Here is a 54,465-nt window from a genome sequence, read left to right on the forward strand (position 1 = left end):
GCCCGCCGGCCTCAACCGACCTCACGCCTTCAGCGGCTTGACATCCATAGGAGCATCCACCGTGCATCGCATGCGGTCCAATCCCATCCCCAAGCCTGAGGCCCCCCGCCGGAGGCACCTGGACAGTCGTCGTTACTTGGGGAAGCAGGGCTGCCACGCGATATCCATAAGGCCAGCGAAGGAAGTCTGCCGGCGGCCCTGCGGCAATCCCGCGATACGGCTCGAAGGAATCGGCAGGACGGTCATTCGTTCGCCGAGGCCGCCCGATCGGCACGGCCGGAGGGACCGGCGCCCACGCCGCACGCCCGTCGGGCGAGCCGGAGCGGCGGCCTACGGTGGCTCGAAGCGCCGCCGCCTTGATCCAACAACAGCCGAATTCGGCAGCGGCGACAGAAGACCTCCCTAGACGTCCCTTACGCGCCCGTGAAAGGTTCTTGGCGACACGCGAGGCGTCGGTCCGGAGCGAGGCCTTGCGGATCGAGGTGTGGGACACCAGCAGCAGGCCACCGCTCAAACGCCCGGCGGCGGACGAAGACGAAGGTGGCCGCGGGCTGCTGCTCGTCTAGGCGCTGACGACGGAATGGGGATGTGAAGTGCTCCAGACCGGCGGAAAGATCGTTTGGTGTGAGTGCCTGATCGCAGACGTTCAGTGAGCGCTAAGTATGAGCCGGTACCGGATCGGCAGGGCGGTAAGAAATGCCGTCGCCCATCTCCACAAATCGGTTAGTCAAGAGAAAGCACCAATATTTCCCCAGATGGTGAACCCCGATGATGAGTTGTTGACGCCGCGTGAGGTCGCTGAGTTGTTCGGTGTCCGGACGACGACGATCGCGCGGTGGGCCCGCGAAGGACGGCTCGACCCCTTCCGGACGCCCGGTGGGCATCGCAGGTACAGGCGCGCCAGCGTACGGGCCCTCATCGCGGCCGAGGACGCGAGCGCCGCCGATTCTGCGGACGAGACAAAGATGGCCGAGGACGCGGCACGCCTGTACGAACAGGGGTGGAGCATCCGGCAGGTCGCCGCCCAACCGAGAAGGAAATGGCGGAGGATGTCGCAGGCACCTGGCGGCCGATGCCGAGACGCCCGGCTCGCGACGGCGAGGTCTGTTCGTGCAGCAGACCTGCCGTCGACGTGGTCCTAACCGACGACCTGGGACCGGTCCCCTCATGCGGTACGGACGAGGCTCACCACCCCCCCGTACTGCCCGACATGGTGCGTCCACGACCACCACCTCCCCCACGACCGCAGGCACGCGAGCGAAAGCCATGCGGTCCCCCTCGATGGCTGCCCCTGGCAAGAACACGTCGGCGGAAAGTGGCAGACCCGGTTTCAGCCGCTCTTGGCCGGCCTGGCCAAGAGCCCAACGGCAAACCCTCCTACATCGAAATCATCGGAGCGGACGACCAACTCGCCGGTCGCCTGACTGCCTACGAGGCCGAACAACTCGCCAAGATTGAGAACCTCGCAGCAACACTCCGCGGCGAGTCCCACCCCAACGCCCGCCGGTAGGGCTGGTGAGGCTCCCGTGGCGGGTGACGGAAATCGAATCCGCATTATCAGCTTGGGAACTAAATGGAAACCGGTCCTTAGTGGCCTTGACCTGCAGTGAGCAGGTGCCGGCATACGGCGGCGCGCAAATCCGGTGCCCGGTCATTCGATGGGTGCGGTGGTCCACTTGGATGGCGCGGTGCCGAGCACGGTGATCCGGTGGTAGAGCCCGGTGATCCCTCCGGTGGCCTGGAGCCGCTGCAAGGTCTGGCCGGAGGCTCCTACCGTGACGTCGAACCCGTTTACGCCCAGGACGATGAGCGTGTGCCTGGCCACGCCGCCCGATGTGGACCGGCGATCGACGGCGCGGTGGCCATCGACGGTGACCTTGCGGCCGGGATCGCTGGCGAGCTGTCGAGCCATGAGCCCGGCAGGGCGCACCGAGATCTCCAACCCGTTGTCCATTGAATACGCCCCGGCGGCGAAATCGATCGCGGCCGAGTCCCCGGACCCGCCGCCCAGGCCCGGACCGGCCGTGGACAGGTAGATCTTCAGGTCGTCGGGGAGTCCCTTGACCCGGAAGGGGAACGCGGTCGGCTTGGTCATGCCGAACGTGACCGATCTGGCGATCCGGTAAATGGTGTGGGGGTTGTTAGCGGACCCCTGTACGGAGATCTCGGCCCAGCGGTGCGGCCCGTAATGCCAGCGCAGCTTGCCGCCGTACCCGCTACCCGGTTTGTAGATCCAGTGTGCCTGCATTCCGTTCACGGGGGCGGCGCGCAAGGGCTTGGCCGGTATGCCGCCGGAGAGATAGCCGAGGATCGGCTCCGGCCCCACCCCGAAGTCGGTCAGCTCAACGATCCCTCCGCGGCCGCCGTTCAGGCTGGCCATCACTTTGAACGTGTGTTCGCCGTTCTGGTGGTCCTCGGTGAACGATCGTGGTGTGTAACCCGTGGGGAGCCAGCCGAAGACGGCGCGCTGCACGAGCGGGTCGGGATCGGTTCCGACGCTCGGCTGTGACGGCGGGGACGCGGGCCGGTCGGGTGCGGCACCGAGTCGCGGCAGTCCGGTGGCTGCCAGCGTTACGACCAGCCCTACCGCCGCGGTCGATCCCGCCACGGCACCAGCGCGCCGCATTCGCAGCTTCCGGCGGCCACGGGCGGTGAGTGCGGGGATGTCGATCTGTGGGCGTGGGCGGGGAGTGTTGGCGATCTGCGCCAGCCTGTGTCCCAGATCCGCGGTCTCCTCGGTCATCAGGCCGTTTCCTCCCCGATGCTCATGGTCGGCAGGAGCGCTTGACGCAGCGCCGTAAGGCCCCGCGAGGTCTGGCTCTTGACGGTTCCGGTGGAACAGTTCAGGACCGCGGCCGTCTGTTCGACCGACAGGTCGCAGTAGAAGCGCAACACCACGGCCGCGCGCTGGCGCGGGGCCAGCTCCCGCAGCGCCGCACGCAGATCCAGATCGCCGTCATGGTCGGCCGAGTCCGAGTCCGGGTCCGGCTCTGGCGGTTCGCGTACCGACACCCGTCTCCACCAGCCTGTCCGCTGTTCGGCGAGAAACACCCGTACGAGCACGGTCCGCGTGTAACCGTCGAGGTTCTCCACCGAACTGGCGCGGTTCCACCGCACGTACAACCGGGTCAGGGCCACCTGCACAAGATCATCAGCACGATCCCAATCCTGGCAGAGCAGGTAAGCGACACGCTGCAGCCACGGAAGCCGCGCAGCAACGTACGCCGTGTACTGCTCATCCCGTACTGGTCCGGCCATGGGCACTGCCCTCTCCTCAGATGGCTCACGCCCTGTCTAATGCCGCCGGAGCACCATCAGGTTGCATCCACCAAGACCCAGGATTCATGCGACGACCAGCCGGCCACCGCAGAGCCGAACGCCAGACGCAACCGGCGAAGCCAGCGATGCCCTACTACCAGCTTGGGAATTAAATGGAAATCGGCCCTCAGCGGCCCTGACCTGCCGATGCGGCTGCCCGCAAGTGACCCCTATGGACCTCTGTTCACCGCGGCTAGTTACACGCTAACTGCACGCCGGCGAAGGGTTCTGTCTGGGCGCGGAACCCAGAGACTGCATCCCGCGACTGGGGCGTTGGCTCAACCAGCCGTGGGCCGGCCGACAGTGCTTTGGTTCACGCTGGTCGATCTGGGTGTTCAGGTGCGATACAGGATCTCGTGGGACGCTGGTATCGCGAGTTCTGTGAGGTCGACGCCGAAGTCCCAGCAGTCGATCGTGAATGAGTAGGGCTTCCGCGGCCGACGGTGCTTGGTCACCGCGCGCTCGCGGGTCCAGCGGAGGCGGCCGTCTTCGGTGAGCCAGACGTCGAAGGTGAGCGTGTCGATCTCGTGTCGGCGCAGATGTCGATAGACGCCTGCCAGCAGCGGGTCCTGTTCGTTGCGGCGTGGTGTGATCCGGAGGGAATAGCGCTGTAGTTCTTCGCCGTCGAGCTCCTCGATCGCGATGGCGGTAGGTTGCGCCAAATGGCGGATCGAGGCCACCGTCTCGGCGTGCTCGGTCTCCCAGTTCGGTGGAGCCGACCCCTCTCGTATCCAGATTTTTCCGGTTCTGTGCTGCTCCTCGGGCGGAAGCAGATGAAGCACATCTGGGCCGGCCCGTGTGCGGGACGAGGATCATCGTGTGCGTGATCCAACCACTCGGAATCGTCCAGTTGGCGTAGCAACACCACGAGGTCCGATTCATCTGTCGGCACCAGCCCAGCCTCGCACGGCCGAGATAACTGCGACAGCGGACCCGACGCCTTCTTTCAGCTTCGTAGCGAACCGGGGTTGTCAGCTGGGGAATTAATGGAAACGGCCCTCAACGCTGCCGACCTGCGGATGCGACTGCGCGTGAGTGCCCCCTATTGCCCCCTGCTCACCGTGGCTAATTGCACGCTAGCGGTGGACTTCTTACCTGTAGCCGCCAGCTAGCCGTGCCTCGGCGCCTCAAGGCTTCTACCGAAGGTCGGTAGCGGCTCTGGCCTGCGGAGTACGGAACACGACCTTACGGCTGGCCGGTTCTCCGCGAGCCTCGCAAGTTGCGCCGCGTGTCTGGCGCCCGCATACTGCGGTGTGTAAGAGCCGACCACGGAGGTACAGCGATAAACACCGAGGCCATCCACGCCGCCGCGTCATCCGTGCGATTCGCCTGAGCCTGGATCTTCTTCCACCCGCCCAGTCTGGAGCAACAGCCCGTAGAAGAGGCTGAGCGCAGGCGTACATGGGTTGCTTCAGGGCCTTCGCGCGCGGGACGCCGCGGCTGCAGCGTTCAATCGTCGCAGCTCCGCGTGGAGGCCTTCTTTCATGCCTGTTTTCTCCGGTGGCCGCCGTATCCCGGCGCACCCGGTTCGTCCTTCGTTCCGTGATCCGCGCTTCGCCCTCCTGTTGGTCGGCCAGTCGGCCGGCTGGGTCTGCAGTTGGGCGGCGTCCCTTGTCCTGTGGGGATTCGCCGCCTACCACTTCGGCGCCAACCCGGCGGGCATCTCGCTCACGGCTCTGTGCTGGTCGGGTCCGCCCGTAGTGCTCACCGCGTTCACCGGCGGTCTCACCGACCGGTTCGGCCCGCGGACCATGCTGATCATCGGCTACACATGCTCCGCCGCCACGTCGCTGGGGATGTCCGTCTCGGGATCGCTGACGTCCCTGGACATCATGGCACTCGCCTGCGGTGCCGCCCGGTCACTGTGCAGCCCCGCGAGCAGTGCGCTCCCGACACGAATCGTCGAGCCCGATGACTTGCTCGCCGCTAACTCCCTCCTCGGCGTCACCGCCTCGATCGGGCAGGTGGCAGGGCCGCTGGCGGCCAGCGTCCTCATGGCCACCGCGGGATTCCGGATCGCGTTCACCGCCGACGCCATCATGTACCTGGTGGGCGCTCTGGTCCTCATCCCGCTTCCGGTTCTCCCGCTGCCGGAGGAGCCGCGGAATGCTGAGGCAATGGCCACCAGGCGTCCGGTGTATGGGCTGTCGTGGTTCCGCACCGCCACGGCGGGCGCGGTCGCAGTAGCCCGGGAGCCGGGACTGCGCGCTATCGCGCTGGCCCGGATGGGGGTGATCTTCACGTCCGGGGCGTTCCTGGTCATCGAGCCGCTTTACACACGGCACGTGCTGCACCAGCCGTCGTCCCAGTTCGCACGGTTCGAGGCAGCGACCGGGATCGGAGCGGTCGTGACTGGGCTGCTGCTCCCGGTCATCCGCCGCCGAGTACCGGGGATCCGGTCGCCAATGTGGCTCCTGACGGCAGGAGCGGTCAGCTACGGGCTGGCGGCGGCGCTGTTCACGGGCACGCCGTGGGTTCTCGTTGCCTACCTCGGTGCGTTCGTCTGGGGTGTCTGCGGCACCGTGTTCTATGCCGTCGCGGCCACGACCTTGCAGCGGCTCGCCCCCGCGGGGAAATTGGGCCGGGTCTCGGGTGTGATCTCCACGGCCGAATCCACAACCGAGAGCCTCGGCATGCCGGTAGCGGGCGCGCTCGTGGCCGTTATCGGCCTCCAGCCGGGCGCGCTCCTCTTGGCAGCGGTAGCCGTCGCGGCCGGGGCAGTGTGCCTGCTGAGGTAGTCGGAAATCCGACTACGCGCTCGTGCCCGGTCCATACGCACTGCCGGGTACGAGCGCGCCACCCGCTGAATGCTCCTGCGTCACCTGGGTCAACGAGGCTGAAACGGCGTATTCGATTCCGACGGCACAGGGGCCGGAAGCGGTGACATTCGGCGGCTACGCGCCCGACAGAGCGCCGGATTCCACACGGGGGCGGCGGATCGTACGCTTGCCCGCGATCGGACGTGCTTCCCAGCTCGCCCCGGTTAGCCCGATGGGAGCCGCCGTAGGGGTCCTCATGTCAATTCCGGCACTGCCTGGTGACTTCATGGGGTTCAGCGGCTGCCAGCAACTGCGTGAACCCGACGCTGTCGTTGCCGATCCGCATCGCCCGGATCGGCCTGCCGGCCACATCGGCGATCTCCACCTCATGACTGTCGCGGTGGGTGTCGATCCCGATGACGGCGTCTATCACCTCTGCCAGCATGGTCATACGGCCTCGCGTCTCCTTCCAGGGTCAGGGGCCGATGTCGGCACCGGCCTGGATGGAGTCACCGAGTGGCATATCTGTGATGGGTCACGCCAACGGGGCGGACAGGCTTCTGATCAGGACAACACGGTGGGTCAGACTAGAGTCGGCGACCCCGGGGACAGGTCAGACGAAGGGCACGCGGTCTCGCGGCCAGATCCGTAGCGGGTCACCCGGTATCGCCGACACCGATCCTGACGGCAGTCCACCCAGAAGCGTCGGAAAACACACTCACAGATCCGTAGGTACCCAAACGCTCTCCGAATCGAATCAGTTCGCGCGCTCGGCTGACTCCGTCTGAGGCGTTCGGTTCCGTCCGTCCACTCGCAAAACCGTTCGCCCGGGTGGCTCCTGGGAGCCGCGCGCCGTCGGCCTGCGAGAGACTTTGCGCTATCAACTCGCCTAGTCCCACCAGAAATGCCATAGGTGAGCGTCGATGAGGGATGCGGCGTATCGAGGAAACGGCGTCGTTCCATCGTTGATGTTGTCCGCGCCGGTCAGAACGTGTTCCAAAGCGATGTGTGTCGCGTGTTCCAATGTGCGCGGTGGGCGGGTGACCGAGATGAAGATCGACGAGCCTTGGAATACGACGACGCACGCACCAAAACGATCTTCCCAGCTGCGCAGCATCCAGCAGAGCTGTTCCAGCGGTACGTCGGCATCCCAACCCATCGCGACCGGAATGTCGGCGCTGCGGCCGGCAGGCACCAAGGCTAGGTGGCTGCCCTGTCCATCCCCGTACGGATCGGCCATGAGCTCTTCAAGGGCCAGCCGTGCCGCCTCCTCGGGGGCGAGAGCACTGGGCCCCTGGGTCTCGGGTGCGAGTCCGGGCCACTGCCCGTAGGGAGGTCCTGGATCGTCTTCGAACGGCTCAACGTCATCCGGCACGTAGGCATCCGACGCCCCTGTCTGCCAACGGAGTTGCATGGCCCGGTAGGAACGCCAAGACGCCTCCAGCTCTGCCTCCAGCTGGACCTCGGAGATGGCCGGAGGAACCTTAGGCCGACGCGGGTGACTAGGCCAGGGGCAGAGAACAGGGCGCAAGTTCGTGCTGTCCACCTGCTTCTGACAGCGCGACCACCACGTCACAGGCTCGCTGACAGGGGCATCCGAGATCCAGAACAACGGCGAACAACTGGGCATGTACTGCCCCACAGGCAGACCCGGCGGAAGAAGAAATGGGCCCGTATCGCTCGATGCCATGAGGGCGAGCATAGAACCACCGCGTCACGACTCCGGCAGTGTCGGCTTGCTGGTCTGGGCCTTCGTCATGAGAGCGGATGACGGGAATCAAACCCGCATTACCAGCTTAGGAATCGCTGGCGGCAGACAGCACTCAGGATGACCCGTCTGTGCGGACATTTCCCGATCACTCGTGAGCAGTTCATCCGCGTCCGGAAGGGTCCCATCGGGTGTTCTGTCCATCGTCATAGCGGTCGGGATCGCGCGTCATGTCCGTAGTGTGGCGTGGCTTCACGCGCACGTCCCTCGCCTGGTCATCCCGTCCGCCTTCGTCCCATCCATCGGGGAGCGGGCCATGCCTTAGGCGTGCAAGGCGGAACGCCCCGCAGACGAACGATCTTGTACCCCTCCGGCCTGGTCAGCTCGGCTTGCCCTGGGGCGAAGACGGGCAGTGACCAGGCTTCCACCTCAACCACCAACCCAGCTCCCCCTGCGGCGCGGGCCATCCCGGGAGCCTGAGGCCCCCGCCGGAGGCGCTTGCCATTAGAACCCTCCTCCGACACCAGCCCGTGGGGGGCTGTGGGGGGCGGGAGCCCCTCACATCGGGGGGCTCCGGGGGGTCGTCCCCCCGGGCCAACACGAGCCTCCGGCCGGATTCGAACCGGCGACCTGCCGCTTACAAGGCGGACGCTCTGCCAGCTGAGCTACGGAGGCCTGCTTCCTGCAGCGTCACCACGATAGCGCGTGCGGCGGGGCGGATGGGCTGGTCGGCGATCACCCTCACGGCCTCGTGTTCGCGCGATTAATGAATCGTGATTCAATAATCCCATGGCACGCCCCAGGGAGATCACGGACGAGCGGTTGCTGGACGCCGCCGCTCTCGTCATCGGACGGCTCGGGCCGGCGTTCAAGCTGGCCGACGTCGCCGCGGAGGCTCGTGTGGCCGTGGGGACGGTGGCTCAGCGGTTCGGGTCCAAGCACGGGTTGCTCGTCGCCATGACCAGGACGGCGATCGAGCAGATGCGTACCGGCATGACGGACGAGGGCTCGCCCGTGGACGCGCTCGTCTCCGCGTACGCGCCGCTCGACGACCCGCACACCGCGGCGCACAACCTCGCTCAGCTCGCCTTCGATCTCGCCGACGAGGAGCTTCGGGCGCTGATGGCCGAGTTCTACGCGGTCATGGAGGCTCAGGTCGCCGTGCTCGTTCGGCGTGAGCAAGACGAAGGGCGGCTCGGTGAGGCGCCTCCGCCCGAGGTCGCCGCTCGGATCCTCACCGCCACGGCCGACGGCACGGCCGTTCACTGGTCCGCTCGGCCGCGCGGTGGGCTCATCGAGCGGATGAAGGCCGACCTCGACGCGATCGTGGCCGGCTGGCGCACCAGAAACGGATGAACAGGAGAGGAACGAACATGACGCTGGACGGACAGGTCGCGGTGGTGACCGGCGGCACGCGCGGTGCCGGGAGAGGGATGGCGGTCGAGCTGGGTGCGGCCGGGGCGACCGTGTACGTCACCGGGCGGAGCACGCGGCGGGAGGCGAGTCCGCTGGGCCGCCGGGAGACGATCGAGGAGACCGCCGAGCTCGTCACCGAGGCCGGTGGCTGCGGTATCGCCGTGCGCTGTGACCACATGGACCCGCAGGACGTACGGGCGCTCGCCGCGCGCATCGAGGCCGAGCAGGACGGGCGGCTCGACATCCTCGTCGACGACACCTGGGGCGGAGACCAGTGGATCGAGTGGAAACCGCTCTGGGAGCACGACCTCGACAAGGGGCTCCAGGCGCTGCGCAACGGGCTCGAGACGCATCTGATCACGTTGCACACCCTGCTTCCGCTGCTCGTACGGCGGCGGGGCGGCCTGGTGGTCGAGATCACCGACGGCGACGACATGTTCAACGACCGGTACCGGGGCTCGATGTTCTTCGACATGATCAAGGTGGCCCTGACCCGGCTGGGCAAGATGCTCAAGGACGAACTCGACCCGTACGAGGTCACGTCCGTCTCGCTGACGCCCGGCTTCCTGCGCTCGGAAGAGATGCTGGAGCACTTCGGGGTCACCGAGGAGACCTGGCGGGACGGCATCGCCAAGGACCGGTGGTTCGCGATCTCGGAGACGCCCCGCTACATCGGGCGGGCGGTCGCCGCCCTGGCCGCCGACCCCGACCGGGCCCGCTGGTCCGGGCAGGCGCTCTCGTCCGGCGTCCTCGCCAAGCACTACGGCTTCACCGACCTGGACGGCTCACAGCCGGAGGCGAGCCGGTACTTCGCCGAGGTCTACTTCGGCGACAAGAAGGACGCGGACGTCGCCGACTACCGATGAGAAAAACTGTGATACGCCTCGACTAATGTGACGGGGGCATTCCACCGGCTCGCCGGATCATACGTGGTACGCGAAAAGAGATCCCTCAGCATGAGCATGCCCCCCTCACCCCCGGGACCGCCGGGTCCCAACGGTCCCCACGGCGCTCCCGGCCCCTGGCAGGGACCTCCGCCCCAAGGCCCTCCGCCCCAAGGCCCCCCGTTCCAGGGCCCGCCACCCCAGGGCCCGCCACCCCAAGGACCACCGCACCAGGGACCGCCTCCAGGCCCGCCCGGTGCCTACCAGGGTCCTCCGGGACCGCAGGGCTTCCCCGGCGGTCCCCAAGCGCCCTGGGGCGGGCCGGGAGCGCCCCCGTACGCACCCCCGCAGCGCAGCAAGCGAGGCAGGATCGTCGCCCTCGCCATCGCCGCGCCCATCGTGATCGTGCTGCTCATCGTGGTCGCCAACCTGCTCCCCGACACCTCGGCGCCGACCGGCGCGTGGAAGGTGGGGCAGTGCGTGACGCCCGCCGGGCATGTGGGAGATGTGGAGGGCAAGTCGTTCCACCGCGTCGGCTGCGACGCGTCCGACGCCGCGGCGAAGATCACCAAGATGACCGGCGCCAGCCTGACCGGGATGGAGCCGACCGACTGCCCCGAGGACACCGACGCCATGGTCAAGGTCGACCAGTCCGCAGGGCACCTGGACCTCACCCACAACGTCGCGTGCATCCGCAACATCAAGGCGCCGCACCCCGGCGACGTGGGGCAGGGCGGCGGGCTGTTCCGGGCCGGCGACTGCATCTCCGACCCGGAGGCCAGCTCCAGCCTGAAGGAGGTTCCCTGCTCAGAGTCGCACTGGGGCACGGTCGTACGGTGGGCGGACAGCGCCGCGTCCTGCCCGCAGGGCGCCGGCTACAACGCCGTCCGCACTCTCGGCGGCTCCAGGGCCCTCTGCGTACGCCAGGGCACAGGTCAGACCAGCTGACCCGCTAGAGCACGTCTCAAAGTCCCCGTCCGTAGCGAGCCGCGCAGTAGGACAGCGGGGCTTTGAGACACGCCCTACGACGCGCGGCGGCGGGCGATCTCGTACAGGGCGATGCCGCCCGCCACGCCGGCGTTCAGCGACTCGGCCTTGCCCGGCATCGGGATGTTGACGAGCAGGTCGCAGGTCTCGGCGACCAGCCGCGACAGGCCCTTGCCCTCCGAGCCCACGACGAGCACCATCGGGCCGGTCGCGGCGTCCAGGGAGTCGATGCCGTTCGCGCCCCGCGCGTCGAGGCCCGCCACGAACACGCCCGCCTTCTGGTACGACTTCAGCGCCCGTACGAGGTTGGTCGCGCGGGCGACCGGCACCGAGGCGAGCGTGCCCGCCGAGGTCTTCCACGCTCCGGCGGTGACGCCGGCCGCGCGCCGCTCCGGCACGAGCACGCCGTGCGCGCCGAAGGCCGCGGCGGAGCGTACGACGGCGCCGAGGTTGCGCGGGTCGGTCACGCCGTCCAAGGCGACGATCAGCGCGGGTGAGCCGCGGTGCAGCAGATCGTCGGGGTGCGCGTAGTCGTACTCGGGCACCTGCAGGGCGATGCCCTGGTGGACGGCGCGGTCGGTGAGCCGGTCGAGCTCGGCCTTGCCGGTCTCCAGGAGCGGCACGCCCGCGTTGGTCGCCAGCTTGATCGACTCGCGGATGCGGTCGTCGGCGGCGCCCGTCATGACGTACAGCGTGCTCGCCGGGATGCCGGCCCGCAGGGCCTCGACGACCGGGTTGCGGCCGGTGACGAGCTCGGGGCCGTCCGGCGCGGACCGCCGGGGCGGACGGTCGGCGGTGGCCGTGGCCGACTCGCGCCGTGGGCCGGTCGTGGCCGTCCCCGTCCGGGTGGCCGACTTGGCGGCGCGCGCCGTCTGACGCTTGCCGTACCAGTGCCGGTCCTCGGCCTTCGGGGTGTGGCTCGACCCCTTCTTGCGACGCTTGGCCATCCGTGTCCTCCGCTGATGCGCGGGGCGGTCCCGCCCCGGGCCACAGACTACGCGGAGTCGCGGCCCGAACCGTCCCGCAGCAGCCGTTCGATGCGCTCCAGACGATCTTCGATCGCGGTCAGCCGGTTCTCGATCGCGGACATGCCCGCCCCGCCTCCGACGCCGAAGAGGCCCGGCGACGGCCGTCGCTGCTGCTGGCCGGAGCGCAGTACGGCCAGGACGCCGCGCCGCAGCTCCTCGGTGTCGACCCCGAGCCGGCGGAGCACCTCCGTGCCACCGCCCTCGCCCTCACCCTCGCGGAGCAGTCCGAGCAGGATGTGCTCGCTGCCGATGTAGTTGTGGCCGAGCTGCAGCGCTTCGCGCAGCGAGAGTTCGAGCACCTTCTTCGCCCGCGCGGTGAACGGGATCTCGGCGACGGACGGCTTCTCGCCGCGGCCCAGCATCGCCTCCACCTGAACGCGTGCGGGTGCGAGACCGGCGCCGAGTGACGTGAGCACCTGGACGGCGGTCTCGGTGTCGTCGCGCAGGAGGCCGAGCAGGATGTGCTCCGTGCCGATGAAGTCGTGGTCGAGCAGTAGGGCTTCTTCCTTGGCGTAGACCACGACGCGGCGGGCGGTGTCGGTGAACCGCTCGAACAACTGGACCACCTCGGATGCGGTGGGGTGTGGGTGTAAGCCTCTCGAACGTTACGTCCCCGGACTCCTGCCCACCAACCGTCTCAGGAGCGCTTGAGTTCCCATCGCGGACCGCGTGGTGTGTCCTCGATGATGACGCCGGCGGCGGCGAGACGGTCGCGGATCGCGTCGGCGGCGGCGTAGTCCTTGCGGGCGCGGGCCGCCTGCCGCTGTTCGAGCGCCACCGAGACGAGCGCGTCGACGACGTCGCTGAGGTCGTCGCCGGCGCTCTCCCACTGCGGCGCCAGCGGGTCGAGGCCGAGGACGCCGAGCATCGCGCGCAGCTCGCCGAGGATGCGGACGAGGGCGTCCTTGTCGCCGGCGGCCATCGCGGTGTTGCCCTCGCGGACCGACTCGTGGACGACGGCGAGCGCCTGCGGCACGCCGAGGTCGTCGTCCATCGCGTCGGCGAACGCCTGCGGGACCGCGCCGGCCTCGACGCGCCCGGCCATCTCCACGGCGCGTACGACGAACGCCTCGATGCGGCGGTACGCGGCGGCGGCGTCGTGCAGGGCCTCGTCGGTGTAGTCGATCTTCGAGCGGTAGTGCGCCGCGCCGAGGTAGTAGCGCACCTCGGCCGGGCGTGCCTTGTCCAGCAGGTCGGACAGGAGCACGACGTTCCCGACGGACTTGCTCATCTTCTCGCCGGCGACCGTGAGCAGCCCGTTGTGCATCCAGTAGCGGGCGAACCCGTCGCCGGCGGCGGTGGACTGGGCCAGCTCGTTCTCGTGGTGCGGGAAGATCAGGTCGACGCCGCCGCCGTGGATGTCGAAGGCCGGGCCGAGGTACTTGGTGGCCATCGCCGAGCACTCCAGGTGCCAGCCGGGACGGCCCGGGCCCCACGGCGTCTCCCAGCTCGGCTCGCCCGGCTTGGCGCCCTTCCACAGCGCGAAGTCGCGCGGGTCGCGTTTGCGCTCGTCGCCCACCGAGTCGCCCGCGGGCCGCATGTTGTCGAGCTTCTGGTTCGACAGCGAGCCGTACCGGTCGGCCCAGGACAGCACGTCAAAGTAGACGTCGCCGCCGACGTTGTAGGCGTGTCCCTGCTCGATGAGGCGCCGCATCAGCACGATCATCTCCGGGACGTGCCCGGTGGCGCGCGGCTCGACGGTCGGCGGAAGGCAGCCGAGCACGTCGTACCCGCGGTTGAACACGCGCTGGTTCGCCTCGGCGACCGCGAACCACGGCACGCCCGTCTGCGCGGCGACGTTGATGATCTTGTCGTCGACGTCGGTGACGTTGCGGACGAAGGTCACGTCGTACCCGGAGGCGAGCAGCCAGCGGTACAGCAGGTCGTACGTCACACCGGAGCGCATGTGTCCGATGTGCGGCGCGGCCTGCGGTGTGGCACCACAGACGTACACACCCGCCCGGCCCGCCGTCAGCGGGACGAAGTCGCGGATGCTACGGGTGCCGGTGTCGTAGAGGCGCAGGCTCACGCGTAAAAGGCTATTCGATGCGGGTCGGCGCCCGGCACGGAAATCCACATTGTTGGTGGATCCCGGACGCCGGCGATGCTCATTCCGTACGGGCCTGCCGCACGTAACGCGCCAATTCACTGAAGGCCACGGCATTCGGGACCTCCCCGGCCGTGGCCGTCATGCCGGCCAGCCGGTCGCGCCGGTCCACCCGGACCATGCCGTTGCTGATCTCCACCTCGGCCACGTCCTGCCAGGGCACTCTGTCCCCGTCCTTGGCGATGCCCTCCCGGGAGAGCGCGAACGGCCCGAAGCGCACCTCGCCGCCCGTCTCGATCCGGGACATGTACTTGGGCAGCAGGCGCTCGGTCACGGCCGCCGACACGGTCTCCACCACGTCCTGGACGCGAGGGAACTCCGGGCCCAGGACCGCCTCGGTGCCGTCGTCGCGCACCAGCGCGCAGCGCCAGCTGACCGCGTCCGCCGACCCCATCCGGACGCCGGAGACGCGCAGCTCGCGGATGGCGTCCCAGGTGAAGGCGGTCGTGTCGCGCCTCGTCACCAGGATCAGGCCGTTCTCGTAGACGTACAGCATGCGGCCGTACCCCGGCAGCACGTCGCGGACCAGGACGCGGCCGGCGGCGCCGAGATAGCCGGCGGTCAGCAGCACGCTGAGCACCGTGGCCCAGCCGAACCCGTGGATCAGGAACCGCACGGCGAACGGCAGCAGCACGAGGCCGGGCAGCCCGAGGAACACCAGCCACGTGCGAGAACGGGGATTGACGGTGCGGGGATCATGCACGCTGTGCAGGTCTCCGAGCCGTTGGTCCTTCGCGAGGCTGTCGATGGGGGAAGGGGGAGTCACGTCTCTCAAGGGGACACCAGATCACAACCGTGGCCGACAGAACAACACTAATGCTCGCAAACCAACTAGCCGACCGCCGGAAGCGGCACAACATACTTTCGGCCGGGCTTCCGAGGGACGCACCGCGGGTATGCCGTCGGTGGCGAGCGTGGCCGGCGGGTGGCCGCCCCGGGTTCAGGCGGCGACACGCGGTCCGCGCTCACCCCGAGATCCGTTGGATACGGCCAAGATGGAGTCACCCCGTACGCCCTGATGGTTGGCTGCCTCCCAAATGACAATCACCCCCGCGCAATATTCGAAGGCACAGCGACGGCTCCTCACCACGCTCGGCGGCCTCGGCGTCGCCGCGCTGGCCGCGGGCACGTTCGTGCTGTCCTATGACGACCTGCGGCTGCTCGCGCTCCGCGGCGGCGCCGCCCGGCACTGGGCGTTCCTGTACCCCGGGATGCTCGACGGCCTGGTCGTCGTGATCATCCTGGCGATCCTGAGCGCCCGGCGGTCGGGCTGGTTCTCCCGCGCGGTGCGCTGGCTGCTGCTCGTGATCCTGATCGCCGGCGCCGGCGCGGCCGGCGTCCAGCGTGCCGTCAAGGGGTACGCGGTCCTGCCGGACACCCCGATCGACGTCGGTGTCGCCGTGGCGCCCTGGGCGATCCTGATCCTCGCGGTGTGGCTCTGGATCGCCATGATCAAGCAGGTGCTGAGCCGGCGGACCCGGCGTTCGCGGCGCGGCGAGCCGACCGAGGCCGATCAGCCGGCGCCGTCCGCACCGTCCTCTTCCGAGGCGGAGGCCGTGCCCGCGACCGTCGTGGACGGATCGATCATTCCGGGCCTGGACGCGGAGACGCGCCCGCTGCCGCGCCCGGGCTCCGTACGGGAGCTGGAGCCCGTACGCGAGCCCGCGCCGCCCGCGCCGCCCGCGACCGAGGAGAACCCCTGGGAGGCCGCGCGCCTCGATCCGGAGCCGTGGGAGGAGGACACCGAGCCGGTGCCGGCGGCGTCCTCCGCCGAGCAGCGCGAGCCCGCGGCGTGGGACGCGCTGTCGACCGGGTCGTCCCCGGAGACGGCGCGTCCGCCCTCCGCCGAGGACGACCCCGGCGCGTGGAGGGGAGAGATGAGGTTCGGCGCACCCGCGGCCGATGAGTCCTGGCGGCCCCCCGAGCCGGGCGACCCGGCTCCGGACTCCTGGCGCGGCGCCGAGCCGAACGATGACGGAGCCGACTCCTCGTCGAGCGGCCCGGCCACCGGGTCCTGGAAGCTCGCGGAGCCGGGCGAGGCCGCACCCGGCCGTGCGGCGGACGAGCCCGCCGCCGGCGGGGAGGCGAGCGGCGCGGAGCCGGGCGGCTCCGTTCCACCGTCGTGGGGCGGCGGAGAGGCCGCGGGCGACGACGCAACGGCCGATCAGGGGGCTGAGCCCGCCTCACCGGAGACGCGCGACGACGAGGCCGAGCCCGAAGACGAGGCCGACGACGAGCCCGCTCCCCTGCTGCCGCCGCTTCCCGGCCGGGCCGCGGCGGGTCCGGAGAGGCCCACCGGGCGCGCAGCGTCGCCGGCCGTCGCGCCCGCCGAAGACGCGACCGAGCCCGAATCCGACGTGGAGGCACCCGTGAACGACACGCCCGCCCAGCCCGCCGAAGAGGAGCCCAGACCCCGCTACGTCGCCCGGACCTCACTGCCGACCGACGTCAGGCTGGTCGGCCCGAAGCCCCGGACGCCCCTCGCCGACACCCAGCCGGACGGGATCAAGCTGCCGGTCACCAAGCCGGACGGCATCCCGATCGTGACAACGCCCCCGGACGACGAGCACGACACCTACGCCGACGAACGCGCCGAAGACCCGGAGGCCGGCATGGAGTCGAACCCGCCGTCGGGCAAGTTCCGCAGCGGCCCCACCCCACCCCGCGGCTGACGCCGGCGAGCGACCGGCTCGACTCCCCCAGGGCACGCCCCGGATACGGCCGCGACCGACCGCGCAACGCCTCTGGCGAGCACCGGCGATCGGCAGGATCGGGCGGGTGATCGGCTGGTGCACGAACCCGTAGTAGGACAGCCGGCGCTGAGACGGGGTCGAGCCTTATGGCGACGGGGTTCCGGCCGGCATCGGCGCCCGTGGCCGAGCATGTCCGCAATGCGCCGTGGCGGCTTGGTGAAAGCCGGGCTGAGGGGGAACGCTGAGGAGATGAGAACCTGGGTGCCCGTGCCTGAGGGCAGCGGCTTCGGAGTGAACAACCTTCCGTACGGCGTGTTCTCCCAGCGGGGTGAGCTTCCCCGGGTCGGTGTGGCGATCGGGGAGCAGGTGCTCGACCTGGCCGAGCTGGCGGCGTCCGGGCTGCTCGCCGACCGGCGGTGGTTCGCCGCGGGATCGCTGAACTCCTTCATGGCCGCCGGACGCCAGGTGTGGCAGCCGACGCGGGATCGCATCATGACCCTGCTCACCGACATTTCCTACCGCGACGAGGTCGAGCCCGCTCTGTATCCGATGAGCGACGTCGAGCTGCACATGCCGTTCACGGTGGCGGACTATGTCGACTTCTACTCCTCGCGCGACCACGCGACGAACCTCGGGCGGATCCTGCGGCCCGGGGACGAACCGCTGCTGCCGAACTGGACCCGCCTGCCGGTCGGCTACCACGGCCGGGCCGGCACGGTGGTGCCGTCGGGCACCCCGGTCGTACGGCCCTGTGGACAGCGCAAGGGCGAGCCGGAGCCGGTGTTCGCGCCGACGGCGAAGCTCGACGTCGAGGCCGAGGTCGGCTTCGTGATCGGGGTACCGTCGGCGCTCGGCCGGCCGGTGCCGACGGGCGCGTTCCGCAACCATGTGTTCGGTTTCGTGCTGGTCAACGACTGGAGCGCCCGCGACATCCAGGCGTGGGAGTACCGGCCGCTGGGCCCGTTCCTGGCCAAGTCGTTCGCGACGTCCGTCTCGCCGTGGGTGGTCCCGGTCGACGCGCTGGACGCGGCCCGCGTCCGCCCGCCGGCGCAGGACCCCGAGCCGCTGCCGTACCTGCGCTGCGACGAGCCGTGGGGCCTGGACCTCACCCTGGAGATCGAAGTGAACGGCCACGTGGTGAGCCGCCCGCCGTTCGCCGAGATGTACTGGACGGCGCCGCAGCAGCTCGCCCACGCGACCGTGAACGGCGCCGCACTGCGCACGGGCGACCTGATGGCCTCGGGCACGGTCTCGGGTCCGAGGCGCGACCAGCGCGGCAGCCTCATCGAGCTGACGTGGAACGGCACCGAACCGCTCGAACTGCCCGACGGCACGAAACGCGTCTTCCTGGAGGACGGCGACACCGTACGCATCACCGCCACGGCACCTTCCCCGGACGTCGACCCGATCGGCTTCGGCGAGGTGATCGGCACGATCTACCCGTCCCCCACCTGACCGGAGCCACGCCGCAACCGAGCGTCGCCGAGCAACGCGATCTCCGCCCGCCTCGCCCCTAGGTCCGGCTTGTACGGCCCGGTCGGCGTCTCTCCGGCTCTTAGCGGTAGACGAGGGCGGTGGCGACGGCGGCGATGCCCTCGCCTCGGCCTGTGAGGCCCAGGCCGTCGGTGGTGGTGGCTGAGATGCCCACCGCCGCGCCGCCCAGGGCCTCGCTCAGTGCCTTTTCCGCCTCCTGGCGGCGTGGGGCCACTCTTGGGCGGTTGCCGATGATCTGGACGGCCACGTTGCCGATCGTGTACCCGGCCTCCTCCAGGCGGCGGTGGACCTCCTGGAGCAGGGTGACGCCCGAGGCGCCCGACCAGCGTCTGTCGCTCGTGCCGAAGATGGCGCCCAGGTCGCCCAGGCCCGCGGCCGTCAGCAGTGCGTCGCAGATCGCGTGGGCCGCCGCGTCTCCATCGGAGTGACCTTCCAGACCGTCGCCCTCACCGGGCCAGTCGAGGCCGGCGAGCCGGAGGGGGCGACCAGAACCGAACGGGTGGACGTCGACACCGACGCCCACCCGTGGAAGAAGCGTGACCAAACCTCTAGCCCGCGAGGACTTCGTCGAGCAGCGCCTCGGCCTTGTCCTCGTTGGTCTTCTCGGCCAGCGCCAGCTCGCTGACCAGTATCTGCCGCGCCTTGGCCAGCATGCGCTTCTCACCGGCTGACAGGCCGCGTTCCTTGTCGCGCCGCCAAAGATCACGGACAACCTCAGCGACCTTGTTGACGTCGCCGGACGCGAGCTTCTCGAGGTTCGCCTTGTAGCGCCGCGACCAGTTGGTGGGCTCTTCGGTGTAAGGTGCCCGCAGCACCTCGAACACCCTCTCCAGCCCTTCCTGGCCTACGACGTCACGAACGCCGACGAGCTCGGCGTTCTCCGCAGGGACACGAACTGTGAGATCGCCCTTGTCGACCTTCAACACCAGGTAGGTCTTGTCCTGACCCTTGATGGCACGAGTCTCGATGGCTTCGATCCGAGCAGCCCCATGATGGGGGTAGACGACAGTGTCGCCGACCTTGAAAGTCATGTGACAAGTACCCCTTCCGCTATGGATAGGGTAGCACGCTGCGCGGACCCTCTGAACCGCCGTTCTCGACATATGCGCAGGTCAGCACGGTAATTAGGGTATTGACAAAGGTTGAATCGCGTGCAATAGCCGCACCTGCGGATCGGATTGGCCCGCACCGCGCACACAGCGGCGGAAGCGGCTCATACTGGAGGTGGACGGATCCGTAGCGGGTCGCCCGCCCCTGCGTCACGGGGTCTCGGCGCCCGCACGCGACCACAGCGGTCCGAGAAGGTAGGTGTGGCGTGGGGCTTCACGGCGACCATGACGACTACGGGCTGCCCAAGGTCGACGTCGTCGTACCGGATGACGCTCGGGAGCTCGATCGTGACGTCATCGCGTACCGACGTGAGCTGCGGCAACAGCGCCGTCGCGAGCGCTGGCAGCGCATCGGCCGGCCCTTCACGCGTTACGGCATTGCCGCCCCCTTCATCGCGAGCGCGGTGCTCATCGCCCTCATCAGCGGCGTGTTGATGACCGTCATCTCCCCCCGCCCGGGCCCGCGGGCGATCCAGGTGCCACCGACGGGGCCGCAGCGATCGCGTCCCGGCGACGTCGGCGGCGGTCTGCCCGCCGGCAATGTGATCTACCGCCATAAACCCGTTCCGGTGACCGAACTCATCAATGTCGCCGGAGTCGTCCTGGTCGTACCCCGTGAGTGCGGATGTGACGCAGTTGTGCGGAACATCATCCGGCAAGCCGGAACCCAGCGGCTTCAGGTATGGCTCATCGCGGACGACCGCTCGGGCAAGGACGACGACGCCGATGTGGCGCGTCTCGCCGCGAGCGCCCCGCCCGGTTCCGCCCTTCTCGCCGACGACCCCGACCGGGTCCTCTCCTCCACGTACCGGGCCGCCGGGCTGACCGCGGTGCTCGTCCGCACCGACCGCATCGTCCGTAAGATCCTCAAGAACCTCCAGACGGGCCGCGACATCACCGCCGACCTCCGCCCCCTCCAGACGCCGAGCTGACCCGAGCCGCCCTTGGGACGGCGCCTGGCCGCCCCGGGCGGATGCCGCGGCGACGCCGAGCCCGTCGCCGGACACCCCGGGCCAACGCCCGAGCCACCCCAGGCCGCCCCGGGGCAGGCGCCCGGACCGACACCGAGGCCGCCGCCAGGACCCCCGGGCCAACGCCTGAGCCGTCCAAGGACCGGCACCCGAGCCACGATGGCGGGGTCTCCGGCGGTCCGCCGGAGGCGCCCTCCCGGCCCCCCGCGTTCCTCCCTCGCGGCTAGCGCTACGCTTCCGTGTGGCGTTTCGCGCGCCTGTTGAAACATCCCGGAATAACCCGCAAGGAGAGTAGGCCGCCGTGAGCCGCAACAGCCGCCGGGCGCTCGCCACCGCCGTCGTCGGCGTCTTCGCCATCGCCCCGCTGGTGACCGCTTGCGCCGCCGGACGGCATCCGCAGAGCGCGATGCCCACCCAACTGGCCGAAGGCGTCAACGCCTCCGTGCACGCGCTCGACGTGCGCAACGCGTTCGTGCTCGGGCCCGCGCCGGGCAAGAGGCTGGCCGCCGGTGGCGACGCTCCGCTCTACGCGTGGTTCGTCAACAACGCGGCGTCCCCGGACCGTCTCATCGCGGCCGAGGCCCCGGGCGTGGCCCAGTCGGTGCAGATCGCCGGCGGCGCCCTCACCCTGCCTCCGGGCCGGCTCGTGAACACGGTGGAGAAGCCGGGCACCACGCCGTCGTCCCCGGCCTCGAGCCCCACGCCCACCCCACCGAAGACCCCCGCCAAGACTCCCGGCAAGACGGCGGGCCGCACCCGTACGCCGAGCGGGGGCGACGCCCCGAACACCACCAGCACGCCGCCGCAGAGCCCGCTGACGCCCGCGGCCGGCACGACTCCGACCGGCTCCACCCCGACCGGCGCCACGGCGCCGACCGCGGCGCCCTCGGCGTCGTCCACGCTGATCCTCAAGGGCCTGGCAGGGAACTTCTCCGGCGGTGAGACGGTACGCGTGACCCTGCACTTCCAGCAGGCGGGCACGCTGAACCTCACGCTGCCGGTCGTGCCCTGGAACGGCTACTACTCGACGTACTCCCCGGCGCCGGCCGCACCGCCGGCCCCGCCGGCCGCGCCGACCATGAAACCGCAGTCCACGCCGCCGGGTTCGACGCCCACGGCCACGGCCGCCAAGGCGCACAAGACGAAGAAGACGCGGAAGAAGGCCGCGGCCACCCCGTCGGCCTGAGAGACGGCCGAAGGTTCGCTGAGACGCCGAAGAGCCCCGCCCGTCACCGAGCGACGCGCGGGGTTCTTTCACGCGCTCCGCAGGCGCCGCTCGTACGAGCTACAAGGTCCGGGCATACCCCACGCCCGAGCAGATGGCGGTGCTGAACCGCACGTTCGGCTGCGTACGCCTGGTGTGGAACAAGGTCCTCACATGGCGACGCGACCGCTATCACACCCAAGGCATCACGACCTCCTACGCCAGACCGACCGCTATTTGACCGAGCTGAAACGCGACCCAGACTTAGCGTTCTTATCCGAGGTGTCCAGCGTGCCGCTCCAGCAAACACTGCGGCACCAGCACACCGCGTTCGCCAACTTCTTCACCGGGCGTGCCCGCTACCCCAGATACAAATCCCGCCAACGCAAGCAGTCGGCGACCTTCACCCGATCGGCGTTCCGCTGGCGACAGGGCCGCCTGTACCTGGCCAAGATGATGGACACACCGCTGGAGGTCGTGTGGTCCTGGCCGGATGTCGATCCCGCCTCGATCGAGCCGACGTCGGTGACGGTCTCGCGCGAGCCGTGCGGACGCTGGTACGCCTCCCTCGCCGTCGAGACCCCAGACCCCGAACAGGCTCCACCCACCGGCGCCGCGGTCGGTGTCGACTTGGGCGTCAAGAACTTCGCGATCACCTCCGACGGCGAGAAGATCCCCGGCGCTCGCCGCCTGGCCAGACGGCAGCGTAACCTGGCCCGCTATCAGCGGCGCATGGCCCGCAAACAACCCGGGTCGAACAACAGGGACAAAGCGAAGGCGAAGGTCGCCCGCGCCCACCGCAAGGTCGCCGCGTCCCGCGCGGACTTCCTGCACAAGACCAGCACCCGCCTGGTCCATGACCACGACGTCATCGTGATCGAAGACCTGGCCGTGAAGAACATGATCCGTAACCGACGCCTCGCCAAAGCCATCGCCGACTGCGGCTGGGGCGAGTTCCGCCGCCAACTCGAGTACAAGACCGCCAAGTACGGTCGCCGTCTGATCGTGATCGATCGCTGGTACCCCAGCTCCAAGACCTGCTCGGCGTGCGGACATCTGCTCACCGAGCTGAGTCTTTCCACCCGGGCGTGGCGTTGCCCATCGTGTCGCACCCTGCACGACAGGGACATCAACGCGGCCAAGAACATCCTGGCGGCAGGTCTTGCCGTGACGGCCTGTGGAGGCGACGTCAGACACCCGGGGTCCCCTCGGGCGCAGTCGCCACAGAAGCAGGAACTCCAGCCCGCGAGGGTCGGAATTCCCGTCATTCAGAGAGCGGGACGGGGAGTAGTCAATCGTCGGGCTCGAACTTGTAGCCCAGGCCCCGTACGGTGATGATGAAGCGCGGCGTCGAGGGGGCCGGCTCGATCTTGGCGCGCAGCCGCTTGATGTGGACGTCGAGGGTCTTGGTGTCCCCCACGTAGTCCGCGCCCCACACCCGGTCGATGAGCTGCATGCGGGTCAGCACCCGGCCGGCGTTGCGGAGCAGCACCTCCAGCAGCTCGAACTCCTTCAGCGGAAGCGGCACCTCACGGCCCGAGACGGTGACGACATGGCGTTCGACGTCCATGCGCACCGGCCCGGCCTCGAGCGTGGGCGGGGCGAGATCCTCCACGTCGCCGCGGCGGCGCAGCACGGCGCGGATGCGTGCGACGAGCTCGCGTGAGGAGAACGGCTTGGTGACGTAGTCGTCCGCGCCCAGTTCGAGGCCGACGACCTTGTCCACCTCGCTGTCCTTGGCGGTCAGCATGATCACTGGGACGTTGGACTTGGTGCGCAGCTCCCGGCACACCTCGGTGCCGGGCAACCCGGGCAGCATCAGGTCGAGCAGGACGAGGTCGGCACCGGCGCGGTCGAAGGAGTCGAGAGCGTCGGGTCCGGTCGCCGCGACGGCGACCTCGAAGCCCTCCTTCCGCAACATGTACGACAGTGCGTCGCTGAACGACTCCTCGTCTTCCACGACGAGCACTCGAGTCACTGGGGGGCCTCCCGTACGGTGGCTGGCTCAGGGGTTTCCTTCGCGATCGCGGAGGTTGTCAACAACGGCAGGCGGATGGTGAACGTCGATCCGGAGCCTTCCTTGCTCCAGACGTTGACCTCGCCTCGATGCCGGGTCGCGGCGTGTTTGACGATGGCGAGCCCGAGGCCGGTGCCGCCGGTCTGGCGGGACCGCGCCGGGTCGACCCGGTAGAAGCGTTCGAAGATGCGCTGCAGGTCCGCCTCCGGGATGCCGATGCCCTGGTCGGTCACGCTGATCTCCGCGTGCCGCTCGTCGGCGAGCCGGGTGCAGACGACCACGCGCGTGTGCTCGGGGCTGTAGGCGACGGCGTTGTCGATGAAGTTGCGCACCGCGGTGATGAGCAGTTCTTCGTCGCCGTGCACCTTGAGCCCCTCGCGGCCGCCGATGGCGAGGGTGATGTCCTTGGGCTCGGCCTTGAGCCGGCAGCGGTCCACGGCTTCGTGCACGACGTCGTCGAGGAACACGACCTTGGGTTCGGCCACCGGCTCGCCGCCCTGGAGGCGGGACAGGGTGATCAGGTCCTGGACGACGTTCGTGAGGCGTACGGACTCGTGCTGCATGCGCTTGGCGAAGCGGCGCACGGCCTCCGGGTCGTCGGCGGCGTCCTCGATCGTCTCCGACAGGAGCGAGAGCGCGCCGACCGGCGTCTTGAGCTCGTGGCTGACGTTGGCCACGAAGTCGCGGCGGATCGCCTCGACACGGCGCAGCTCGGTGAGGTCCTCCGCGAGCACGAGGACGAGGCCGGTCGTGCCCATCGGCGCGACGCGGACCGCGAACCAGCGGCCCTCCCGCCGGCCGTGGATGACCTCGATCTCCTCCTCGCGGATCTCCCCGTCGCGGCGTACGAGGCGGGCCATGGCCAGGAGGGCGTCGACGACGAGCCGATCACCGCTGACGAGACCGAAGGCACGCGCGGCCGAGCTGGCCCGCAGGACGCGGTCCTGGCTGTCGATTACCACCGCGGACGAGCGCAGGACGCTGAGCACCGAGGCGACGCCCGGGGGAACGCCCCCGGACGGCGTGGGAGGGGCGACGGGGCGCTGGGCACGCTCGCTGACGCGCACGGCCAGGGCGGTCACCAGACCGGTCACCAGGCCAGCGGCGCCGGCAAGAGTCGCGACAACCTCCACATCCACATCTTGGATCGTAGGCGGGGCGGTGACCAGGTCTGACCCCTCATGCGCCTACCTGCAAGGACGTTCGCGCAAAGTTAACCTGCCCCTCCACAGTCGTTCACGGCGGAGGACCATCCTGCTATGCGGATAGAACTGCCTGTTGAGCGCCAAAACCGTAAGGAATCACATGCGAGACGCTTACCACGAGGAGCTGGACGGTCTCTCCGACAAGCTCGTGGAGATGACGCGGCTGGTGCGGTCGGCGATGGCCCGCGCCAGCACCGCCCTGCTCGACGCCGACCTGCGCCTCGCCGAAGAAGTGATCAGCGCCGATGAGCACGTCAACAAGATCGAGACGGACATCGAGGAGACCGTCTTCGACCTGATGGCCCGCCAGCAGCCGGTCGCCAGCGACCTGCGGGCCCTCATCACCTCCCTGCGCATGGCCGGTGACCTGGAGCGGATGGGCGACCTCGCCGTGCACCTGGCCAAGACCGCGCGGCGGCGCCACCCCGAGTCGGCCATTCCGCCGGAGCTGCACGCGACCGTCCTGGAGATGGGGCAGATCGCCGAGCGCATGATCGCCAAGGCCGGCAGCGTGATCGCGTCGCAGGACGTCCAGATGGGCCTGGAACTGGACGCCGACGACGACCAGATGGACCGCCTCCACCGCCGGCTGTTCGACACGATGCTGTCGCCGAAATGGAAGCACGGCGTAGAGCCCGCCGTGGACATCTCCCTGGCCGGGCGCTACTTCGAACGCTTCGCCGACCACGCGGTGCACGTCGCGGAGGACGTCGTCTACCTGGTCACCGGGCAGCACCCCGAAGACATCGGCGACATCGCGGACTGACACCCCCGTACGCGAGAGGCCCCGGCGACCACCGGGGCCTCTTTCGTCTTCCCGGCCGGATCACCAGCCCTCCAGGAAGAGACAGAACAGAAACGGCCCCCCATCTGCGACAAAGAAGCAGGCGAGAGGGCCTTTCCGTGATCAGGACCACTTCTTGCCCTGGTTCTTGACCGCCTCGACGGAGGCCTCGGCGGCCCGCGTCGCAGGACGTCCAGGCGTGGTCATCGGCGTTACCGCCGGCCGCCCGTCGGCGTTCCGGCGGTCATCATGGCCTGGTGACCCGTAGGTGTCGTCGTTCGGCCAGTTCCTCCGCGCTGACCACGGTCAGGACCGGGGTGCCGGGCGGCGCGAACATGGTCACCACCAGCTGCGACTGCGCGTCCGGCAGGTTGTTGGCGCCCTGGATGTGGATCACGTCTCCCCCAGGCTCGAACACGGCGTCACCGGCCTTGAGCACCCTGGGCGGCTCCCCTTCCAGCTCGAAGAGGATCTCGCCCTGGGTCACGTAGCCGAAGAGCGGCCCCGGGTGACGGTGCGGCGGCGCGCCGGGGTCACCGGGCGGCAGGGTGACCCGGACGGTCCTGGCCTCGGATCCGGCCGGAATCCGGGCCGCCGCCTCCGGCAGGGTCGTGATCACCTCAACGCCTGGGGGCAGTTGGGGGTGCTCAGCGCTCATGTCTTCCTCCAAACAGGGATTGTCCGAAGTAACGACAAGACGAACTCCCCGTTCGTGACAGCCCCGCGCGGCAGACCCACCCGGCAGGCCCGCCCGGGTAAGGGCGGAGGCGCCGCCTCCGCACGGGAGCACGCCGTACCGGCCCTACGGAGGGCCCGGAGACACGAACGGCCCTCTCACCCGCGGCGGAAACGCGGGTGAGAGGGCCCTTCCGTGATCAGGACTACTTCTTACCCTGGTTCTTGACCGCCTCGATGGAGGCCTCGGCGGCCGCCGGGTCGAGGTACTCGCCGCCCTTCTTGCGCGGCTCGAAGTCGTCGTCGAGGTCGTACAGCAGCGGGATCCCGGTCGGGATGTTCAGGCCCGCGATGTCCTCGTCGGAGATGCCGTCGAGGTGCTTGACCAGCGCACGGATGGAGTTGCCGTGCGCCGCGAGCAGCACGGTCCTGCCCGAGGCGAGGTCCGGGACGATCGCGTCGTACCAGTACGGCAGCAGCCGGTCGACCACGTCCGCGAGGCACTCGGTGCGCGGGATGAGCTCCGACGGCAGGAGCGCGTAGCGCGGGTCGTCGACCTGGGACAGCGGGTCGTCGTCGGCGATCGGCGGAGGCGGCGTGTCGTAGGAGCGGCGCCAGGTCATGAACTGCTCCTCGCCGAACTCCTCAAGCGTCTGCTTCTTGTTCTTGCCCTGCAGCGCGCCGTAGTGCCGTTCGTTGAGCCGCCAGGACCGCCGGACCGGGATCCACAGCTGCTCCGCCGCGTCGAGCGCGATGTTGGCCGTACGGATCGCGCGCTTGAGCACCGAGGTGTGCACGACGTCGAGCTTCAGGTCGGCGTCGAGCAGCAGGTCGCCCCCGTTGACCGCCTCTTCTTCGCCCTTCTCGGACAGGTCGACGTCAACCCAGCCGGTGAAAAGGTTCTCGGCGTTCCAGACGCTCTCTCCGTGCCGGAGAAGTACCAATGTCGCCATAGCCAGCGAGCCTACTGGGTCGGTCTTCTCCGCCGGAGCACGCGGGTCGCCCATCGGCGCAGCGAAGGGTCAGGCCTTGCGGGCGACGCCGGCCAGGAAGTACGGACGGCGGTACTTCTCGGCGATGCGGCGGGTCTCCACCGAGTCCGGGCGCCACTGGGCGACGTTGACCACGCCGGGTTCGAGGAGTTCGAGGTCGCCGAAGAAGCCCCGGATCCGGTCCGGGGTACGGGGCAGGATGGGGGTCGTGGAGTGGCGGTAGACCTCGGTGACGCCGGGGACCGACGCGGGAAGCGCGTCGCCGCAGACATGGCTCAGCACGAGGTGGCCGCCCGGCGGCAGCGCGTCGCGGAAGCGCGCCACGATCGCGTCGGGGTCGTCGGCGTCGGGGACGAAGTGCACGATCGCCACCAGCAGGATCGCGATCGGCTGGTCGAAGTCGAGGCGCTTGCGCACCTCGGGGTCGTCCAGGATGTCCTCGGGGCGGCGCAGGTCGGCCTGGACGATGTCGACGTTCTCGTTCCCGCCGAGGATGGCGCGGCCGTGGGTGAGCACGACCGGGTCATTGTCGACGTAGACCACGCGGGCGTCCGGAGCGACGCTCTGGGCCACCTCGTGGACGTTGTTCTGGGTCGGCAGCCCGGTGCCGATGTCGAGGAACTGCCGGGTGCCGGTCTCGGCCAGGTGGCGTACGGCACGGCCCATGAACGCCCGGTTCTGCTGGGCCGCGAGCCGGATCTGCGGGGCGAACTCCAGGGCCTTCTCGGCGGCCTCCCGATCGGAGGCGAAGTTGTCCTTGCCGCCGAGGTAGTAGTCGTACATCCGGGCGACGTTGGGGGTGCTCAGGTCGACCTCGCGTGGTTCTCCGGCCTGGTCCGCCACGATGTACCCCCCGTCCGTTCGCTCACGGACAGAACTTAACCACCACTCGCCACAATCAGTAACGGAACCGTACAGAAAAGTGAAACGCGTTTCAATCGGCTGCGCCTGGGATTATCCGGGCGAACGCCTGGAGGTTGGCGAGGCTCTCCCCGCGCTTGACCCGCCAGTCCCACTCCCGCTGGATCGAGCCGGCGAACCCGATCTCCAGCGCGCGGTCGAAGTTGTCGTCGGAGTAGGTGAGCACGCAGCCGAGGATGCGGTCGATCTCCTCGGGCGTCACCGCCGACAGGGGAAGCCGGCCGACGAGGTAGACGTCACCGATCTGGTCCAGCGCGAACGCCACGCCGTACATCCCGCCGTTCTTACGGAGCAGGAAACGGTAGAACTCCTCGTGGTTCTCGTCCGGCTGGCGGCAGAAGAACGCCTCGACGTGCAGGCTGTGCTCGCCGGCGACGAGCCACGTCATCGTGGCGAGCTTGTGCTGCCCGGGCAGCTTGACCAGGTAGGCACCGGGACGCGGCCGTTCGTACTCCAGCCCCTGGTCGTCCAGGATCGCCTTGAGTGAAGCATCCACGGCGCCGGCCATGAGACCTCCTTCGTCGGAGGAGAGACCAGGTGCGCGCTCGTCGATTCACTCGCTTCGCTCGCTCATGATCACTCCTCAGGTCGCTCTCGAAAGCCACCATCATCCACGACGCGGACCGACGCCGACGCGACCGGAACCTACGCCGAAGCGGCCATCGCCCGCTCCCCCACGGCCTGCGTGTAGACCTCCAGCAGCCGGTCGACCGTCGTCTGCCAGCCGAACGCCCGGCTGTGCCGTACGGCGGCGCGGGACATCCGGCGCAGCCGCCGCGGGGCGCTCAGCAGGTCGGCCAGCACACGGGCGTAGTCGACCGGGTCGTGTCCGCGCACCAGCACCCCGGACTCGCCGTCGCGTACGGCCGTGCGCAGGCCGCCGACGCCGGCCGCGACCACGGGCGTGCCGCACGCCTGCGACTCGACCGCGACCAGCCCGAAGGACTCACTGTGGGACGGCACGACGGTGACGTCGGCCGCGCGGTACCAGTCGGCCAGCTCGGCCTGGGGGCACGGCGGTTCGAAGCGCACGATGTCGGCGACGCCCAGGCGCGTGGCGAGTTCGACCAGCTCCGTGGGGCGCGTACGGCCCGAGCCGCTGGGGCCGCCCACGACGGTGACGAGCAGGCGTTCGCGCAGCCGCGGGTCGCGCTCCACCATCGCCGCCGCGGCGCGGACGAGCACGTCCGGGGCCTTCAGCGGCTGGATGCGGCCGACGAACAGCAGCACCGCCCGGTCCCGCGGCACGCCGAGGCGGTGGCGCGCCTCCTCGGTGTCCTCCGGCGTGAACGTCTCCAGGTCGACACCGGGCAGGACGGTCTGCACCTGGTGCGGGCCGGCGTCGTACAGCGTGCGGAGCTGGTCCGCCTCGTCGGCCGTGTTGGCGATCAGGCGGTCGGCGCTGTCGACGACCCGCTGCTCGCCCAGCACCCGGCCGAGCGGCTCGGGCGTGTCCCCCTCGGCGAGCGCGGCGTTCTTGACCTTGGCGAGCGTGTGCATCGAGTGGACCAACGGGACGCCCCAGCGCATGCGCGCGGCGTGGCCCGCCTGCCCGGAGAGCCAGTAGTGAGAATGGATCAGGTCGTAGTGGCCGGGCTCGTGGGCGGCCTCCGTACGCAGCAGGCCCGAGGTGAACGCGCACATCTGGCGCGGCAGCTCGGTCTTGTCGAGTTCCTCCAGCGGCCCGGCGGTGACGTGCCGGACCATCACGCCGGGCGCCAGCTCGACGTCCGGCGGCAGCGCCCGCGAGGTGGCCCGCGTGAACAGGTCGACCTCGATGCCGCGCTCCGCCAGGCGCCTGGCGACCTCGACGATGTAGACGTTCATTCCCCCGGCGTCCCCCGTACCCGGCTGGTCCAGGGGCGACGTGTGAACACTGATCGTCGCCACCCGGGCAAGACATGACACGGACACCACCTCCGATAAGAGAACCTATCCACCGCAATGCGACATTCCCCCGCCGGGTGTCCCCGGTCGGCCACTCCGCAAACGGCTGCGATGATGGCTCCCGTGCGTAAGACAGCAGTGGTGACCGGGGCGAGCAGCGGCATCGGCGCGGCGACCGCGCGCAGGCTCGCCGCCGAGGGGTTCGACGTCGTACTGGCCGCGCGGCGGCTCGACCGCCTCGAAAAGCTCAAGGTGGAGATCGACTCCGCGGATCCGGCCGGGCGCCGTCCCACCGCGGTCCACGCGCTGGATGTGACCTCGGCGGAGTCGGTCGCCGCCCTCGCCGAGGCGGTGCGCCGGTGCCACGTGCTGGTCAACAACGCGGGCGGGGCGTTCGGCCTGGACCCGGTCTCGGCCGCCGACGCCGACGACTGGCAGCGCATGTACGACACCAACGTCCTCGGCCTCATGCGGATCACCAAGGCCCTGCTGCCGAAGCTGATCGACAGCGGCGCCGGCCACATCGTCAACATCACCTCCCTCGCCGGGCACGCGGTGTACGAGGGCGGCGCCGGCTACACCGCGGCCAAGCACGCCGCGGCGGCGGTCAACGACACGCTCCGGCTGGAGCTGTACGACCAGCCGGTGCGGGTCACCGAGATCGCGCCCGGCATGGTGGCGACCGAGGAGTTCTCGCTGGTCCGCTTCAAGGGCGACGCGGAGAAGGCGGCCAAGACGTACGAGGGCGTGGCCGAGCCGCTGGTCGCCGACGACGTCGCCGACTGCGTCGCCTGGGCGGTGACCCGGCCCGCGCACGTCAACATCGACCGAATCGACGTCAAGCCGCGCGCCCAGGCCGCCCCGCACAAGGTCCACCGGGTCTGAGAGACCCCACGCGCGGCGCATGGCCGGGGTACGGCGTCCCGAGGGGACGATCACACGCGGCAAGACGGCCCCGAACCGGCTGCGGCGGGTCGACCGCTGGATCGTCCGCGTCCACGGCCCGCGGCTGCGCCGCCAGGAGCGCCCGCTCGTCGTGGACCTGGGGTACGGCGCCTCGCCGATCACGACCGTCGAGCTGTTCGGGCGGCTCCGCGCGGTGCATCCACGGGTCGAGGTCGTCGGCGTCGAGATCGACCCGGAACGCGTCGCGGCGGCCCGGCCGTACGAACGGGAGGGGCTGTCGTTCCGGCTCGGCGGCTTCGAGCTGCCGGTCGGACGGCCGGCGGCGCTGATCCGTGCGTTCAACGTGCTGCGGCAGTACGAGGAGGCGGAGGCCTGGCGCGCCTGGGACCGGCTCTGCGGGGGCCTGGCGCCCGGCGGCGTGCTCGTGGAGGGCACCTGCGACGAGATCGGCCGCCGCGCGGTGTGGGTGACGCTGCACGGCACGGACGGTGGAGCGCCGGGGGTTCCGGCGCCGCGTGACCCGGCGGAGGGCGCCGGTGCCCGGGGAGCGTCCCGGCGCCGCGGGCCGGGAGAACGGCGGACGGCGCTCCGCCCGCGCGCCGGCGTACCGCAGATGATCACGTTCGCCGCGCACCTCGCGACGCTGTCCCGCCCCTCGGAACTCACCGAGCGGCTGCCCAAGACGCTGATCCACCGCAACGTGCCCGGAGAGCCGGTGCACGCGCTGCTGACCGCGTTCGACCGTGCGTGGGCCACGGCGGCGCCCCGGTCGGTGTTCGGCCCCCGCCAGCGGTGGATCGCGGCGGTGGAGCTGCTCTCCCGCGAGCTCCCGGTGCACACCGCCCCGCCGCTCGGCGGCCGTGGGCGGTGGCGGCTCGGCGAGGTGACCGTGCCCTGGTCCGCCGTCGCTCCGCGGCCGACCGGCCCCTGACCACGAGTCAGCGGATTTCGATCACTGACCGGCGGTGGCACTCACCGGGCCGGGGCGCCTCCGACGGCCGGGACGCCGCCGTTCGGAGGCCGGAGCCGTGGAAACCCTGACCTCCGCGTCAGGGGTTCAGCGCGCGGGCGAACGCGGCGTACACGTCCTCGCTGAACAGCACGAACCGGGCCTCCTCCACCGGGGACTCCGTCTCGCGTACGGTGCCGACCGCGATGCGGGCCGCGTCGTCGAGCGGCCAGCCGTAGATGCCCGCCGAGACCGCCGGGAAGGCGACGGTGCGGGCGCCCAGCTCGGCGGCGACCCGGAGCGACTCGCGGTAGCAGGAGGCGAGCAGCGCGGACCGGTCCTCCGACTTGGCGTACACCGGCCCGACGGTGTGGATCACCCAGCGGGCGGGCAGCCGCCCGGCGGTCGTGGCCACCGCCTGCCCGGTCGGCAGGCCCCTGCCGTACTTCGAGGCCCGCAGCCGCCGGCACTCCTCCAGGATCTCCGGCCCGCCCCTGCGGTGGATCGCCCCGTCGACTCCCCCGCCGCCGAGCAGCGAGGAGTTCGCCGCGTTGACGACCGCGTCGGCGTCCTGCTCCGTGATGTCCCCCAGGACCAACGTGATGCGCATGCGTTGTGACCTTTCACGATAGTTGGCCTTTTTGCATTGAGTTTGGCCCTGGAGCTTTCGCTGGAGATTGTCGTTGACTGCGTCAGACCTGGCCGGTCCTGGCGGCCATGACGGCCATGACGGCCTCGTCGCGTCCAGCGCCTCCATTCACCAACTGACTCGTGAGCTGCCGCATGGCCGGAGGCGAGTGCATGCCGGGCTGATCATGCAGCGTCCATCGCCGGCAATCGCGGCAGCTATAGCGTAGCGATAATGGCGATCGCCAGCAGTTTGACACTTATTTCCTTCATTCCAGCCGAGAGCTTTATCATGCTGAAGGCGTCCCACGACAATGCCGGACGAGACACCGACATGCACGGCGAATTCATGAATTAGCGCAAAGGTCTTGGGCGCCGCCGTGGCACCTCATAGGCGGCCGAATATTCCGGCGGTATAAGGGCTTGTGGTAGACGATCTCCCGCCCGTTAGCGTTTTCTCATCGCCCGCGAGAACTGCGTCCTGGCGCTGTAAACCTCAGACAGGAGCCGGATCCACTGAGCCTTTTCCACCAGCGTTGAGCGGCGCGCTGATCACAGCATGATCGCGTGCGGTGTGGCGGGCCCGGAACGTGAAGAAACCCCTGGTAGGACGAGTGATCTTCCACAACCGCACGTCCTGGCCAGAGGTTCCGCATGCTTTTCTATCGTTCTTCGCTGCCGTTGTCGCGTTCGACCCTGACCTACCTGAGCGAGGTGCTGCGCCGGCACCGCAAGCAGATCGGCAGTGAGAACCGTGCGCTCACCACCGGGCAACAAGCGTTGCGGACATGTCCTTGGCGTTACGGGACATCAACCGCACCGCGCCATCGGCTACGTACGCTGTGCTGCGGACCCCGTCCCACTTCAGCTCGAACCCGAAAGCATCGTCGTTCTCGGGCAGGCCATGCCGGAGCACGGCCATCATCGGCGCGATCAGACCCGGTAGCTCTCCCATGAGAAACCCCATCGGCAGTCTAGGGACGCCGATTCGTGGTCTGCAGCTCTGACCTGGCCTGATCCCACTGTTCCTCACCGTCCGGTGCTGATCCGGCGCCCAGGGCCCGGACGATGTCGCCGTGCCAGCGCTGCAGCTGGCAGCTGAACCGCACCGGCGACCTACTCGAGATCCCGCCGGGGTCTCAGCTGGGCAGTCATCGCGGCTGACTGGTCGTGGAGCGCGGCCGCCTCGATCCTGTCCATGTATTCAGCGAGCCGATCTGGCGGCCGGGGGATCGAGTCACCACGGCGGAACGCGCCGATGCAGCGCTGCTGCCTGCGGCCCACGTGGCTGCCTGCAAATGCTGGCGGGCTGACGTCGACCGGCTCCCGAGGCCGGGAGCGACATCGGAGCTCATCCGGTACTGCCCGAGTTGATCGCTACCGAACTCGCCGAGATTCGGGAGGTCCGCGAGCAGACCCGGGCAGGGAACGCGACCGAACTCCCGGGATCCGGCAAGTCCGCGAGCAGACCCGGGCAGGGAACGCGAGGCCATGCAGCGTCGCCAGCGCATCGCGGCGGCCCTCCCCAAGCAAGGCCTCACCGTCCGCGATACCGGCGCCGACCTCGGCATTCCTACCAGCGCGCCCACCGAATGGTCGCCTGACACTGCACTGCTCACCTCGATATGCGACCGCTGCTCGTGCACATTTGGGCATTGCCCCCTGCGCGAACGCGAGCTAAAGTCCGGGAAATCGATCGTAAACGTGCATACATGTGCACGTTCTGCGCGAGAGGCTGGTGACCAGTGTCAATCGCACGACGTCGGGTTTCCGTGACGATCGCCGGACTGAGTACCGTCCTGATTCCCGCTTCCCTGCTCGCAGGGGGTTCGGCGGCCGCCGCTCCAGAATCACCCCGGGTCACACAGGCCTCGGACGCCAGCATCACGATCACGGAACCGGCCCAGGACGGTTCCCCCGCCTACACGATCACGGTGAACAAGGCCCCTTTCCGGATCACTACCAGTCGCGGGGGGCGGACGGTCCTGGCGACGACCACCCAGTCCGCGTCGGCATCCTCGTCACCGGTCACGTTCACGGCCGGGGGCTCGACGTATGCGGCGACACGGGTCACCGGCTCCAGGTGGACCCAGGGAAAGCTCACCCTCTCGCTGGCGACCACCGACCCGGGCTACCACGTCACCTACAACCTCACCCCCAAGGCAGGCCAGTACCAGGTCGCCTGGACGGTCACGGGAGACAGTGCCGGATCGGTCGATGCCGTTGGGGAGAACTACGTCCTGTCCTCCGCGGGCTACTGGTACGGGCAGGGCTTGACCACGACCCCGCAGGGCGGCCCGATCGAAGATCAGCCCTGGCCGCTCAACGCCGGCGACGTCGACAACGAAGGAATGGGGCCGTCCTCGCACGACAGGAACAACCCGTTCTGGTACACGTCCAGCTCGACCGGACTCTGGGTCAACACCAACAACGACATGAACGTGCAGATCAACCATGGTCAGAGTGGGCTGGGCAGCTTCGCCGTGACCGGGACGAACAGCTACAACAGCACGGTCTTCGTCGAGTCCACGCCAAGGTCCGTGTACGGCGACTACGTCGCCATCGCCGGAACTCCCCAGCACCTTGATGACCCCGAGGCCTATTTCCGCACGCCGACCTGGAACACCTGGGCCGAGTTCAACACGAACGTCACCGAGGACAACTTCCTCGCCTATGTCCATCAGCTGGCGGACAACCACATTCCGGGTCACGCCATCCAGATCGACGACGGGTGGAACAGCAATTACGGGGACTACACCTTCGACAGCACCAAATTCCCCACTCCGAAGGCGATGTCGGACGAGGTCCACAAACTCGGCTTCGACCTGGGGCTTTGGATGACTTTGTGGATCAACAAGGGAACGAAGAACTTCGACTACGCCAAGGAGCACGGCTACTTCTTCAAGTCCAAGGCCAACCCGGACGATGTGTGCCTGGTGCCGTGGTGGAACGGAGAGCAGGGCGCGGGCATCGTGGACCTGGCCAACCCGGACGCCCGGGCCTGGTTCAGCGGCATCATGCACAACCTCATGACCACGTACGGCGTCGACGGCTTCAAGTTCGACACCCGGTTCTACGCCCCCTCGTGTGCGCCGGACGCGGGGTACACCACCCGTGATTACCTCGAACTCGCGCACCAGTTCGCCGACGACTTCGACATGCAAGGACTCGGGCTCACGGCCGCCTGGACCGGCACCCAGCGCTACGGCTTCGCGATGCGGGACAACGACAAGGGCACCGACTGGCACTCCTACCAGGCGGCTCTCGCCCAGGTCCTCTCCCTCAGCACCGTCGGCTACCCCTTCGTGGAGACCGACATGATCGGGGGCTCGTCCGGTGCACCTGAGAATCCGCCGACCAAGGAGGTCCTGGTCCGGTGGGCCCAGGCCGCTGCCCTCATGCCGCTCGAGTACGCCTCCACGTCACCGGCCAACCCGCGCTATGACAAGGAGACGATCGACCTGTACCGGGCGGCGATGACGCTCCACGAACGCCTGACCCCCTACATCCTCAAGCAGGTGCCGCGGGCCGTGAAGACCGGCGAGCCCATCATGAAGCCGATCTTCTTCGACTTCCCTGACGACAAGGCCAGCTACACCCTCAGCAACGAATGGCTGCTCGGTGATTCGTTGCTGGCCGCACCGGTCGACAGCGACACGACCACGCGGGACGTCGACGTGCCGGCGGGACAGTGGTACGACGTGGCGCGCCAGCGCGTGGTACATGGACCCACCACCCTGCGAGCCTATGGGGCGAACCTCGCCCAGGTGCCGATGTTCGTACGCCTCGGCACCCCCGACACGGGGATGCTCATGCGGGCTCTTCACACCGGCGCGAAGTAGGAACTCATGATCGACTCTGGGGTCACGACATGACGTTGATACTGGTCGTGTGTCACGGTGATCTCGCCCCGGCACTCGTCGACACCGCGCGGATGATCGTGGGCGACGCCGGACGCGTGACACCAGTCCGGTTCACCCCTGGCATGGGTCCCGACGATCTGACCGAGGCCGTGGAAGCGGCGCTGAGGCCGGAGGCCGACGGGCCTGTTCCGCTGATCCTCACCGACCTGGTCGGCGGCACGCCCGCCCGGATCGCGGCGACCCTTACCGCGGCCGGACGGGCGGAGACCGTCACCGGCGTCAACCTCTCGATGCTGGTCGAGGTCCTCCTCTCCGACCAGGCGCAACCCGCCACGGAACTCGCCACCCTCGCCGTACGGGCCGGCAGTGACGGTGTCCAGGACCTCGGCCGGACCCTCCGCGAGCAGGGAGTCCTGCCATGAGCGAGCGAAGCGAGTGAATCAATGAACACAGCGCCCGTGATCACACCTCCGACGAAGGGGGACTCATGAGCTTGTTCCAGGCCCTCTTGGGGGCGGTCATCGTCGGTCTCGCCTATTTGGCCAGGCGTATCGGCGGTGATCCGCAGCTGGAGCGACCCATCATTCTCGGTCCGGTCTTCGGCCTGATCCTCGGTGATCTGCACAGCGGCATCATCATCGGCGGCACCTTGGAACTGATCTTCATCGGCGCCGCGCCATTCGGCGGCACCGCGCCGCCCAACGTCGCGATCGCCACCGCCGTGGGTACCGCCTTCGCGGTGGAGAGCCACCAAGGTGTCCAGGCCGCCCTGCTGGCAGCGATCCCCGCCGCGGTGGTGGGGACCCTGTTCGAGCTGTTCGCCAAGACCGCCTGCTCGTTCCTGGTCCACCCGGCCGACGAGGCGGCCGAGACGGCGTCCGCATCCCGCATCATGGGGATCATCTGGATCGCCAACGCGATCCACTTCCTCGCCTACGCCGTCCCGACGTTCCTCGCGCTGTACTTCGGATCCGGCGCCGTCAACTCGATCAGCCACGCGCTGGACGGCGACGTCGGCAACGGTCTGAGCGCCGCCGCCGCGATCCTGCCCGCGGTCGGCTTCGGCATCCTCCTGTCGGCGCTCTACACCAAGAAGCTGTTCCCGATCTTCGTGGTCGGCTTTCTCCTCGCCGCGTACACCGATTTCACCGTCATCGGCATCGGCCTGCTCGCCACCGCCCTGGTGCTGGTGCTCCTGCCCCGCACCCGGTCCGCCGCGCAGATCCCCTAACCGAGAAAGGCAACGAGATGACTACCAGCGTGCCTGATCGGGAGACTGAGCAGGTCCCCGAGCCGGACGCCCGGCGGGACATCCGCCGACTGGCTCTCCGCTCCGTGCTGCTGCAGGGCGCGTTCAACTACGAACGGTTCCAGAACCTGGGCCTGTGGTGGACGCTGCGCCCGTTCCTCGATCGCATCCACCGCGACCGGGATGAGCGAGCCGCCGCGTACAAGCGGCACCTCGTCTATTTCAACACTCACCCCTGGATCGTCGGCCCGATCCTCGGTGTCGTCGTCGGCATGGAGCGCCGCCGCGCCGAGGGTGCGGAGGGCCTCGACGACGAGGCGATCAACTCCGTCAAGGTCGGAATGATGGCGCCGCTGGCCGGCATCGGCGACTCCCTCCTGTTCGGAACGATCCGTCCGATCCTGGGCGGCGTCTGCGCAACACTGGCGGTGAGCGGCAACATCGCCGGGCCGATCATCTTCTTCGTCGCGCTGCTCGCCCTGCAGGCCGCCGCCCGCGTCTACGGAACCTCCCTGGGCTACCGGCAGGGCACCCGGTTCTTCGAACGGCTGGACCCGGAGGCGATCGACCGGGTCAAGGCCGGCGCCACCATGGTCGGCCTCGCGGTGACCGGAGCCCTGGTCGCCACGCTCCTGACGGTCAGCACGCCGCTCGCGTACCACAAGGGACACGAGACACTCAAAGTCCAGCAGTCGCTGGACCAGGTGCTGCCCGCCATGCTGCCGCTGGCCGCGACCCTGATCGTGTTCTGGCTGGTCCGCCGGCGCGTGTCCGCGGTCGTCGTCCTGCTCGGCGTCACCGTGGTCGGTCTGGTCGGCGGCTACTTCGGGGTGCTGGGGTGACGAGCGACGCGCCACACGCCGCGGACTACCTCACCGAGCTGGCCGGCATCATCTCCTCTCGCCGGACCGAGTGCGCCGAGCAGATCGGCGCCGCCGCGCAGGCGATCGGTGAGTGCGTGGCGGCCGACGGCATCATCCACCTGTTCGGCTCCGGGCACTCCCGGCTGGTCGCCATCGACGCGGCGGTCCGCGCGGCGACGATGACCAACGCCGAAGCGATCTGCCCGGACGAATGGGTCGGCCGGGTGGAACGCGTCGAAGGCATCGGCGAGATCGTGCTGAAGCGTTCGGACATCCGGGCCGGCGAGGTGCTCATCGTCATCTCCAACTCCGGCCTCAACCCGCTGCCGATCGAGGTGGCACGCGGCGGCGCCGCCCGGGGCGCCACCGTCATCGGAGTCGGGTCGGCGGCGCACTCGAAGGCCGGAACCAGCCGGCACAGCAGTGGCGAACGCCTCATGGAAGTCGTCGACGTCTTCCTGGACACCGGGGTACCGGCGGGCGACGCCCTGTTCCACCCGCCGGACACTCCGCCGGTCGGCCCGGCCTCCACCGTCGCCGCCTCGGCGCTGGTCCACGCGACCCTGGTCGAGGCGTCACGGTGGCTGGTCGACCACGGGCACGAGCCACCGATCCGGCGCAGCCGCAACCTGCCCGGCGGCGAGGAGCACAACACCGCGGTCGCCGCCCGCTACCTCGACCGGTTGCCGGAGCTGCGGTGGATGTGACGGCACAGCCGCCGGTACGAATCGGGTCGGGCAGCGCGACGGTCGCGCTGCCCACCCGGGTGCCCATGGCCGGGTACGGGGCTCGTCAGGCTCCCAGCTCCGGGGTCCTGCGGCCGTTGGAGGTCAACGTGATGGCGGTTGCGTGCGGCGATCGGGTGGTCCTGCTCATCACGCTGGACGCGATCGCGGTCGACCGGGGTTTCGTCCACCAGGTACGGCAGTCCGCCGCCACGTACGGCGTCGACGCCGACCACGTGCTCGTCGCGGCCTCCCACACGCACTCGGGGCCGGCCGGGCTGCGGGCCGGCGGCGCCGAGCAGGCGGAAGCGACCGATCCGGTGGTGGTCCGCGGCTACCTCGACGCCACCCGCAGGGCCGCCCACGCCGCGTTCGCAGCGCTCGGGCCCGCCAAGGTGAGCGTACGCTCGGGCCGGGTCGAGGGCGTCGCCGCCGACCGCAACGACCCGCTCCGGCCGGTCGACGCGACCGCCACCGTCCTGCGCGTCGCCGGCCCCCACGAGACCACCATCGGATACCTGTGGCACTTCGCCTGCCACCCCACCGTCCTCGGTGCCGGCAACACGCTCCTCTCCCCCGACCTGCCCGGCGACGTCCGGGCCGCACTACGCCAGGGCGACGACCTGCCGGTGCTGTACGTCAACGGCACCGCGGGCGACGTCAGTACCCGCTTCACCCGCCGCGAGCAGACCCCGCGGGAACTGGCCCGGCTGGCCGGCCGGGTCACCCGGGCATGGACCGGCCCCTGGCGTCCGATACGGCTCGCACCGCCGCGCGTACGCCGCGATCTGGTCGCGTTGCCGCCGGCCGCAGACGATCCGGAGACGACGCGCAGCCGGCTGGCGGCCGCGACCTCGGCGCTGGCGGACGTGCCAGACGGCCCACGCCGCCGGGCGCTGGAGACCGAGATCCAGGGACTGCGGCGGCGCCTGTCCAGGCCGTCCTCCGGTGAGCCGGCGGAGCCGGTGCTCGCCGAGGCGCACACGATCGTCCTCGGCGACCTCGCGCTGGCCGCCCTGCCCGGCGAACCGGTCACCGCGGTCGGTCGTGCGGTACGCGCCGCCGGCCGGTACCCGGTCACCCTGCCGGTCGGCTACGCCGGCGACTACATCGGCTACCTGACCACGGCCGACATGACCACCGGATACGAGGCAGAGGCGGCGCTCACCGCGCCCGGCGCGGCCGAGCTGGCCGCCGCGGCCCTGATCGATGGGTTCCATTCCATGGAGGAGCGATGAACGACGGGCGGCCGGTCGGCACCGGCACGGGATCGGGACGGCGGGCACTGACCGGCGGCCGGCTGCTGTGGCCCGACGGCAGGCTGCGCCGGGGCGAACTGGTGCTGCGCGGCGAGCGGATCGAGGCGGTGCTGCCGGCCGGTAGTGCCCTCGACGGCGCCGAGATCCTCGACGTCACCGGCTGCGTCATCGCTCCCGGATTCATCGACACCCACGTCCACGGCGGGCAGGGCGCGAACTTCATGTCCGCCGATCCGGCGCTGCTGGGTCGCATCTCGGCCTACCTCGCGGCCGGCGGCGTGACCTCCTGCCTCGCCGGGACCGCGAGCGTGGACGTGGCACGGACGGCGGACGCCATCGCCGGACTCGCCGCGCTCACCGGGCCGTCCGGTGACATCGGCCATGATGCCCCGGGCATCACGCTGCTCGGCATCCATCTGGAGGGCCCGTTCCTCAACCCGTCGTTTCGCGGCGTACACCGCCAGGAGAACCTGCGCGCCCCGGCCGCCGCCGAACTCGACCACCTGCTCGACCTCGCCGGCGGCGCGCTGCGGGTGGTGACGCTCGCCCCCGAACTGCCTGGCGGATCCGATGCGGTGCGCCGGCTGGCGGACGCCGGGGTGGTCGTCGCGCTCGGCCACTCAGGCGCCGACGACGCCCAGACGACCAGCGCCATCGATACCGGCGTGCGCCGAGCCACCCATCTGTTCAACGGACTGCCGCCGATCCACCACCGTGACCCAGGCCCCGTTCCAGTGTTGCTGACCGATGAACGGGTCCGCTGCGAACTGGTCGCCGACGGCCTGCACGTCGCGCCCCGGATGCTGCGGTTCGCCGTGGACGTCGCCGGACCCGGTCGGATCATGCTGGTGAGCGACGGTACCGACGTGGCGGGCCTGCCCGACGGCCGGCATCGCCGGTATGAGGGAACCGAGGTGCTGGTCCGCGACGGGCAGGCGCGGACCCTGTCCGGCGGGTTCGCCGGCAGCGTGACGCGGCTCTCCGGCATGGTCCGCCTGATGGTGGAGACGGCCGAGGTCGACCTGGCCGACGCGCTCCGGATGGCGGCCGAGACCCCGGCCCGCTCGCTCGGCCTGACCGACCGCGGCGTCCTGTCCCCCGGGACGTACGCCGACGTCGTCGTACTGGGCGGCGACCTACATGTCCGGTGCACCATCGCCCGCGGCGACGTGCTCTACAGCGCACAGGAGGAAACGACGTGACTCTGCAACTAATCCGGGTGGACGACCGGCTCATCCACGGCCAGGTGCTGGTCGGCTGGACCCGGTCGCTGGGCGTCGACCACATCGTGGTGGCCGACGACAAGGTGGGCGCCGATCCGCTGCAGACCACGCTGATGCGGATGGCGGCGCCGACCGGCGTCCAGGTCTCCATCTTCACGATCGAGCAGGCCGCCAACGCGCTGACCGGTGGAACGCTCGACAAGGACCGGGTCCTGGTACTGGTACGCGGCCCGGCCGAGCTGTCGCGACTGCGCGAGGCCGGCGTGCCGTTCGACCGGGTCAACGTGGGCAACGTGCACTCCGGTCCCGGCCGCAGCAAGCTCACCAAGGAGGTGTACGCCAGCCCCGAGGAGCTGGCGGTGTGGCGCGAGCTGGCGCAGTCCGGCGTGCATCTGTCCGCCCAATGGCTGCCCGACCAGGCACGCACCGACCTAACCCCGATCGTGCTGCGCGGTTGACCCCGGCCGAACAACGACTGGCGCCCAGCGACCCGGCCCGTGCCACTGCGGGAGACGGTACGCGCGGCGCCGGGCCAGCGGACAGGCATCGTCGCCGCACTCGCCCGCCTCGCGGATGACCGGCAAGCACAGAGCAAGAAGGAGTACCCGATGGCTGAACGTCAGGTGACCGTCGCTTCCCCGGTCGGGCTGCACGCCCGCCCGGCCGCGGCCCTCGTCAAAGCGGTCGCGGCCGCGGGCATCCCGGTCACCCTCGCCCGGGCCGGTGGCGCCCCCGTCGACGCGCGCAGCCTCCTGGCCGTCCTTTCCCTCAGCGTCCAGCGGGGTGACCAGGTGGTGGTCGCCGCACAGGGCCCGACGGCCGAAGACGTCCTGGACCGGCTCGCCGCGCTGCTCGAAACAGCCGACGAGCTCGGCTGATGGTCGAGGGGCAGTGATCGGAGGCGGCTGGGCCGGTGGGGCGGGTCAGTGTCACGGTCGCGCTGGCCAACCTGGAGGTGTTCGAGAAGGAGAAGATCCTCGAGAACGTCCGCGCGAACGAGGCCGGTTTCCGCGCCACTCTGGAGCGGCTGCACGACCTGCCCAGCGTCGAGTGACGGCGGCGGGGATTGTAGAACCCTTGGCACCACCGCCGGGTCACGGCGGGTCAGCCCGCGCCGCCGGCGCCGGTGCACTCCTTCAAGCCTACGCCGCCCAAGCCCGGTCCCGGCCAGAGCCGCCTCGAGCACGCGCTGCTTCAAGTAGTTCAGACAGGCCAGGTCTGGTGAAAAACTGGGGTCAAACTGGCTGAAATCCGCGCTTGAAACCCCAGGTCAGTGGCCAGCCTCGGGCCAATCGCAGTGAAAGGTCACAATGCGTCCGAGGACTATCACGGCGGGAGGCCGCTTCTCATCGGGATTCGCTTCCGACCGGCAGCGCCGCCTCTTATGAACAGTGATATCTGTTTGCTTGTTAGGCTGGGTTTCCGAGCCTGATCCGCGCTGGAGGACGTGAGTGCATCCGCTTCAGGCCGGCGACCCCGGCTGGATCGGCGAATACCGGTTGCTCGCCCGCCTGGGTGCCGGCGGCATGGGAACGGTCTTCCTCGCCCGGTCTCCGGGTGCCCGGCTCGCCGCCCTCAAGGTCGTACGGCCGGAGTTCGCCGCGGACGAGGGGTTCCGTGCGCGGTTCCGGCGGGAGATCGCCGCCGCCCGCAGGGTCAGCGGCCTCTACACCGCGCCCGTGCTGGACGGCGACGCCGACGCACCGCTGCCCTGGCTCGCCGTCCGCTACGTGGCCGCCCCGACGCTGGCCGAGGCCGTCACCGCCATCGGCCCGATACCGGAGGCCGGGCTGCGCTCGCTGGGCGCCGGGCTGGCCGAGGCGTTGCAGGCCGTCCACGCGGCGGGCCTGATCCACCGCGATCTCAAGCCGCGCAACATCCTACTGGCCGACGACGGCCCCAAGGTCATCGACTTCGGCATCAGCAAGGACGTCGACGCGTCGCGGCTCACCGGCACCGGAAGCCTGGTCGGGACACCGGCGTTCATGTCGCCCGAGCAGATCACCGACAGCGGGGGCATCGGGCCGGCGTCCGACGTGTTCTCCCTGGCGGGCGTGCTGGTCTACGCGGCCACCGGGGTCGGCCCCTTCGGCGCCGCGGACTCGGCCTCCCTGCTCTACCAGGTGATGTACGGGGAGCCTCGGCTGGACGGGGTGCCCGCGTCGCTGCGCGAGCTGCTGGCCGCCTGCCTGGACAAGGAGCCGGCCGGCCGCCCGGAGCTGCCGGCCGTGCTGGAGGCGTTCGCCCCCTCCGACCCGGCGGCGCTCATCTCCCTCGCGCTCCGCCGGGAGGTGGCGGCCCGGGAGGCGGAGGCCGCCGCGGTGTCGAGCGGGCCGGTCGCCCCGCCTCCGCCGCTGCCGCGACCGGACGAGACGGCCGCGGGCGGACCGAGCCGACGGCGCGTCCTGGGCCTGGCCGCCGTCGCGACCGTCGCGGTCGTGGGCGCCGGCGGCGGCGCCACGGCGTGGGCGCTGACTCGCCGGAGCGCGAAACCCGTCAGGCCGGCGCCCCGCGCGACCGGCCTCGTGGCCGCACCCACACCCAGCTGGATCCTCGCCTGGCCCGGGGATCTCGCCGACGGGCTGGGGCTGAGCGTCTCGTCGGCGGGCGGCATCCTGGTGTGGCGCGGGCACCAGGGGTTCTGCGGGGTCGAGGCCGCCTCGGGGCGTCGGCTGTGGACCCTCGACCGCCCGACCGGAGGCACCTTCACCCCCGGCTATCAGGTCTTCGGGAACACGATCTTCGGTCTCGGCCCCGCGGACACCGCCGAGGCGCACACCATCTCCATCATCGACGCGCCGACCGGGGCGGTCCGGTCGATCGAACTGCCCGGCGACGTCACCGAGCTCATCGACGCGTACGGGACGATCGGCGACACGGTGTTCGTGGGCGCGAGCGTGCGCCACACCGGCGAGCAGACGACCGTGCTCGCCGTGGACATCGGCAGCGGGCGGGTCCGGTGGCGCTTCCCCTCCGACTCCGACTCGGTCTCCGGCGTCGCCGACGGCGCCTCGCTGTACGTCATGACCTCCTCGAAGATCTTCGGCCTCGACGCCGCCACCGGGGCACGGCGGTGGACCCACACCTGGTTCACGGGCGATCTGAACAGGTCCAAGGCGTACCCCCTCAAGCTCGGCAACGGCCTGCTGTTCTTCGGCGCCACCGGCGACGCCAGCTTCCAGGCGGTCGGGACCCGCGACGGCGCCCTGGCGTGGAAGAAGCCCGCCGACGACGCCCAACGCCCCGTGCTGCCCCTGGGGCCGGCCATGGTGATGGTCGGGCAGAAGGGGTTCTACGCCTACGACCAGGCCTCCGGGGCCCTCCGCTGGCAGCAGACCTCCAGCCCGGTCGAGCTCGACTACCTGACCGGCTCGTCCTACGGTGGCTCCTCCCGCCTTCTCGCCGCGACGTTCACCGGCAGCTCGAACGCGACCCACGTCACCGAACACGCGGGCTTCTTCGCCGCCGGCACCGGCGACGGACCGGCGTGGACGCACTGGGGACCGGCCTACGACAGCGGCGAATGGGGCCTGGCCGTGTCCGGGTCGACGGTCTACGCGACCGACAACAAACGGTTGTACTGCTTCCGGGCAGGCTCCTGATGGCGGCCGGCGATCCCGAACGCATCGGCCCGTACCGGCTGCTGCGGCGGCTGGGCGAGGGCGGGATGGGCCGCGTCTACCTGGGTGCCTCGCCCGCGGGCCGGGCCGTGGCCGTCAAGGTCGTACGGCCGGAGCTGGCGGGCGACCCGATGTTCCGCGCGCGGTTCCGCGCCGAGGTCGAGGCGGCGCGGAAGGTCAGCGGTGCCTTCACCAGCCCGGTCGTGGACGCCGACCCGGACGGATCCGTGCCCTGGCTGGCGACCGCGTACGTGAACGGGCTCAGCCTGAAGGACGCCGTCGAGCGGTACGGCCCGATGCCCGAGCCGGTGCTGCGGACGCTCGGCGCCGGGCTCGGCGAGGCGCTGATCGCCATTCACCGGGCGGGGCTGCTGCACCGCGACCTCAAGCCGGCCAACATCCTGCTGGCCAAGGACGGTCCGCGGGTCATCGACTTCGGCATCAGTAGGGCCGCCGACGGCACGCGGCTCACCTCCGAGGGCCAGGTCATCGGCTCGCCCGGCTACATGTCGCCCGAACAGATCCGCGGCGAGGACCTGACCCCGGCGGGCGACGTGTTCGCGTTCGGCGCGGTGCTGGCCTTCGCCGCCACCGGCCGCCCGCCGTACGGCACCGGGCCCGTGCACACCGTCATCCACCGGACCCTGCACGAGCCGCCCGACCTGGACGGCGTACCTCAGTCGCTGGTGGCGATGGTCGCCGCCTGCCTGGGCGCGGACCCCGGCCGTCGCCCGCTCACCGGGCTGCTGACCCGGCTCCTGGCCGCCCGGCCGGTGGCGGACGGCTGGCTGCCCGACGGCATCGATCGTGAACTCGAGCAGCGCGAGCACACTCTCGTGCTGGACCTGCGGGCCGTCGCCCGCGCGTGGACACGACGCCGGCTGCTGCTGGGCGGAGCCGCGGCGGCCGGTCTCGCGGCGGCCGGCGGCGGCACCGCGGCGGCGCTGGCGGCGACGTCCCGGGGCGGGCACGCGCCGTCCGCGCCCAGGTTCCTGTGGCGAGCCACACTGCCGGTCGGCAACGACGCCCTGACACCCCAGATCTTCGCCCGTGCGGTCGTCGTCCTCGCGTCCACCAGGAGGTCGTCGGCCTACGACGCGGCCACCGGACGGAGCCTGTGGTCGGCCTCGATGCACGACTTCGCCACCGACGACACGCTCATCTACACGCCGTCCGCCAAGGACGGCGACATCGTCGCGATGGATCCCTACTCACGCGCGTGGCGCTGGAGCCTTCCCCGGCCGCCCGGCTTCACCGCGCAGGACCTGGCCGGCCCGGCCGACGGGTTGCTCACCCTGGTCGACGAGCACGGGACGGTCATCGGCGTCGACGCCCGTACCGGCAGGCGACGGTGGACCCACGACGCTCCGGCGACGACCCTGATCAGGGGCTTCCATGGTGGCGGCCTCATCGCGATGTCCGGCGGGGACACCGACGCCGAGATGCGCCTCTTCGCACTCGACGGCGGGACCGGCGCGGTCCGCTGGAACCGCCCGTACCCCAGAATGAGCATGGTCTTCCTGAGCACGGGAGACCTGGTCTTCGGCAACCCCACCGGAAACACGATCGAGGCACTGTCGGCCGCCACCGGCCGGACGGTCTGGACCGCCGACATCGGTGAGATCGGGGATCTCACGGTGGCGAACGGGACGGTCTACGTACGCGGCACCGTGCTCCACGCCCTGGATCTGGCCACCGGACGGCAGAAGTGGGCGTACTGGCCGGTCGTGCCGGGCGACCAGGAGCGCACCTCCCTGGTGAACGGCGGGCAGGCCTACGTCCTCGACAACCGGAACCTGATCGCGCTCGACGCCCGCACCGGACGCCGCCTCTGGTCGGCCGGCACCCCGGCGGACGACACCGCTCCCCTGATCGCCGCCAGCGGGCTGATCTGCACCGGAGTGGCCGCCACCACTGGGGCGGGCCTGTACGGCTGGAACGCGGCCACCGGCGAGCTGGTGTGGAACCACCCCGTGGCGTCTTCGGACATCGCCGACCACTGGATTCTGACCGCCACCGGGCCCGTCCTGACGGCCGTCCAGAACACCACTCTGATGGCCTTCCGCTTCGGGCGCGCCTGAAGAAAATCTCCGTCGCGATAGCGATTTCATCCGGTATATAGTCGCCACCGAAGATCGGTAAGCGATTTCCACCGACCTTGATCCGATTTTCGATTTCGGCCCATCGTCATTTTCTCAAGAGGGCCGCTGTCACGATCAGGCCATTGGCCGCAGACGGTCAGCCTCCACACGGCGACCGCATCGGCACCGGCGGTGACGAGCGACAGGTCCGGGGCGGCGGGGCCGTCGGCGTTCAGCCAACCCCCAGGCAAATCCGCACAGGATTCCCCAGCTCACCGCGTTTCGGACGCCACACCAAGGCCGACATAAGTGAATTTTCGTTTACCGCAAAAACGCGAAACTTGGTGACTACGACCGCACTTGTCAGGTGACTTAACACCAGCAACCGCCACAGGAATCCTGAATCGGACGTAGTGGGCTGCGTCGCGTGACGGATTCCGCGTACCGGCGGCCCACGCACCATTCCTAATGCGCCGCGCACCGGTCCGGTGGTGATGGGCGCGGGGGAACCTCTCGAATAGCGGGGAGAACATCAATGCCGGTCAAGCGCATCGAGTATGTCTTCGCCGAAAACGCCGGCCGGGTGAACGCGTGACCGCGGCACGGCCCGAGACGACGTGGCCCGCGCCGGTCTGCGGGACGTACGACGTGGCGATCGTGGGGCTCGGGTACGTGGGTCTGCCGACCGCGCTGGCGTTCCACGCGGCGGGGGGCCGGGTGCTGGCCATCGACACGAGCGCCGAGCGGCTCGCGAAGGTGCGGGACGGCGCGGTCGACCTCCTGGAGTCCGACCGCGCCCGGCTGGAGGCCGCCCTGTGCGACGACGGCTTCGCGCTGGTGGCGGACCCGTCCTACGCCTCGTGGGCGCGCGCTGTGATCATCTGTGTGCCCACCCCGGTCACCGCGCAGCTGGTGCCCGACCTGCGGGCGGTGGCGGTCGCCTGTGAGGCCGCGGTGCGCCAGGCGGTGCCCGGCCAAGTGATCATCCTGACGTCGACCAGCTACGTCGGCTGCACCGAGGACCTGCTCGCCGCGCCGCTGGCCGCCCGCGGGCTGCGTGCCGGGCAGGACGTGTTCGTGGCGTTCAGCCCCGAGCGCATCGACCCGGGGAACGACCGGTACACCCACGAGGTCGTACCGCGGGTCGTCGGCGGGGCCACTCCGCAGTGCACGGCCGCGGCGGCGAAGGTCCTGGCGCACTGCACGCGCAACGTGCACGAGGTGTCCTCCACGGGCGCGGCGGAGCTGACCAAGCTCTTCGAGAACACCTTCCGGGCGGTGAACATCGCCCTGGCCAACGAGATGGCCGAGGTGGGCCGGACGCTGGGCCTGGACATCATGGAGGTGATCAAGGCCGCCGCGACCAAGCCGTACGGGTTCATGCCGTTCTTTCCCGGCCCGGGGGCCGGCGGGCACTGCATCCCGTGTGACCCGCACTACCTGCTCTGGCAGCTGCGCGAGAAGCGGCTGCAGACCCCGGTGGTCACCGAGGCGATGGCCGCGATCGCGGGCCGCCCGCGCCGGGTCGTGGATCGGGTCCGCGAGGTGCTGTCGGACGCCGGCCTGGGCCTGGCCGGGGCGCGCGTGCTCGTGCTGGGCGTCGCGTACAAGCCGGACGTGGAGGACGTGCGCGAGTCGCCCGCTCTGGAGATCATGACCAGCCTGCTGGCGAGCGGCGCCACGGTCGACTACCACGACCCGCACGTCCCGGAGTTACGGGTCGGTGACCAGGTGCTCCGCAGTGCCGATCCGGTGGCCGTGACCACGGATCTGGTGATCGTGCACACGCGCCACCGCGCCATGGACCTGGGCTGGCTCCCGGAGGACCGGCTCGTCCTGGACACCACCTACCGGCTGCCCGGGCAGATCCGCCGGGTGGTGCTGTGACGGCCCGGCTCGCGTCCCTGGCCGCACTGGCCGGGACGCTGCTGATCTGCGTGCTGATCGGCTGGCACGTCGGGGTGAAGGTCGCCTTCCTGCGCGGCGACATCGTCACGCCGCTGTACACGATCCTCGTCAGCAGCTACGTGCTGAGCAGGTTCGTACTCGCCGCCTTCTACCGGGCGCCGCGCGACGCGGGCCTGACGCCGCGCGTGGCGATCGTCGTCCCGGCGTTCAACGAGGGCGCGGCCGTGGCGCGCACGATCCACTCGTGCATGGCGCTGGACTATCCGGCGGACCGCATGGAGCTCGTCGTCGTCAACGACGGCTCCACCGACGACACGTGGGAGCGGATGATCGCCGCGGCGGCCGACCATCCGCGCGGCGCGGTCCGCTGCGTCGACCTCGGCGAGAACCTCGGCAAGCGGGCCGCGATGGCGGCCGGCATCCGCGCCACCTCCGCGGAGATCCTGGTCTTCGTCGACTCGGACTCGATGCCGGCGCCCGGCGCGGTGCGCAAGCTCGTCCAGGGCTTCGCCGACCCCCGGGTCGGGGCGATCTCCGGCCTGACGTACGTGCGCAACGCGGAGACCAACACGCTGACCCGGATGCAGGCCGCGCGGTACTACGTGTCGTTCCAGCTGCTCAAGAGCGCCGAGTCGGTGCTGGGCGCGGTGACGTGCTGCTCCGGCTGCTTCGCCGCCTACCGGCGGGAGGCCGTGGCGCCGCTGCTGGACCGCTGGGAGCACCAGCGGTTCCTCGGCACGGCGTGCACGTACGGCGACGACCGGGCGCTGACCAACCGGGTCATCAAGGCCGGCTGGATCACCCGGTACGACTCCGAGGCCGAGGCGTGGACCGACGCACCGGACCGCTACCGCAAGTTCTTCCGGCAGCAGCTCCGCTGGAAGAAGTCGTGGAGCCGGGAGGGGCCCCTGCTGCTCTCCCACGTCTGGCGGAGCCGCACCCGCGCGCTGCCGTCGGTGGCGGTGCAGACCTGCGCGGGCCTGCTCAGCCCGGTCGTCATCGGGCTGACCCTGGCCCGGACCGTGATCGGCGGTCACTCGCCGCTGATCTACTTCCTCGGCCTCTACCTGGTGTCCATGGGGTACGCGCTGGTCTACCGGACGCTGCGGAACGACGGGATGTGGCTCTACGCCTTCCTCGGCACCTTCTTCTACATCGCGTTCTCGCCGCAGCTGCTCTGGGCGATCGCCCGGATCCGGGACGGCAAGTGGGGCACCCGGGCCGTCGACGAGGACGCGCCGCCCGCGTACCCGCGCGTGGTGGCGCGGACCGGGGCGGTGCGGGATGGCTGAGCCACGGCCGCTGGTCCGCCGGCCGTCCGCGGGCGTCCGGCTGGCCCGCACCGCCACCGGCGCGGTGTTCGTCGCCTCGCTCGCGGTGGTCGTGCTGGTGTGGATCACGGTCAGCCGCCCGTTCGACCCGCACCAGCGCCCGCCGGTGCCCGCGGTCATCGACGCGGCGACCACACGCGCGGCGGAGGAGCTGCCGGCCTACCCCGGCACGGTGGTCGCGCTGACCTATCACGCGGTGTCCGACGACGACCACGCCGGCAGCACGCTGACGCGGCGCCTGTTCGGCGAGCACCTGGCCGCGCTGGCCGCGGCCGGCTACCACACGGTCCGCCTGACGGACGTGGAGAAACTGATCTCGCACCAGCCGGTGCGGCTGCCCGCCAGGGCGCTGCTGCTCACCTTCGACGACGGCACGCTCACCGACTGGACGACCGTCGACCCGGTGCTGAAGAAGTACCACTTCAACGCGGTGGCGTTCCTCACCACGTCCAAGGTCGTGGCGGCGGGCACCCCGTCCTACTACCTGTCCACCCGGCAGCTGCGGGCGCTGCGGGCGAACGGCCGCTGGGAGTTCGGCTCGCACTCCGACGCGCTGCACTCCCAGACCCCGGTGCCCGGGGACCTGGCCCCGCCGATGAGCAACCGGATCCTGGTCCACGGGCACGAGGAGTCGATGTCCGCCTGGCGCTCCCGGGTCGCCGCCGACCTGGCGAAGAGCCAGCGGTTCTTCCACCGGGTGTTCGGCCGGCCGGCCGGCGCGTTCTCCTACCCGTTCGGCGATACCGGCAGCACCGGCAACACCCCGGCCATCGCCGCGGCGATGCCGGATGTGCTCGCGGACGCCGGCTTCGGTGCGGCGTTCGTCGGCGAGAACGTGCCGACCGAGCACGTGAACGCCATCTCCGCACGGTCCGCCCGCTGGACGCTGGAGCGCATCGGCGTCCGGGCCACCACGTCCGTGGCCGACCTGTTGGAGATGATCCGCGACGCCGTGCCGGTGGCCCCGCCGAAGGCGCTGGCCGGCCTGCCGTGGCTGGGCGACCTGGCGACCTGCCGGCGCCGGCCGGCGTCGCTGGCCGTCACCAGCGACACCTACGGCACCTGCCTGCTCGGCGGCGTGAACACCAGCCAGTGGGTGGACTACACGCTGGTCACCACGGTGCGCGGCATCTCGCGCCACGCGTCCGCCGTCATCGCGGTCCGCGACGGCGCGGGCGCCGGCCACCGGGGCCGGCTGGAGATCGTCCTCGGCGAGGGCTCGCTGGTCGTCCGCGAGCAGATCGGCGACGCCTCCCGCGTCGTCCTCGCCCGGACCCGGCTCGCGCCGGGCGGCGCCGTGCGGCGGATCCGCATCCTTCTCCGGCGCGACACCGCCGATGTCCGTGTCGGGAGCGCACGGCATCTCAAGGTCGCCTTCGACCGCCGGCTGCACGAGGGCGGCGTGAAGTTCGCCGTCGCCGCCGACGGCGGACGGCACACGCTCGTCTACGGCTCACCCCATCTGATCACCGGCACCACCTGACAGGGAGACCGTCCATGTCCCCTCCGGCATCCCCCCGACTCGCGACGCTGGGCGCCCTCGCCCTGCTCGCCCTCCTGATCCCCTGCCTGCCGCGTGCGGCGCACGCGGCCACCCACACCACCGTCTCGCTCACCTTCGACGACGGCATCAAGGACCAGTTCACCAATGCCCGGCCGCTGCTGCGGTCGCACGGCATGAACGCCACCTTCTACGTCATCAGCGGCCAGACCAACCTGAGCGGCTACATGTCGCGGGACGACATCTCCACACTCGCCGCCGACGGCGACGAGATCGGCGGTCACACGGTCGACCACCCGGACCTGACCACCCTGTCCTCCGACGACGTCAAGCGGGAGATCTGCAACGACCGGGTCACCCTGTTGGGCTGGGGCTTCACGGTCAAGAACTTCGCCTACCCGTTCGGCGCGGCCAACGCGTCGGTGGAGCAGGCCGCCGCGTACTGCGGTTACAACAGCGCACGTACGGTCGGCGGGGTCGTCTCGCCCGGCTCGTGCGACGGCTGCGCGTACGCCGAGACGATCCCGCCCGCGGACGCGTACTACACGCAGACGCCGGACTCCGTCCAGACCACCACGAGCCTCGCCCAGATGAAGGGCCTGGTCACCCAGGCCGAGCAGCACGGCGGCGGCTGGGTGCAGCTCGTCATCCACCACGTCTGCGACGGGTGCGACAACCAGTACGCGGTCTCGCCGAGCGAACTGTCGGACTTCCTGGACTGGCTCGCTCCCCGGGCGGCCGCCGGCACGGTCGTCAAGACCGTCGACCAGGTGATCGGCGGCACGCTGAAGCCCGGCGTGAACGGGCCGCCGCTCAACCCGCCGACCAGCGGGAACCTGGTGCAGAACCCCTCGCTGGAGAGCGCCGTGGGCAGCGTGCCGCGCTGCTTCCAGTACGGCGGGTACGGCACGAACACCTTCGCCTGGACCCGGTCCACCGACGCGCACACGGGCTCGTACTCCCAGAAGCTCGACGTGACCGCCTGGACCAGTGGTGACCGGAAACTGGTCACCACGCAGGACGCCAACACGTGCGCGCCCATCGCCACTCCGGGCCACACCTACACGTCCTCGATCTGGTACAAGGGCACCTGGGCGGCCGATGTCGAGGTCAAACTGACGCTCTACTACCGCACTACCGCGGGCACCTGGGTGTACTGGACGAGCGGCCCGGCCGTCCCGGCCACCGCCACCTGGACCAGCACGCCGCCCTACACCAGCCCGCCGGTGCCCTCGGACGCCACGGGTCTCAGCGTCGGCCTGTCCCTCGCCGGCACGGGGACGATCTACACCGACGACTACAACGTCACCGACACGGCGAACCCATGAGCGAGCGAAGCGCGGGAATCGAAGACACGCGCCGGTGGCCACCGCGTCCGGCGAAGGAGGCCCCATGAGTCGGCGCCGGGCGCTGGTGGAGCTCGGGGTGGGGGTGGGTTTCCTGGCCCTCACCTCGGCGCTCGCCGTGAACGTCCTGACACCGCCGGCCAAGCCCGCCGAGCGGGCCCGCCGGATCGTGACCAACGCGATGCTGCAGCAGGCGAGCACCGGCAACAAGTGCGCCCGCGGACGGGTCGCGCTCACCTTCGACGACGGTCCCGACATCTACACTCCGCAGATCCTCCGAGTCCTCACCGCCTACAAGGTGCGGGCCACCTTCTTCGTCATGGGCAAGAAGGCGACCGCGCGGCCCGACCTCATCCGAGCGGAGGTACGGGCCGGGCAGCTCGTGGAGAACCACAGCTGGGACCACCCGCACATGGCGGACCTGGATCCGGCGCAGATCCGCTGGCAGCTCGCGGCCACCCAGCACGCCGTCACGGCCGCCGGGGCGCCCGCGCCCGGGCTGTTCCGGCCGCCGTTCGGCAACACCAGCGCCCAGGTCGACACCACGGCCAAGGCGCTCGGGATGCGCGTCATCCGCTGGTCGATCGACACCAACGACTGGCGCGGTCGCGCGCCGGGCGACATCGCGGCCTCCGTCATCGACCAGGCCGTCGCGGGTTCGGTGGTGCTGATGCACGATGGCGTGCGTCAGTCGGCGGCCACCGTCCAGGCACTACCCACGATCATCCGCAGCCTGCGGACCCGTGGGTTCTGCACCGCCCTCGCCACCGGCTGACCAGGGGGGACCGTGAGACCACAGCGCCATGCAGCCGACCAGCCGCCCCGGCTCCGGCCGGTGCCAGCGCCTCCCGCGTC

50 protein-coding genes, 1 tRNA gene and 1 pseudogene are annotated in these 54,465 nt (G+C 70.2%); 31 read left to right on the forward strand and 21 right to left on the reverse strand.

Features of this window, described 5'->3' with window-relative positions; genetic code table 11:
* Nucleotides 1–755 precede the first annotated feature (755 nt).
* Entirely contained in the window at nt 756–1,142 is a 387-nt protein-coding gene (locus ABEA10_RS47035; protein WP_345475218.1) for a helix-turn-helix domain-containing protein, read from the forward strand.
* A gap of 509 nt (nt 1,143–1,651) precedes the next feature.
* Here the strand turns inward: ABEA10_RS47035 and ABEA10_RS47040 are convergent.
* From ABEA10_RS47040 to ABEA10_RS47050, 3 genes are all read right to left on the reverse strand, one after another.
* On the reverse strand, nt 1,652–2,473 hold the full coding sequence (locus ABEA10_RS47040) for a hypothetical protein (protein WP_345475219.1): 822 nt from the start codon (nt 2,471–2,473) through the stop codon (nt 1,652–1,654).
* 269 nt (nt 2,474–2,742) lie between these two features.
* The gene (locus ABEA10_RS47045) at nt 2,743–3,258 is read right to left on the reverse strand and encodes a SigE family RNA polymerase sigma factor (protein WP_345475220.1); all 516 of its coding nucleotides are present in this window, start codon (nt 3,256–3,258) and stop codon (nt 2,743–2,745) included.
* A gap of 395 nt (nt 3,259–3,653) precedes the next feature.
* The gene (locus tag ABEA10_RS47050) at nt 3,654–3,998 is read right to left on the reverse strand and encodes a hypothetical protein (protein WP_345475221.1); all 345 of its coding nucleotides are present in this window, start codon (nt 3,996–3,998) and stop codon (nt 3,654–3,656) included.
* A gap of 726 nt (nt 3,999–4,724) precedes the next feature.
* Between ABEA10_RS47050 and ABEA10_RS47055 the strand changes: the two genes are divergently transcribed.
* The gene (locus tag ABEA10_RS47055; RefSeq protein ID WP_345475222.1) at nt 4,725–6,056 is read left to right on the forward strand and encodes an MFS transporter; all 1,332 of its coding nucleotides are present in this window, start codon (nt 4,725–4,727) and stop codon (nt 6,054–6,056) included.
* Nucleotides 6,057–6,336: 280 nt separating this feature from the next.
* On the opposite strand, the gene ABEA10_RS47060 is transcribed toward ABEA10_RS47055, so the two are convergent.
* From ABEA10_RS47060 to ABEA10_RS47070, 3 genes are all read right to left on the reverse strand, one after another.
* Nucleotides 6,337–6,528 carry a hypothetical protein gene (locus tag ABEA10_RS47060; protein WP_345475223.1) on the reverse strand — a complete coding sequence of 64 codons (192 nt, stop codon included), beginning with the start codon at nt 6,526–6,528 and terminating at the stop codon, nt 6,337–6,339.
* A 438-nt stretch (nt 6,529–6,966) separates the two neighbouring features.
* Nucleotides 6,967–7,452 carry a DUF4253 domain-containing protein gene (locus ABEA10_RS47065; RefSeq protein WP_345475224.1) on the reverse strand — a complete coding sequence of 162 codons (486 nt, stop codon included), beginning with the start codon at nt 7,450–7,452 and terminating at the stop codon, nt 6,967–6,969.
* 935 nt (nt 7,453–8,387) lie between these two features.
* Nucleotides 8,388–8,460, reverse strand: a tRNA-Thr gene (locus tag ABEA10_RS47070).
* A gap of 114 nt (nt 8,461–8,574) precedes the next feature.
* Here ABEA10_RS47070 and ABEA10_RS47075 point away from each other — a divergent pair.
* The 3 genes from ABEA10_RS47075 (at nt 8,575) to ABEA10_RS47085 (ending at nt 11,033) form a co-directional block, all read left to right on the forward strand.
* Nucleotides 8,575–9,141 (forward strand): TetR/AcrR family transcriptional regulator, encoded by a 567-nt coding sequence (locus tag ABEA10_RS47075; RefSeq protein WP_345475225.1) that lies wholly within the window; start codon nt 8,575–8,577, stop codon nt 9,139–9,141.
* Between the two features lie 17 nt (nt 9,142–9,158).
* Complete coding sequence (locus tag ABEA10_RS47080; RefSeq protein WP_345475226.1) at nt 9,159–10,067, forward strand: SDR family oxidoreductase; 909 nt, start codon at nt 9,159–9,161, stop codon at nt 10,065–10,067.
* A 423-nt stretch (nt 10,068–10,490) separates the two neighbouring features.
* A complete protein-coding gene (locus tag ABEA10_RS47085) occupies nt 10,491–11,033 on the forward strand; it encodes a hypothetical protein (RefSeq protein WP_345475227.1) in 543 nt (180 codons plus the stop codon).
* Nucleotides 11,034–11,107: 74 nt separating this feature from the next.
* On the opposite strand, the gene rlmB is transcribed toward ABEA10_RS47085, so the two are convergent.
* The 4 genes from rlmB to ABEA10_RS47105 all read right to left on the reverse strand — a co-directional run bounded on the left by rlmB (nt 11,108) and on the right by ABEA10_RS47105 (nt 14,973).
* Entirely contained in the window at nt 11,108–12,019 is a 912-nt protein-coding gene (gene rlmB, locus ABEA10_RS47090) for a 23S rRNA (guanosine(2251)-2'-O)-methyltransferase RlmB (RefSeq protein ID WP_345475228.1), read from the reverse strand.
* A 47-nt stretch (nt 12,020–12,066) separates the two neighbouring features.
* Nucleotides 12,067–12,657 carry a Clp protease N-terminal domain-containing protein gene (locus ABEA10_RS47095; protein ID WP_345475229.1) on the reverse strand — a complete coding sequence of 197 codons (591 nt, stop codon included), beginning with the start codon at nt 12,655–12,657 and terminating at the stop codon, nt 12,067–12,069.
* Nucleotides 12,658–12,737: 80 nt separating this feature from the next.
* Entirely contained in the window at nt 12,738–14,129 is a 1,392-nt protein-coding gene (gene cysS, locus ABEA10_RS47100) for a cysteine--tRNA ligase (protein ID WP_345475230.1), read from the reverse strand.
* Between the two features lie 79 nt (nt 14,130–14,208).
* Nucleotides 14,209–14,973 carry a DUF6585 family protein gene (locus tag ABEA10_RS47105; protein WP_329243765.1) on the reverse strand — a complete coding sequence of 255 codons (765 nt, stop codon included), beginning with the start codon at nt 14,971–14,973 and terminating at the stop codon, nt 14,209–14,211.
* Nucleotides 14,974–15,244: 271 nt separating this feature from the next.
* Here ABEA10_RS47105 and ABEA10_RS47110 point away from each other — a divergent pair, with 271 nt between their 5' ends.
* Nucleotides 15,245–16,879 (forward strand): DUF2637 domain-containing protein, encoded by a 1,635-nt coding sequence (locus ABEA10_RS47110; RefSeq protein ID WP_345475232.1) that lies wholly within the window; start codon nt 15,245–15,247, stop codon nt 16,877–16,879.
* Nucleotides 16,880–17,149: 270 nt separating this feature from the next.
* Complete coding sequence (gene fahA / locus ABEA10_RS47115) at nt 17,150–18,355, forward strand: fumarylacetoacetase (protein ID WP_345475233.1); 1,206 nt, start codon at nt 17,150–17,152, stop codon at nt 18,353–18,355.
* A 100-nt stretch (nt 18,356–18,455) separates the two neighbouring features.
* Here fahA and ispF read toward each other — a convergent pair whose 3' ends face one another.
* Together ispF and ABEA10_RS47125 are read right to left on the reverse strand one after the other, a co-directional pair.
* Complete coding sequence (ispF, locus tag ABEA10_RS47120; RefSeq protein ID WP_329243773.1) at nt 18,456–18,917, reverse strand: 2-C-methyl-D-erythritol 2,4-cyclodiphosphate synthase; 462 nt, start codon at nt 18,915–18,917, stop codon at nt 18,456–18,458.
* Between the two features lie 25 nt (nt 18,918–18,942).
* Entirely contained in the window at nt 18,943–19,425 is a 483-nt protein-coding gene (locus ABEA10_RS47125; protein ID WP_285568317.1) for a CarD family transcriptional regulator, read from the reverse strand.
* A 284-nt stretch (nt 19,426–19,709) separates the two neighbouring features.
* On the opposite strand from ABEA10_RS47125, the gene ABEA10_RS47130 reads away from it, so the two are divergent.
* The 3 genes and pseudogenes from ABEA10_RS47130 (at nt 19,710) to ABEA10_RS47140 (ending at nt 23,013) form a co-directional block, all read left to right on the forward strand.
* On the forward strand, nt 19,710–20,435 hold the full coding sequence (locus tag ABEA10_RS47130) for a hypothetical protein (protein WP_345475234.1): 726 nt from the start codon (nt 19,710–19,712) through the stop codon (nt 20,433–20,435).
* 340 nt (nt 20,436–20,775) lie between these two features.
* Nucleotides 20,776–21,660 (forward strand): hypothetical protein, encoded by an 885-nt coding sequence (locus ABEA10_RS47135; protein WP_345475235.1) that lies wholly within the window; start codon nt 20,776–20,778, stop codon nt 21,658–21,660.
* Between the two features lie 133 nt (nt 21,661–21,793).
* Nucleotides 21,794–23,013, forward strand: a pseudogene (locus tag ABEA10_RS47140) (RNA-guided endonuclease InsQ/TnpB family protein).
* On the opposite strand, the gene ABEA10_RS47145 reads toward ABEA10_RS47140, so the two are convergent.
* Complete coding sequence (locus ABEA10_RS47145) at nt 22,970–23,647, reverse strand: response regulator (protein ID WP_486303806.1); 678 nt, start codon at nt 23,645–23,647, stop codon at nt 22,970–22,972. The pseudogene ABEA10_RS47140 and the gene ABEA10_RS47145 sit on opposite strands and share 44 nt — an antisense overlap.
* 5 nt (nt 23,648–23,652) lie before the next feature.
* Nucleotides 23,653–24,834 (reverse strand): sensor histidine kinase, encoded by a 1,182-nt coding sequence (locus ABEA10_RS47150; RefSeq protein ID WP_345475237.1) that lies wholly within the window; start codon nt 24,832–24,834, stop codon nt 23,653–23,655.
* Nucleotides 24,835–25,000: 166 nt separating this feature from the next.
* Here ABEA10_RS47150 and phoU point away from each other — a divergent pair, with 166 nt between their 5' ends.
* Entirely contained in the window at nt 25,001–25,666 is a 666-nt protein-coding gene (gene phoU, locus ABEA10_RS47155; RefSeq protein WP_345475238.1) for a phosphate signaling complex protein PhoU, read from the forward strand.
* 265 nt (nt 25,667–25,931) lie between these two features.
* Here the strand turns inward: phoU and ABEA10_RS47160 are convergent, their stop codons facing one another.
* From ABEA10_RS47160 to mshA, 5 genes are all read right to left on the reverse strand, one after another.
* Nucleotides 25,932–26,342 carry a cupin domain-containing protein gene (locus tag ABEA10_RS47160; protein ID WP_345475239.1) on the reverse strand — a complete coding sequence of 137 codons (411 nt, stop codon included), beginning with the start codon at nt 26,340–26,342 and terminating at the stop codon, nt 25,932–25,934.
* 223 nt (nt 26,343–26,565) lie between these two features.
* Nucleotides 26,566–27,312 (reverse strand): phosphoglyceromutase, encoded by a 747-nt coding sequence (locus ABEA10_RS47165; protein ID WP_345475240.1) that lies wholly within the window; start codon nt 27,310–27,312, stop codon nt 26,566–26,568.
* A gap of 69 nt (nt 27,313–27,381) precedes the next feature.
* Nucleotides 27,382–28,194, reverse strand: a complete 813-nt coding sequence (locus ABEA10_RS47170; RefSeq protein ID WP_345475241.1) for an SAM-dependent methyltransferase — start codon at nt 28,192–28,194, stop codon at nt 27,382–27,384.
* Nucleotides 28,195–28,285: 91 nt separating this feature from the next.
* Complete coding sequence (locus ABEA10_RS47175) at nt 28,286–28,780, reverse strand: type III secretion system chaperone family protein (RefSeq protein WP_345475243.1); 495 nt, start codon at nt 28,778–28,780, stop codon at nt 28,286–28,288.
* Between the two features lie 137 nt (nt 28,781–28,917).
* On the reverse strand, nt 28,918–30,180 hold the full coding sequence (gene mshA / locus ABEA10_RS47180) for a D-inositol-3-phosphate glycosyltransferase (protein ID WP_425551058.1): 1,263 nt from the start codon (nt 30,178–30,180) through the stop codon (nt 28,918–28,920).
* Between the two features lie 102 nt (nt 30,181–30,282).
* Between mshA and ABEA10_RS47185 the strand changes: the two genes are divergently transcribed.
* Together ABEA10_RS47185 and ABEA10_RS47190 are read left to right on the forward strand one after the other, a co-directional pair.
* Complete coding sequence (locus tag ABEA10_RS47185) at nt 30,283–31,044, forward strand: SDR family NAD(P)-dependent oxidoreductase (protein WP_345475244.1); 762 nt, start codon at nt 30,283–30,285, stop codon at nt 31,042–31,044.
* A 19-nt stretch (nt 31,045–31,063) separates the two neighbouring features.
* Entirely contained in the window at nt 31,064–31,996 is a 933-nt protein-coding gene (locus tag ABEA10_RS47190) for a class I SAM-dependent methyltransferase (protein ID WP_345475245.1), read from the forward strand.
* A 118-nt stretch (nt 31,997–32,114) separates the two neighbouring features.
* On the opposite strand, the gene ABEA10_RS47195 is transcribed toward ABEA10_RS47190, so the two are convergent.
* Nucleotides 32,115–32,624 (reverse strand): O-acetyl-ADP-ribose deacetylase, encoded by a 510-nt coding sequence (locus ABEA10_RS47195; RefSeq protein ID WP_345475246.1) that lies wholly within the window; start codon nt 32,622–32,624, stop codon nt 32,115–32,117.
* Nucleotides 32,625–32,876: 252 nt separating this feature from the next.
* Here ABEA10_RS47195 and ABEA10_RS47200 point away from each other — a divergent pair, with 252 nt between their 5' ends.
* Complete coding sequence (locus tag ABEA10_RS47200) at nt 32,877–32,999, forward strand: hypothetical protein (RefSeq protein WP_345475247.1); 123 nt, start codon at nt 32,877–32,879, stop codon at nt 32,997–32,999.
* 402 nt (nt 33,000–33,401) lie between these two features.
* Here ABEA10_RS47200 and ABEA10_RS47210 read toward each other — a convergent pair whose 3' ends face one another.
* The gene (locus tag ABEA10_RS47210; RefSeq protein ID WP_345475271.1) at nt 33,402–33,608 is read right to left on the reverse strand and encodes an ATP-dependent DNA ligase; all 207 of its coding nucleotides are present in this window, start codon (nt 33,606–33,608) and stop codon (nt 33,402–33,404) included.
* Nucleotides 33,609–34,575: 967 nt separating this feature from the next.
* Between ABEA10_RS47210 and ABEA10_RS47215 the strand changes: the two genes are divergently transcribed.
* The 17 genes from ABEA10_RS47215 to ABEA10_RS47295 all read left to right on the forward strand — a co-directional run bounded on the left by ABEA10_RS47215 (nt 34,576) and on the right by ABEA10_RS47295 (nt 54,385).
* A complete protein-coding gene (locus ABEA10_RS47215) occupies nt 34,576–36,483 on the forward strand; it encodes a glycoside hydrolase family 31 protein (RefSeq protein WP_345475248.1) in 1,908 nt (635 codons plus the stop codon).
* 29 nt (nt 36,484–36,512) lie between these two features.
* A complete protein-coding gene (locus tag ABEA10_RS47220) occupies nt 36,513–36,926 on the forward strand; it encodes a PTS sugar transporter subunit IIA (RefSeq protein ID WP_345475249.1) in 414 nt (137 codons plus the stop codon).
* A 65-nt stretch (nt 36,927–36,991) separates the two neighbouring features.
* Nucleotides 36,992–37,735: a PTS mannose/fructose/sorbose/N-acetylgalactosamine transporter subunit IIC gene (locus tag ABEA10_RS47225; protein ID WP_345475250.1), complete on the forward strand. Its 744-nt coding sequence runs from the start codon at nt 36,992–36,994 to the stop codon at nt 37,733–37,735.
* Between the two features lie 17 nt (nt 37,736–37,752).
* Nucleotides 37,753–38,595 (forward strand): PTS system mannose/fructose/sorbose family transporter subunit IID, encoded by an 843-nt coding sequence (locus ABEA10_RS47230; RefSeq protein WP_345475251.1) that lies wholly within the window; start codon nt 37,753–37,755, stop codon nt 38,593–38,595.
* The gene (locus tag ABEA10_RS47235) at nt 38,592–39,323 is read left to right on the forward strand and encodes a sugar isomerase domain-containing protein (protein WP_345475252.1); all 732 of its coding nucleotides are present in this window, start codon (nt 38,592–38,594) and stop codon (nt 39,321–39,323) included. The genes ABEA10_RS47230 and ABEA10_RS47235 overlap by 4 nt, the downstream gene beginning before the upstream one ends.
* Complete coding sequence (locus ABEA10_RS47240) at nt 39,314–40,579, forward strand: neutral/alkaline non-lysosomal ceramidase N-terminal domain-containing protein (protein ID WP_345475253.1); 1,266 nt, start codon at nt 39,314–39,316, stop codon at nt 40,577–40,579. The genes ABEA10_RS47235 and ABEA10_RS47240 overlap by 10 nt, the downstream gene beginning before the upstream one ends.
* A complete protein-coding gene (gene nagA / locus ABEA10_RS47245) occupies nt 40,576–41,802 on the forward strand; it encodes an N-acetylglucosamine-6-phosphate deacetylase (protein WP_345475254.1) in 1,227 nt (408 codons plus the stop codon). The genes ABEA10_RS47240 and nagA overlap by 4 nt, the downstream gene beginning before the upstream one ends.
* Nucleotides 41,799–42,281 carry a PTS sugar transporter subunit IIB gene (locus ABEA10_RS47250; protein WP_345475255.1) on the forward strand — a complete coding sequence of 161 codons (483 nt, stop codon included), beginning with the start codon at nt 41,799–41,801 and terminating at the stop codon, nt 42,279–42,281. The genes nagA and ABEA10_RS47250 overlap by 4 nt, the downstream gene beginning before the upstream one ends.
* A gap of 150 nt (nt 42,282–42,431) precedes the next feature.
* Complete coding sequence (locus tag ABEA10_RS47255) at nt 42,432–42,701, forward strand: HPr family phosphocarrier protein (protein WP_345475256.1); 270 nt, start codon at nt 42,432–42,434, stop codon at nt 42,699–42,701.
* 35 nt (nt 42,702–42,736) lie between these two features.
* Nucleotides 42,737–42,877, forward strand: coding sequence for a hypothetical protein (locus ABEA10_RS47260; protein WP_345475272.1), 141 nt, complete (start codon nt 42,737–42,739; stop codon nt 42,875–42,877).
* A 397-nt stretch (nt 42,878–43,274) separates the two neighbouring features.
* Complete coding sequence (locus ABEA10_RS47265) at nt 43,275–45,425, forward strand: protein kinase domain-containing protein (protein ID WP_345475258.1); 2,151 nt, start codon at nt 43,275–43,277, stop codon at nt 45,423–45,425.
* A complete protein-coding gene (locus tag ABEA10_RS47270) occupies nt 45,425–47,524 on the forward strand; it encodes a serine/threonine-protein kinase (RefSeq protein WP_345475259.1) in 2,100 nt (699 codons plus the stop codon). The genes ABEA10_RS47265 and ABEA10_RS47270 overlap by 1 nt, the downstream gene beginning before the upstream one ends.
* 591 nt (nt 47,525–48,115) lie before the next feature.
* A complete protein-coding gene (locus ABEA10_RS47275; protein ID WP_345475260.1) occupies nt 48,116–49,411 on the forward strand; it encodes a nucleotide sugar dehydrogenase in 1,296 nt (431 codons plus the stop codon).
* On the forward strand, nt 49,408–50,724 hold the full coding sequence (locus tag ABEA10_RS47280; protein WP_345475261.1) for a glycosyltransferase family 2 protein: 1,317 nt from the start codon (nt 49,408–49,410) through the stop codon (nt 50,722–50,724). Before ABEA10_RS47275 ends, ABEA10_RS47280 begins: the two co-directional genes overlap by 4 nt.
* Nucleotides 50,717–52,246 carry a polysaccharide deacetylase family protein gene (locus ABEA10_RS47285; RefSeq protein WP_345475262.1) on the forward strand — a complete coding sequence of 510 codons (1,530 nt, stop codon included), beginning with the start codon at nt 50,717–50,719 and terminating at the stop codon, nt 52,244–52,246. The genes ABEA10_RS47280 and ABEA10_RS47285 overlap by 8 nt, the downstream gene beginning before the upstream one ends.
* 14 nt (nt 52,247–52,260) lie before the next feature.
* The gene (locus tag ABEA10_RS47290) at nt 52,261–53,592 is read left to right on the forward strand and encodes a polysaccharide deacetylase family protein (protein WP_345475263.1); all 1,332 of its coding nucleotides are present in this window, start codon (nt 52,261–52,263) and stop codon (nt 53,590–53,592) included.
* A gap of 64 nt (nt 53,593–53,656) precedes the next feature.
* Nucleotides 53,657–54,385: a polysaccharide deacetylase family protein gene (locus ABEA10_RS47295; protein ID WP_345475264.1), complete on the forward strand. Its 729-nt coding sequence runs from the start codon at nt 53,657–53,659 to the stop codon at nt 54,383–54,385.
* The last annotated feature ends 80 nt before the right edge of the window (nt 54,386–54,465 follow it).

Source organism: Actinoallomurus oryzae (assembly GCF_039541955.1).
Lineage (GTDB): Bacteria > Actinomycetota > Actinomycetes > Streptosporangiales > Streptosporangiaceae > Actinoallomurus > Actinoallomurus oryzae.

Excerpts from the sequence above, each read along its gene's own strand:
- ABEA10_RS47035 (WP_345475218.1), top strand. The coding sequence starts at position 756 with ATGGTGAACCCCGATGATGAGTTGTTGACGCCGCGTGAGGTCGCTGAG.
- ABEA10_RS47045 (WP_345475220.1), bottom strand. The coding sequence starts at position 3,258 with ATGGCCGGACCAGTACGGGATGAGCAGTACACGGCGTACGTTGCTGCG.
- ABEA10_RS47060 (WP_345475223.1), bottom strand. The coding sequence starts at position 6,528 with ATGACCATGCTGGCAGAGGTGATAGACGCCGTCATCGGGATCGACACC.
- ABEA10_RS47075 (WP_345475225.1), top strand. The coding sequence starts at position 8,575 with ATGGCACGCCCCAGGGAGATCACGGACGAGCGGTTGCTGGACGCCGCC.
- ABEA10_RS47080 (WP_345475226.1), top strand. The coding sequence starts at position 9,159 with ATGACGCTGGACGGACAGGTCGCGGTGGTGACCGGCGGCACGCGCGGT.
- rlmB (WP_345475228.1), bottom strand. The coding sequence starts at position 12,019 with ATGGCCAAGCGTCGCAAGAAGGGGTCGAGCCACACCCCGAAGGCCGAG.
- ABEA10_RS47110 (WP_345475232.1), top strand. The coding sequence starts at position 15,245 with ATGACAATCACCCCCGCGCAATATTCGAAGGCACAGCGACGGCTCCTC.
- fahA (WP_345475233.1), top strand. The coding sequence starts at position 17,150 with ATGAGAACCTGGGTGCCCGTGCCTGAGGGCAGCGGCTTCGGAGTGAAC.
- ABEA10_RS47125 (WP_285568317.1), bottom strand. The coding sequence starts at position 19,425 with ATGACTTTCAAGGTCGGCGACACTGTCGTCTACCCCCATCATGGGGCT.
- phoU (WP_345475238.1), top strand. The coding sequence starts at position 25,001 with ATGCGAGACGCTTACCACGAGGAGCTGGACGGTCTCTCCGACAAGCTC.
- ABEA10_RS47160 (WP_345475239.1), bottom strand. The coding sequence starts at position 26,342 with ATGAGCGCTGAGCACCCCCAACTGCCCCCAGGCGTTGAGGTGATCACG.
- ABEA10_RS47165 (WP_345475240.1), bottom strand. The coding sequence starts at position 27,312 with ATGGCGACATTGGTACTTCTCCGGCACGGAGAGAGCGTCTGGAACGCC.
- ABEA10_RS47175 (WP_345475243.1), bottom strand. The coding sequence starts at position 28,780 with ATGGCCGGCGCCGTGGATGCTTCACTCAAGGCGATCCTGGACGACCAG.
- ABEA10_RS47190 (WP_345475245.1), top strand. The coding sequence starts at position 31,064 with ATGGCCGGGGTACGGCGTCCCGAGGGGACGATCACACGCGGCAAGACG.
- ABEA10_RS47195 (WP_345475246.1), bottom strand. The coding sequence starts at position 32,624 with ATGCGCATCACGTTGGTCCTGGGGGACATCACGGAGCAGGACGCCGAC.
- ABEA10_RS47200 (WP_345475247.1), top strand. The coding sequence starts at position 32,877 with ATGGCGATCGCCAGCAGTTTGACACTTATTTCCTTCATTCCAGCCGAG.
- ABEA10_RS47210 (WP_345475271.1), bottom strand. The coding sequence starts at position 33,608 with ATGGGGTTTCTCATGGGAGAGCTACCGGGTCTGATCGCGCCGATGATG.
- ABEA10_RS47220 (WP_345475249.1), top strand. The coding sequence starts at position 36,513 with ATGACGTTGATACTGGTCGTGTGTCACGGTGATCTCGCCCCGGCACTC.
- ABEA10_RS47225 (WP_345475250.1), top strand. The coding sequence starts at position 36,992 with ATGAGCTTGTTCCAGGCCCTCTTGGGGGCGGTCATCGTCGGTCTCGCC.
- ABEA10_RS47230 (WP_345475251.1), top strand. The coding sequence starts at position 37,753 with ATGACTACCAGCGTGCCTGATCGGGAGACTGAGCAGGTCCCCGAGCCG.
- nagA (WP_345475254.1), top strand. The coding sequence starts at position 40,576 with ATGAACGACGGGCGGCCGGTCGGCACCGGCACGGGATCGGGACGGCGG.
- ABEA10_RS47255 (WP_345475256.1), top strand. The coding sequence starts at position 42,432 with ATGGCTGAACGTCAGGTGACCGTCGCTTCCCCGGTCGGGCTGCACGCC.
- ABEA10_RS47270 (WP_345475259.1), top strand. The coding sequence starts at position 45,425 with ATGGCGGCCGGCGATCCCGAACGCATCGGCCCGTACCGGCTGCTGCGG.
- ABEA10_RS47285 (WP_345475262.1), top strand. The coding sequence starts at position 50,717 with ATGGCTGAGCCACGGCCGCTGGTCCGCCGGCCGTCCGCGGGCGTCCGG.
- ABEA10_RS47290 (WP_345475263.1), top strand. The coding sequence starts at position 52,261 with ATGTCCCCTCCGGCATCCCCCCGACTCGCGACGCTGGGCGCCCTCGCC.
- ABEA10_RS47295 (WP_345475264.1), top strand. The coding sequence starts at position 53,657 with ATGAGTCGGCGCCGGGCGCTGGTGGAGCTCGGGGTGGGGGTGGGTTTC.